The 57671-nt window shown below is 69.3% G+C and carries 48 protein-coding genes, 3 rRNA genes and 1 riboswitch (2 of these 52 running past the window's edge); of the genes, 30 read left to right on the top strand and 21 right to left on the bottom strand.

The window, feature by feature from the left end:
• A protein-coding gene (locus OG782_RS05470) for a hypothetical protein (protein WP_406448259.1) crosses the window boundary here: on the top strand, positions 1 to 786 show its end. It extends 4065 nt beyond the left edge of the window; 786 of the gene's 4851 nt are visible here — the last part of the coding sequence; its start codon lies beyond the left edge, outside the window; its stop codon occupies positions 784 to 786.
• Positions 787 to 856: 70 nt separating this feature from the next.
• On the opposite strand, the gene OG782_RS05465 is transcribed toward OG782_RS05470, so the two are convergent.
• On the bottom strand, positions 857 to 1351 hold the full coding sequence (locus tag OG782_RS05465; protein ID WP_406448258.1) for a hypothetical protein: 495 nt from the start codon (positions 1349 to 1351) through the stop codon (positions 857 to 859).
• Positions 1352 to 1754: 403 nt separating this feature from the next.
• Here OG782_RS05465 and OG782_RS05460 point away from each other — a divergent pair, with 403 nt between their 5' ends.
• From OG782_RS05460 to OG782_RS05445, 4 genes are read left to right on the top strand one after another with little or no spacing between them, the layout of a single operon-like run.
• Positions 1755 to 4664: a nitrate- and nitrite sensing domain-containing protein gene (locus OG782_RS05460; protein ID WP_406448257.1), complete on the top strand. Its 2910-nt coding sequence runs from the start codon at positions 1755 to 1757 to the stop codon at positions 4662 to 4664.
• Positions 4661 to 5104 carry a roadblock/LC7 domain-containing protein gene (locus OG782_RS05455; RefSeq protein ID WP_406448256.1) on the top strand — a complete coding sequence of 148 codons (444 nt, stop codon included), beginning with the start codon at positions 4661 to 4663 and terminating at the stop codon, positions 5102 to 5104. Before OG782_RS05460 ends, OG782_RS05455 begins: the two co-directional genes overlap by 4 nt.
• 9 nt (positions 5105 to 5113) lie before the next feature.
• A complete protein-coding gene (locus tag OG782_RS05450; RefSeq protein ID WP_406448255.1) occupies positions 5114 to 5536 on the top strand; it encodes a DUF742 domain-containing protein in 423 nt (140 codons plus the stop codon).
• Positions 5517 to 6122, top strand: coding sequence for a GTP-binding protein (locus OG782_RS05445; protein WP_406448254.1), 606 nt, complete (start codon positions 5517 to 5519; stop codon positions 6120 to 6122). Before OG782_RS05450 ends, OG782_RS05445 begins: the two co-directional genes overlap by 20 nt.
• 92 nt (positions 6123 to 6214) lie before the next feature.
• Here OG782_RS05445 and glpK read toward each other — a convergent pair whose 3' ends face one another.
• The 6 genes from glpK to OG782_RS05415 all read right to left on the bottom strand — a co-directional run bounded on the left by glpK (position 6215) and on the right by OG782_RS05415 (position 11776).
• The gene (glpK, locus tag OG782_RS05440; RefSeq protein WP_406448253.1) at positions 6215 to 7732 is read right to left on the bottom strand and encodes a glycerol kinase GlpK; all 1518 of its coding nucleotides are present in this window, start codon (positions 7730 to 7732) and stop codon (positions 6215 to 6217) included.
• A gap of 38 nt (positions 7733 to 7770) precedes the next feature.
• Complete coding sequence (locus OG782_RS05435; protein ID WP_406448252.1) at positions 7771 to 8532, bottom strand: MIP/aquaporin family protein; 762 nt, start codon at positions 8530 to 8532, stop codon at positions 7771 to 7773.
• Between the two features lie 234 nt (positions 8533 to 8766).
• Positions 8767 to 9957 carry a lipid-transfer protein gene (locus tag OG782_RS05430; RefSeq protein ID WP_406448251.1) on the bottom strand — a complete coding sequence of 397 codons (1191 nt, stop codon included), beginning with the start codon at positions 9955 to 9957 and terminating at the stop codon, positions 8767 to 8769.
• Positions 9954 to 10427, bottom strand: a complete 474-nt coding sequence (locus OG782_RS05425) for a Zn-ribbon domain-containing OB-fold protein (RefSeq protein ID WP_406448250.1) — start codon at positions 10425 to 10427, stop codon at positions 9954 to 9956. The genes OG782_RS05430 and OG782_RS05425 overlap by 4 nt, the downstream gene beginning before the upstream one ends.
• Before the next feature lie 48 nt (positions 10428 to 10475).
• Positions 10476 to 10823 (bottom strand): Mpo1-like protein, encoded by a 348-nt coding sequence (locus tag OG782_RS05420; RefSeq protein ID WP_406448249.1) that lies wholly within the window; start codon positions 10821 to 10823, stop codon positions 10476 to 10478.
• Between the two features lie 146 nt (positions 10824 to 10969).
• The gene (locus OG782_RS05415; RefSeq protein ID WP_406448248.1) at positions 10970 to 11776 is read right to left on the bottom strand and encodes a M15 family metallopeptidase; all 807 of its coding nucleotides are present in this window, start codon (positions 11774 to 11776) and stop codon (positions 10970 to 10972) included.
• Positions 11777 to 11865: 89 nt separating this feature from the next.
• Between OG782_RS05415 and OG782_RS05410 the strand changes: the two genes are divergently transcribed.
• A complete protein-coding gene (locus tag OG782_RS05410) occupies positions 11866 to 12408 on the top strand; it encodes an NUDIX domain-containing protein (RefSeq protein ID WP_406448247.1) in 543 nt (180 codons plus the stop codon).
• Between the two features lie 144 nt (positions 12409 to 12552).
• On the opposite strand, the gene OG782_RS05405 is transcribed toward OG782_RS05410, so the two are convergent.
• Positions 12553 to 14904 (bottom strand): glycoside hydrolase family 31 protein, encoded by a 2352-nt coding sequence (locus OG782_RS05405; RefSeq protein WP_406448246.1) that lies wholly within the window; start codon positions 14902 to 14904, stop codon positions 12553 to 12555.
• A 250-nt stretch (positions 14905 to 15154) separates the two neighbouring features.
• On the opposite strand from OG782_RS05405, the gene OG782_RS05400 reads away from it, so the two are divergent.
• Positions 15155 to 17131: an acetoacetate--CoA ligase gene (locus OG782_RS05400; protein WP_406448245.1), complete on the top strand. Its 1977-nt coding sequence runs from the start codon at positions 15155 to 15157 to the stop codon at positions 17129 to 17131.
• 67 nt (positions 17132 to 17198) lie between these two features.
• Positions 17199 to 18116 carry a hypothetical protein gene (locus OG782_RS05395; RefSeq protein ID WP_406448244.1) on the top strand — a complete coding sequence of 306 codons (918 nt, stop codon included), beginning with the start codon at positions 17199 to 17201 and terminating at the stop codon, positions 18114 to 18116.
• A gap of 69 nt (positions 18117 to 18185) precedes the next feature.
• On the opposite strand, the gene ptsP is transcribed toward OG782_RS05395, so the two are convergent.
• The gene (ptsP, locus tag OG782_RS05390) at positions 18186 to 19856 is read right to left on the bottom strand and encodes a phosphoenolpyruvate--protein phosphotransferase (protein ID WP_406448243.1); all 1671 of its coding nucleotides are present in this window, start codon (positions 19854 to 19856) and stop codon (positions 18186 to 18188) included.
• A 76-nt stretch (positions 19857 to 19932) separates the two neighbouring features.
• The gene (locus tag OG782_RS05385; RefSeq protein WP_406448242.1) at positions 19933 to 20382 is read right to left on the bottom strand and encodes a PTS glucose transporter subunit IIA; all 450 of its coding nucleotides are present in this window, start codon (positions 20380 to 20382) and stop codon (positions 19933 to 19935) included.
• A gap of 697 nt (positions 20383 to 21079) precedes the next feature.
• On the opposite strand from OG782_RS05385, the gene OG782_RS05380 reads away from it, so the two are divergent.
• The 13 genes from OG782_RS05380 to OG782_RS05320 all read left to right on the top strand — a co-directional run bounded on the left by OG782_RS05380 (position 21080) and on the right by OG782_RS05320 (position 36408).
• Positions 21080 to 22605 (top strand): 16S ribosomal RNA (locus tag OG782_RS05380).
• 298 nt (positions 22606 to 22903) lie between these two features.
• Positions 22904 to 26028 (top strand): 23S ribosomal RNA (locus OG782_RS05375).
• A 79-nt stretch (positions 26029 to 26107) separates the two neighbouring features.
• A 5S ribosomal RNA gene (gene rrf / locus OG782_RS05370) occupies positions 26108 to 26224 on the top strand.
• Together the 16S, 23S and 5S rRNA genes form the textbook arrangement of a ribosomal RNA operon.
• Positions 26225 to 26371: 147 nt before the next feature.
• Positions 26372 to 26980: a CDP-alcohol phosphatidyltransferase family protein gene (locus tag OG782_RS05365; RefSeq protein ID WP_266776362.1), complete on the top strand. Its 609-nt coding sequence runs from the start codon at positions 26372 to 26374 to the stop codon at positions 26978 to 26980.
• Between the two features lie 112 nt (positions 26981 to 27092).
• Positions 27093 to 29588, top strand: coding sequence for a sugar phosphate nucleotidyltransferase (locus OG782_RS05360; RefSeq protein ID WP_406448241.1), 2496 nt, complete (start codon positions 27093 to 27095; stop codon positions 29586 to 29588).
• 146 nt (positions 29589 to 29734) lie between these two features.
• The gene (locus OG782_RS05355) at positions 29735 to 30658 is read left to right on the top strand and encodes a DUF881 domain-containing protein (RefSeq protein WP_406448240.1); all 924 of its coding nucleotides are present in this window, start codon (positions 29735 to 29737) and stop codon (positions 30656 to 30658) included.
• Entirely contained in the window at positions 30655 to 30987 is a 333-nt protein-coding gene (locus OG782_RS05350) for a small basic family protein (RefSeq protein WP_406448239.1), read from the top strand. The genes OG782_RS05355 and OG782_RS05350 overlap by 4 nt, the downstream gene beginning before the upstream one ends.
• A gap of 5 nt (positions 30988 to 30992) precedes the next feature.
• Complete coding sequence (locus OG782_RS05345) at positions 30993 to 31778, top strand: DUF881 domain-containing protein (protein ID WP_406448238.1); 786 nt, start codon at positions 30993 to 30995, stop codon at positions 31776 to 31778.
• A gap of 190 nt (positions 31779 to 31968) precedes the next feature.
• Positions 31969 to 32757: an FHA domain-containing protein gene (locus OG782_RS05340; protein WP_406448237.1), complete on the top strand. Its 789-nt coding sequence runs from the start codon at positions 31969 to 31971 to the stop codon at positions 32755 to 32757.
• 42 nt (positions 32758 to 32799) lie between these two features.
• A complete protein-coding gene (locus tag OG782_RS05335; RefSeq protein WP_406448236.1) occupies positions 32800 to 33543 on the top strand; it encodes a MerR family transcriptional regulator in 744 nt (247 codons plus the stop codon).
• A gap of 53 nt (positions 33544 to 33596) precedes the next feature.
• On the top strand, positions 33597 to 34073 hold the full coding sequence (locus tag OG782_RS05330) for a bifunctional nuclease family protein (protein ID WP_003946924.1): 477 nt from the start codon (positions 33597 to 33599) through the stop codon (positions 34071 to 34073).
• Between the two features lie 167 nt (positions 34074 to 34240).
• Positions 34241 to 34858 carry a MerR family transcriptional regulator gene (locus OG782_RS05325; RefSeq protein WP_406448235.1) on the top strand — a complete coding sequence of 206 codons (618 nt, stop codon included), beginning with the start codon at positions 34241 to 34243 and terminating at the stop codon, positions 34856 to 34858.
• A gap of 89 nt (positions 34859 to 34947) precedes the next feature.
• On the top strand, positions 34948 to 36408 hold the full coding sequence (locus OG782_RS05320) for a DNA polymerase IV (protein WP_406448234.1): 1461 nt from the start codon (positions 34948 to 34950) through the stop codon (positions 36406 to 36408).
• Here the strand turns inward: OG782_RS05320 and OG782_RS05315 are convergent.
• Positions 36333 to 36701, bottom strand: coding sequence for a PRC-barrel domain-containing protein (locus OG782_RS05315; RefSeq protein ID WP_406448233.1), 369 nt, complete (start codon positions 36699 to 36701; stop codon positions 36333 to 36335). The two genes, OG782_RS05320 and OG782_RS05315, sit on opposite strands and share 76 nt — an antisense overlap.
• Before the next feature lie 114 nt (positions 36702 to 36815).
• Positions 36816 to 36912: riboswitch (glycine riboswitch) on the top strand.
• A gap of 191 nt (positions 36913 to 37103) precedes the next feature.
• On the opposite strand from OG782_RS05315, the gene gcvP reads away from it, so the two are divergent.
• Positions 37104 to 39989 (top strand): aminomethyl-transferring glycine dehydrogenase, encoded by a 2886-nt coding sequence (gene gcvP, locus OG782_RS05310; protein WP_406448232.1) that lies wholly within the window; start codon positions 37104 to 37106, stop codon positions 39987 to 39989.
• A gap of 81 nt (positions 39990 to 40070) precedes the next feature.
• Here the strand turns inward: gcvP and OG782_RS05305 are convergent, their stop codons facing one another.
• Both OG782_RS05305 and OG782_RS05300 read right to left on the bottom strand, forming a co-directional pair.
• Complete coding sequence (locus tag OG782_RS05305) at positions 40071 to 40277, bottom strand: DUF5999 family protein (protein WP_406448231.1); 207 nt, start codon at positions 40275 to 40277, stop codon at positions 40071 to 40073.
• 327 nt (positions 40278 to 40604) lie between these two features.
• Positions 40605 to 41195: a hypothetical protein gene (locus OG782_RS05300; RefSeq protein ID WP_406448230.1), complete on the bottom strand. Its 591-nt coding sequence runs from the start codon at positions 41193 to 41195 to the stop codon at positions 40605 to 40607.
• A gap of 480 nt (positions 41196 to 41675) precedes the next feature.
• On the opposite strand from OG782_RS05300, the gene OG782_RS05295 reads away from it, so the two are divergent.
• The gene (locus tag OG782_RS05295) at positions 41676 to 43181 is read left to right on the top strand and encodes a glutamate-cysteine ligase family protein (RefSeq protein WP_406448229.1); all 1506 of its coding nucleotides are present in this window, start codon (positions 41676 to 41678) and stop codon (positions 43179 to 43181) included.
• Between the two features lie 180 nt (positions 43182 to 43361).
• On the opposite strand, the gene OG782_RS05290 is transcribed toward OG782_RS05295, so the two are convergent.
• Positions 43362 to 45149 carry a substrate-binding and VWA domain-containing protein gene (locus tag OG782_RS05290; protein ID WP_406448228.1) on the bottom strand — a complete coding sequence of 596 codons (1788 nt, stop codon included), beginning with the start codon at positions 45147 to 45149 and terminating at the stop codon, positions 43362 to 43364.
• 184 nt (positions 45150 to 45333) lie between these two features.
• Between OG782_RS05290 and OG782_RS05285 the strand changes: the two genes are divergently transcribed.
• Positions 45334 to 46113, top strand: a complete 780-nt coding sequence (locus OG782_RS05285; protein ID WP_406458866.1) for a CPBP family intramembrane glutamic endopeptidase — start codon at positions 45334 to 45336, stop codon at positions 46111 to 46113.
• 64 nt (positions 46114 to 46177) lie between these two features.
• Here the strand turns inward: OG782_RS05285 and OG782_RS05280 are convergent, their stop codons facing one another.
• Together OG782_RS05280 and OG782_RS05275 are read right to left on the bottom strand one after the other, a co-directional pair.
• Positions 46178 to 46999 (bottom strand): PhzF family phenazine biosynthesis protein, encoded by an 822-nt coding sequence (locus OG782_RS05280; protein ID WP_406448227.1) that lies wholly within the window; start codon positions 46997 to 46999, stop codon positions 46178 to 46180.
• Positions 47000 to 47381: 382 nt separating this feature from the next.
• Positions 47382 to 47945, bottom strand: a complete 564-nt coding sequence (locus OG782_RS05275; RefSeq protein WP_406448226.1) for a DinB family protein — start codon at positions 47943 to 47945, stop codon at positions 47382 to 47384.
• A 209-nt stretch (positions 47946 to 48154) separates the two neighbouring features.
• Between OG782_RS05275 and OG782_RS05270 the strand changes: the two genes are divergently transcribed.
• Entirely contained in the window at positions 48155 to 48778 is a 624-nt protein-coding gene (locus OG782_RS05270; RefSeq protein ID WP_406448225.1) for a PadR family transcriptional regulator, read from the top strand.
• A gap of 101 nt (positions 48779 to 48879) precedes the next feature.
• On the opposite strand, the gene OG782_RS05265 is transcribed toward OG782_RS05270, so the two are convergent.
• Both OG782_RS05265 and OG782_RS05260 read right to left on the bottom strand, forming a co-directional pair.
• On the bottom strand, positions 48880 to 49311 hold the full coding sequence (locus tag OG782_RS05265; protein ID WP_406448224.1) for an SRPBCC family protein: 432 nt from the start codon (positions 49309 to 49311) through the stop codon (positions 48880 to 48882).
• 61 nt (positions 49312 to 49372) lie between these two features.
• Entirely contained in the window at positions 49373 to 49585 is a 213-nt protein-coding gene (locus OG782_RS05260) for a hypothetical protein (RefSeq protein WP_406448223.1), read from the bottom strand.
• Between the two features lie 241 nt (positions 49586 to 49826).
• Here OG782_RS05260 and OG782_RS05255 point away from each other — a divergent pair, with 241 nt between their 5' ends.
• The 3 genes from OG782_RS05255 to OG782_RS05245 all read left to right on the top strand — a co-directional run bounded on the left by OG782_RS05255 (position 49827) and on the right by OG782_RS05245 (position 52784).
• Positions 49827 to 50381, top strand: a complete 555-nt coding sequence (locus tag OG782_RS05255; RefSeq protein ID WP_406448222.1) for a Clp protease N-terminal domain-containing protein — start codon at positions 49827 to 49829, stop codon at positions 50379 to 50381.
• A 284-nt stretch (positions 50382 to 50665) separates the two neighbouring features.
• Positions 50666 to 51670: an EamA family transporter gene (locus tag OG782_RS05250; protein WP_406448221.1), complete on the top strand. Its 1005-nt coding sequence runs from the start codon at positions 50666 to 50668 to the stop codon at positions 51668 to 51670.
• Between the two features lie 157 nt (positions 51671 to 51827).
• Complete coding sequence (locus OG782_RS05245; RefSeq protein WP_406448220.1) at positions 51828 to 52784, top strand: DMT family transporter; 957 nt, start codon at positions 51828 to 51830, stop codon at positions 52782 to 52784.
• A gap of 51 nt (positions 52785 to 52835) precedes the next feature.
• Here the strand turns inward: OG782_RS05245 and OG782_RS05240 are convergent, their stop codons facing one another.
• On the bottom strand, positions 52836 to 53531 hold the full coding sequence (locus OG782_RS05240) for a pyridoxamine 5'-phosphate oxidase family protein (protein WP_406448219.1): 696 nt from the start codon (positions 53529 to 53531) through the stop codon (positions 52836 to 52838).
• Positions 53532 to 53566: 35 nt separating this feature from the next.
• Between OG782_RS05240 and OG782_RS05235 the strand changes: the two genes are divergently transcribed.
• Entirely contained in the window at positions 53567 to 54898 is a 1332-nt protein-coding gene (locus OG782_RS05235) for an aminotransferase class I/II-fold pyridoxal phosphate-dependent enzyme (protein WP_406448218.1), read from the top strand.
• 64 nt (positions 54899 to 54962) lie between these two features.
• Here OG782_RS05235 and OG782_RS05230 read toward each other — a convergent pair whose 3' ends face one another.
• Entirely contained in the window at positions 54963 to 56081 is a 1119-nt protein-coding gene (locus OG782_RS05230) for a DMT family transporter (RefSeq protein WP_406448217.1), read from the bottom strand.
• Between the two features lie 74 nt (positions 56082 to 56155).
• On the opposite strand from OG782_RS05230, the gene OG782_RS05225 reads away from it, so the two are divergent.
• The gene (locus OG782_RS05225) at positions 56156 to 57076 is read left to right on the top strand and encodes a LysR family transcriptional regulator (RefSeq protein ID WP_406448216.1); all 921 of its coding nucleotides are present in this window, start codon (positions 56156 to 56158) and stop codon (positions 57074 to 57076) included.
• A gap of 93 nt (positions 57077 to 57169) precedes the next feature.
• On the opposite strand, the gene OG782_RS05220 is transcribed toward OG782_RS05225, so the two are convergent.
• Positions 57170 to 57671 carry the 3' portion of a pyridoxamine 5'-phosphate oxidase family protein gene (locus OG782_RS05220; RefSeq protein WP_406448215.1) on the bottom strand. It continues 29 nt past the right edge of the window, so only the last 502 of its 531 coding nucleotides appear in the window; its start codon lies off the right edge, out of view; it ends in the stop codon at positions 57170 to 57172.

The following is a 57671-nucleotide window of genomic DNA, read 5'->3' as shown; positions in this document are numbered from 1 at the left end:
CGGCTCTCCCGCCTCCCCGAGGGCCTGGGGGAGTGGTCGGGCCAGGAATTCCTGCGGATCCGCTTCGAGGAACCCGACCAGGCGACGCTCACCGAACGGCTCGGCGACGTCGTCGACGAGGCCACCCGGGCCGCGCTGAGGAAGAACTCCGACCTGCGCCGCGACGGGATGTCCCTGCTGCTGCGCGGAGTGCAGGCGGCGCTGGAGCCCAAGGGCATCGCCGTGGAGATCCTCAAGCCGGACGCGGTGCTGCGGGCCGAGCGCGTCCCGGTCGGGCAGATGGGCGACGTCTTCTCCGGCGGCCAGCTGCTCACCGCGGCCATCGCCCTGTACTGCACGATGGCAGCCCTGCGCAGCAACGACCGCGGCCGCGACCGGCACCAGCACCGCCACGCGGGCACGCTCTTCCTCGACAACCCCATCGGCCGCGCCAACGCCACCTACCTGCTGGAGCTCCAGCGGGCGGTGTCCGACGCGCTCGGTGTGCAACTGCTGTACACCACAGGGCTGTTCGACACCACGGCGCTGGCGGAATTCCCGCTGGTGATCAGGTTGCGCAACGACGCGGACCTGCGGGCCGGTCTGAAGTACATCAGCGTCGAGGAGCACCTGCGCCCCGGACTGCCCCAGCAGGACCCGGCCGCCGAGACGGTGCACGGAGAGATCACCGCCACCCGCATGTTCAAGCGGAGCACCACGGCGCCGGGGACACCGGCGGCCGCAGCCGCATCCGAGGCCGTACCCGCACCCGCATCCACCGACGGGAGGACCGGAACGGCCCCGTAGACCGGAGCCGTCCCGTTCCGCGGAGCCGCTCCGTACCCCGGAACGGCCCCGCGGACCTGCGCGGGGGCGGTCAGGCCCGGGACAGGCGGCGGTCCGTGCCCCGGCGGCGTATCCGCGCCCCGTCCCGTTGCGCCGCCCGCTCCGCCCGCCGCGCCCTGCGCCGCTCGCGGCGCAGCTGCCGGGCGGAACTGCTGGGTACCGACACCACACCGTTGCGCTGGTTCCACACCTGCCGGGTGACCCACACGTCCAGTACCGACCAGGTCGCGACCACCGTGCTGCCCACACCGCACAGCACCATCGGGAAGGACAGCCAGGACCCCGTCAGCGCCGCGAGGAACGCCACCATGGCCTGGATGATCGTCAGCGACATGATGAGAACGGCACGCACGGCGGCCGTACGCACCGGATCCGGCATCCGCCGCCGGAGCGCGGGCTCCTCGACCCAGAGCGGCTGCCGCGCGACGGCCGGTCTCTCCCGCGCCCCGGCCACCGTGCCCCACTGGTCCCTCGCCGTCCGGGCCGGTGCCGACTCCACCGCGCCATGACGCTCTTCCGTGTCCAAGGACTTTCAACTCCCCACCGCTGTCGGACTTCAGGGTTGCTGCCCGGCATGCACCCTTTCTACGCGGACGGACTCGTCCCGTCCTGTCGCGGGTGCCCCCGCAGTCCCCCTGCCCCCGTACAGAGAGACGAGTGCCGGGCAGTGAAGATTCCCCCGGCCCCTCTGGGAGCGAAGAGTTCCAGCCAACCGGGGAGAGGCCCAACTTGCCACCCCGGAGGGCCTCTTCTGTCCCTTTCGCGAATTTCATCTCCCGGAATACCGGGACAAGTCATGATCAACTCCCAGTAAGGCGGCTGAAAATCGTCCGGACACGCCTTCGAGTTGTCTGTGTGTCGGTAGTAGGCTCGCGCCGCTTGTTGACGAAACACCATCCCCGCCCTGCGGGGCCGAGCTGGGGGAGGCCATGCGCTTTCGCGGAAAGTCCATCCGCAGGAAGATCGTGGCGTTGCTTCTGGTGCCGCTCGTCTCCCTCACCGCACTGTGGGGCTTCGCCACCTACCTGACCGGGCGCGAGGCCGGTGAGCTGCTGAGCGCGAGCACCATCGTGGAGAAGGTCGGACATCCCCTCGAGGACACCGTCCGCGTCATTCAGAGCGAGCGCCGCCAGACCCTCCTCTTCCTCGCGGACCCGCGTGCCTCCGATGCCCTTCCCGTCCTGCGCCGGCAACGTGCCGAGACCGACCGGGTCGTGGAACAGGTCACCAGGAGCGCGGCGCAGAAGGACATCCGCGACGCCCTGAGCTCCGACGCCGAGACCCAGCTCTCCTCGATCCTGGGAGCCGTCGAGGGGCTGGAGGCGCTGCGCGACTCCGTCGACAAGCGGACCATCGGCCGGGCCACGGCCATGAACTACTACAACGATCTGATCGACCCCTGCTACCGATTCCTGACCGGACTCCACACCATGGAGAACGTGTCGATGGACAAGCAGGTCCGGGCCCTGACGGGCATCTCCCGCGCCCGCGAAATGCTGTCCAGGGAAGACGCGCTGGTCGCCTCCGGACTGCTGGCGGGGCGGCTCACCGCACCCGAGCTCCGGCAGATCACCGACCTCGTCGCCCGGCGAGGCCTGCTGTACGAGATCAACACCGAGGTGCTCCCCGCGTCCGAGCGACGCCGCGTCCAGCAGTACTGGGACGGCCCGGACAGCGAGCCGTTGCGCTCCGCCGAGGACAAGCTCATCGCCCAGGGCCCCACCCGCAGCCCGCGCGCGGTCGACGCCGCGCGCTGGCAGGAAGTGGCCCCGCCGGCGCTGGACCGGCTCGCCAACGACTCGACCGAGATGAACAACCGCTTCCAGGACCGCGGCAGGCCCGCGGGCTACGGGGTCCTGATCAAGGCGGGCGTCGCCGGAGTGCTCGGCTTCCTGGCCCTGCTGGTCTCGGTCTTCGTATCCGTACGCATCGGCCGCGAGCTCATCCGCGACCTCTCGCGGCTGCGCAAGGACGCCCACGAGGTCTCGGGGATACGTCTGCCGAGCGTGATGCGCCGGCTCGCCGCCGGTGAGCATGTCGACGTGGAGACCGAGTCCCCGCACCTCCAGTACGAGCGGGACGAGATCGGCCAGGTCGGCCAGGCCCTCAACACCCTGCAGCGCGCCGCGGTCGAAGCCGCCGTCAAACAGGCCGACATGCGCCGCGGCGTCTCCGAGGTGTTCGTCAACCTGGCCCGCCGCAACCAGGTCCTGCTCCACCGCCAGCTGACGCTCCTGGACACGATGGAGCGCCGTACCGAGAACACCGACGAACTCGCGGACCTGTTCCGCCTCGACCACCTCACCACCCGCATGCGACGCCACGCCGAAGGGCTGGTGATCCTCTCCGGAGCCGCGCCGTCCAGGCAGTGGCGCAAGCCCATCCAGCTGATGGACGTGGTGCGGGCAGCCGTCGCCGAGGTCGAGGACTACGAACGCATCGAGGTCCGCCGGCTGCCGCGGATCGGTGTGGGAGGCCCGGCCGTCGCCGACCTCACCCACCTGATCGCCGAACTCCTGGAGAACGCCACGGTGTTCTCGCCGCCGCACACCGCTGTGCAGGTGCACGGGGAGCGCGTCGCCAACGGCTTCACCCTCGAGATCCACGACCGCGGGCTGGGCATGCCCGCCGAAGTGCTCCTGGACGCCAATCTGCGCCTGGCCGAAACGCCGGAGTTCGAGCTGTCCGACACCGACCGGCTCGGTCTCTTCGTGGTCAGCCGGCTGGCCCAGCGGCAGAACGTCCGGGTGTCGCTCCAGATCTCCCCGTACGGAGGCACCACCGCGGTCGTGTTCATCCCCGCGCCGCTGCTCACCGACGCCCCGGAGTCGCACGGCACCGGATTCCGCCTCGATCGCAGGTCCGAGAAGGCGATCGCCAGCAGCAGACCCGGCAGTGGGAGGGCCGGCGGCGAGGACAGCGGCCACGGCGCACCCGACCGCCCGCAGAGCAGAACGAGCGGCCTCTCGCCGGTCCCCACCGGACTGGCGGACCCCGCCCTGATGGACGGTCCCGTCGAGCTCGAAGGCCCCATCGGCCCCCTGGACTTCAGCCGCGACCCGGTCCTCGAGGCGGTCCCCGGCCCGGAGCTCGGCCCCCTGCTCGACGGGGTGTCCGACCTCGAGGACACCGAGAGCGAACGCGGCGGCATCTTCCGCGCCCGCGCGCTCCGGCGCGAGGGCGACCGCGAACAGCACCAGCAGGCCCCCGATCAGCTGGCGGACTCCGACGGTGTCCGGGAACTGCGCCCCGACGGCACACGGCAGCTGCCCCGCCGCAAACCGCCGACCCTGGTCACCGACCGCGGCCGCCGCGTCGACGAGCCCGGCCGAGCCCACCCGGCCGCCCCGGAGAACGCCCGCTCGGACAGCGCCCGCTCGGACAGCGCCCGCTCGGACAGCGCCCGCCCGGCGAACACCCGCCCGGCGACCGGCCACGGCGCGTCCGGGGGCGGGCTCCGCCCCACCGAACCCCGGCAGCCCACCGGCTTCCGGAACCCCACCGGGTCCCCGTCCGTCACGCCCCCGGTCCCCGCACCCCGTTCGTCGTCCCCCGCCCCGTCCGCTCCGCAGCCCGCGGCGGACACGGTGGGCGGTCTGCCCCGCCGGATCCGGCAGGCCAGCCTCGCCCCGCAACTGCGCGAGGGATCGGCCGGCCGGGAGCCCGAACCGCCACGGACCGAGAGCGCCGAGGACATCGAGCGGGACGCGGACGAGGTACGCAGCCGTATGGCCTCGCTCCAGCGCGGCTGGCAGCGCGGCCGACTGCAGAACGCCGAGGACGTGACCGGCCCCGGTGACACAGCACAAGGAACCACTCCGGGAGGGGACGGTCCATGACCGCACCGAACGCCGCAGCACTCAACTCCGCACGCCAGGGGTCCGGCGAACTGAACTGGCTGCTCGATGAACTCGTCGAGCGCGTCGCCAGCATCCACAAGGCACTGGTGCTCTCCAGCGACGGCCTTGCCACCGGTGCCTCCAAGGACCTGACGAGGGAGGACGGCGAACACCTGGCGGCCGTCGCCTCCGGATTCCACAGCCTCGCCAAGGGCGTCGGCCGCCACTTCGACGCGGGTCGGGTCCGCCAGACCGTCGTCGAACTGGACGAGGCGTTCCTGTTCGTCACGGCGGCCGGCGACGGCAGCTGTCTCGCCGTGCTGGCCGACTCCGACTCCGACGTCGGGCAGGTGGCGTACGAGATGACACTGATGGTCAAGCGCGTGGGAGCCCACCTGGCCAACGCTCCCCGGACGACCGGTCTGTCCTCCGGAGGGTGAGTGGACGGCATGAGCGCCGACTCCTTCCGTGCCCCGGACACCCCCGCCCGTCCGCAGTCCTCGCGCTGGTACGACGCGGACGCGGGGCCGGTCGTCCGTCCGTACGCGATGACCAGGGGACGCACCAGCAGCGCCTCCCGTCACCGTCTCGACCTGATCGCGATCGTCGTTCCCGAACCCGCGGCCGACGACCCCGGCAGGGACCAGATGCTCTCCCCGGAACATGTGGAGATCGTCGAACTCTGCAGTGACATGCCCCAGTCGATCGCCGAGCTCGCGTCCGGTCTGGACCTCCCCGTCGGGGTGGTCCGGGTCCTGGTCGGAGACCTCGTCGAGGACGAGCTGGTGCACGTAACCCGTCCCGTTCCGCCGGCCGAGCTGCCGGACGTGAACATTCTTCGCGAGGTGATCAATGGCCTTCGGGCGCTCTAGCCGCAACAGGCGGCCCGTTGAGCCCGTTACCCTGAAAATCCTGGTGGCGGGCGGCTTCGGCGTGGGCAAGACGACCCTGGTGGGCGCGGTCAGCGAGATCAGACCGCTGCGTACGGAGGAGATGCTGAGCGAGGCGGGACGTCCGGTGGACGACCTGGACGGGGTCGAGGGGAAGACCACGACGACGGTGGCCATGGACTTCGGGCGGATCACCCTGCGCGAGGACCTGGTGCTGTACCTCTTCGGCACTCCCGGCCAGGACCGGTTCTGGTTCCTGTGGGACGAACTCGCCCAGGGCGCACTGGGTGCGGTCGTCCTCGCGGACACCCGGCGCCTGGAGGACTGTTTCGCGGCGGTCGACTACTTCGAGCGCCGGGACATCCCGTTCACCGTCGCGGTCAACTGCTTCGAGGGGGCCGGCCGGTTCCCCACCGAGACGGTGCAGGCGGCCCTGGACCTGGATCCCGGGGTGCCCGTCCTCATCTGCGACGCACGGGACCGGTCATCGGTGCGGGACGTACTGGTGACCGTCGTCGAGCATGCGCTCGCCCGCGCGGACCGGCTCCGCGAACCCGTCACGACGTAGCCGGCGGAACGCGGCCCGTACCCCCGCCGACGGGGGTACGGGCCGCGTCGTCGGGCAAGCAGAGGAGCCGGGCCAGGGGAGCCGGCCCGGCCCTACTGCCCGCCGTCACCCTCCTCCTGCCAGCCGAGGCTCCGCTCCACGGCCTTGCGCCAGTTGCCGTACTCGCGCTCGCGGACCTCCGGCTCCATCCGGGGCTGCCACTCCACATCGCGCTGCCAGTGCGTCTTCAGCTCGTCGAGCCCCGACCAGACCCCGGTCGCCAGCCCCGCCGCGTACGCGGCGCCCAGACAGGTGGTCTCCGAGATCCTCGGCCGGATCACCGGCACGCCCAGCACGTCGGCCTGGTGCTGCATGAGCAGGTGGTTGGCGGTCATCCCGCCGTCCACCTTGAGCGTGGTGATCGGCACCCCGGAGTCCTGGTACATCGCGTCGACGACCTCACGCGTCTGCCAGCTGGTCGCCTCCAGGACGGCCCGTGCCAGATGCGCCTTGGTGACGTAGCCGGTCAGGCCGGTGATCACGCCCCGGGCGTCGGAGCGCCAGTAGGGGGCGAACAGCCCGGAGAAGGCGGGCACGATGTACGCGCCGCCGTTGTCCTCGACGCTCGCCGCCAGCGTCTCGATCTCCGCCGCGCTGCCGATGATCCCGAGCTGGTCGCGGAACCACTGCACGAGCGCCCCGGTGATCGCGATCGACCCCTCGAGGCAGTAGACGGGCGGCTCGTCGCCGATCCGGTAGCCCAGGGTGGTGATCAGCCCGCTCTTGGACGGCACGGGACGGTTCCCGGTGTTGAGCAGCAGGAAACTGCCGGTGCCGTACGTGTTCTTGGCCGTCCCCGGTTCGTAGCAGGCCTGTCCGAACACCGCGGCCTGCTGGTCGCCCAGGGCCGAGGCCACCGGTACCCCGGCGAGTGCGCCCACGGCCGTGCCGTACACCTCGGAGGAGGACCTGATCTCCGGAAGGATCTCCGCCGGGATGTTCATCGCCGCGAGAATGTCCGGATCCCAGCGCAGGGTCTCCAGATCCATCAGCATGGTGCGCGACGCGTTGGTCACGTCCGTGACATGGACGCCTCCCTCGGTGCCGCCCGTGAGATTCCAGATCAGCCAGGAGTCCATGGTGCCGAACGCGATCTCGCCCCGTTCGGCCCGGCTGCGCAGTCCGGGCACATGGTCCAGCAGCCAGGCCGCCTTGGGGCCGGAGAAGTAACTGGCCAGCGGAAGACCGGTGGTGGCGCGGAACCGGTCCTGCCCGTCCGCGCCGCCCAGCCGGTGACAGAGCGCGGCGGTACGGGTGTCCTGCCAGACGATGGCGTGGTGGACGGGGACCCCGGTGGCCCGGTCCCACAGCACGGTCGTCTCGCGCTGATTGGTGATGCCGAGCGCGGTGAGCCGGTCCGCCCTCAGTCCGGCCCGGTCCAGTGCGCCGGCGACGACGGCCTGCACGGTGGTCCAGATCTCGGAGGCGTCGTGCTCCACCCAGCCCGGGCGGGGGAAGATCTGCCGGTGCTCGCGCTGGTCGACGGCGACGATCGCACCGCCCTGGTCGAAGATGATGCAGCGGCTGGAGGTGGTGCCCTGGTCGATGGCGGCGACAAACCTGTTCGTCATGACGTCCCCTTGTCCGTCGGGTGCCTCTGGCCGAGGCCTCAGAACGCGGCGTTGAACACGACGCCGCCGAGCAGCCCGCCCAGGAGCGGTCCCACCACCGGTATCCAGGCGTATCCCCAGTCGGACGTTCCCTTGTCGGGTATCGGAAGCAGCCAGTGCACCAGCCGGGGACCGAGGTCACGGGCCGGATTGATGGCATAGCCGGTGGGCCCGCCCAGTGAGAGGCCGATGCCCACCACGAGGAGCGACACCAGGAGTACGGAGATCCCGGAGCCGTAGATGCCCGCACCGGCCCCCGCGACCGGCCCGATGCCGATCCCCGGGTTCTTCCCGAACGCCAGGACCGGCAGCACCAGGGCGGCCGTCGCGATGACCTCGGTGACGAGGTTGGCCACGGGATCGCGGATCTCCGGAGCGGTCGCGAAGATCCCGAGCGTGGGCCCGGACGTGTCCTTGTCGGCGTTGGCGCGGAACTGCGCGTAGTACGTCAGCCAGGCCAGCACCGCGCCGATGACGGCGCCGGTCAGCTGGCCCAGGATGTAGAGCGGCACCTTGTCCCACTCGCCGGTGTCGACGGCGATGCCGACGGTCACCGCCGGATTGAGGTGGCCGCCCGAGAGCGGGGCGGCGGTGTAGGCCCCGGCCAGTACGCCGAAGCCCCATCCGAAGGCGATGACGACCCAGCCCGCGGCTCTGGCCTTCGAGTGGTGGAGGGTGACGGCGGCGCAGACGCCCGCGCCGAAGAGGATGAGGATGGCCGTTCCGAGGACTTCCCCGGCGAAGATGTCTCCATTGCTCATGGCGCTCCCAGTGGTTGTCCGGCGGGTCTCGCCGGCGTTTCCATGGCTACGGGGGCCGGGGGCAGGTGGTGTGCCCCGCGGCGGCCGTGACGAGCGTGATGACCCAGCCGGCCGCCGCCCCGGAGCGGGCGGACGGCATCGACTGGGAATGGAGTGTTCACCGCACTTGACTGACCGTCAAGGACGCTGACAACAACCGCTGTTGGTGGCCGGTGCCGGGAACGTGGCTTGCTGTCAGCGCACCGCGACGACCGCGGAGCCGTGTCCGAACAGCCCCTGGTTGGCCGTGATCCCGGCCCGCGCGCCCGGGACCTGACGGTCCCCGGCCGTGCCGCGCAGCTGCCAGGTCAGCTCGCAGACCTGGGCGATGGCCTGGGCCGGAACCGCCTCGCCGAAGGACGCGAGACCGCCGCTCGGGTTCACCGGAACGCGTCCGCCGAGAGCCGTCGCCCCGGTGCGCACGAGCGACGCGCCGTCCCCCGGCGCGCACAGCCCGATGTCCTCGTACCACTCCAGCTCCAGCGCCGTGGAGAGGTCGTACACCTCCGCCAGGGAGAGATCGCCGGGCCCGATCCCCGCCTCCTCGTACGCGGCCTGCGCGATGGAGGCGCGGAAACTCATGGCTGAGGGCTCCACGGCGAGGGCCGAATCGGTCGCGATGTCCGGCAGGTCGAGCACGGTCCTGGGGTAGGTGGGTGTCACGGTCGACACGGCACGGATGCGGACCGGGTCCGCGGCCCCGTGGCGCCGGGCGAACTCCATGCTGGACAGCACCAGGGCCGCCGCGCCGTCGGAGGTGGCGCAGATGTCCAGCAGCCGCAGCGGATCGGCGACCACCGCGGAGGCCGCGACCTGCCCGGCGCTGACCGGGGCCCGGTAGCGGGCGTTCGGGTTCAGTGCGCCGGCCGCCGCGTTCTTCACCTTGACCAGGGCGAAGTCCTCCGGAGTGTCCCCGTGCAGGGCCATCCGGCGTCGGGCGTACAGCGCGAAGTACGCGGGATTCGTCGCGCCGAGCACCCGGAACCGCAGCCAGTCCGGATCGTCCGGCCTCTCGCCGCCCGCCGGCGCGAAGAACCCCTTGGGCGCCGCGTCCGCCCCCACCACCAGCACCACGTCCGCCAGGCCTGCCAGTATCTGCGCCCTCGCGGTGCTGACCGCCTGGGCGCCCGAGGCGCAGGCCGCGTACACACTGGTCACCCGGGCGCCCTGCCAGCCGAGCGCCCGGGCGAACGTCGCCCCGGCCACGTACCCCGGATAGCCGCCGCGCACGGTGTCCGCGCCGACCACGGACTGCACGTCCCGCCACTCGATGCCCGCGTCCCCGAGCGCGTTGCGGGCCGCCACGGTGCCGTATTCCACGAAGCTGCGGCCCCATTTGCCCCAGGGATGCATCCCGGCCCCGAGGACGGCCACGTCCCCGCTCATGCCGCACCGCCCGGGGAGCCGGCCGGTACGGGACGCCAGTGCCAGGTGGTCCGCACCGTGCCGTCACCGTCGCCGGTGTCCAGGACTCCCGGTACGGCCTCGACCGTCATTCCCACCGCGAGATCCCCGACGCCGACGCCCGGCGCCGCCTGCCCGAGCACGACCATCCGCTCGGCCGCCAGCTCCACGGCCACCAGCGTGTACGGCTCCCAGGGCACCTCCGGGTCCGAGAGGTAGGGGGCGGGAGGCCGGTAGCGGCCGTCGGTGTACGACCAGACCGTGCCGCGCCGGGACAGCGGCACCTCGGCGAGCTCACCGCCCGTACAGCCCGGATTGCGGCAGAAGCCCTTGTGGGGCGGGAAGAAGACCGACGTGCAGAGCGGGCAGCGGGTGCCCAGCAGCCGGAAGTCCTCCTCCGCCCCGTCCTCGGTGAACCACCCGGCCACCACGGGTATGCGCTTGCTCGGCAAAGCCCCTCCCGGCACTGGATCTGACGGAACGTCAGAAGTGTGCCACGATCAGCTGTTGTCGGCGAGCCACTTGGCAGCGGTCTCCGCGAGCTCCCGGTCGCGGCCGGACAGCATCATCCCGATCATCTGCGCGTCACCGCGCAGCGACCAGGCGGGATGACCGAAGGTAGCCGGGTTGTTCTTCTCGATCAGGAAATGGGCGGGCCAGGCCGTCCCGTACCCGATCAGCGGCAGTGCCGCCGCATGCCGCTTGCGGCCGCGCGCCAGTCCGTAGGCGGTGATGGCGAGACCGGTCAGGGTGCCGGTCAGATGGACCCAGCGGGTCGCGGCCCGCGAGTGCATCGCGACGTAATAGGGCCAGAATTCTTCGTACGAATCGAACGTCTGCTGTGACATACGGGCACCGTAATGGCTCGGCGGTCAACCGGATACGGCCGGCCGGCAACCGGATACGGCCGCCCGGCGTCCGACAAGTAGAGCGGGCGGCCGGAGCCCACGGGGGTGGTCCCGGCCGCCCGCTCCCTTGCCCCGTACGTGCCGCCTCAGTGGCCGGCGACGGACCTGCGGGCCACCGGGAAGTCGAAGTAGGTGTCCGGGAACAGTTCCGGCTTGAACGTGTAGTGCCACCACTCCTCGGCCAGGTTCACGAATCCGGCATCGGTGAGCGTCGTCCTGAGGAACTGACGGTTGGCGCGCTGCACCCCCTGGATGCGCGGGTCGTCCGTGTGCGAGAGCGTGTCGAAGCAGTCGAAACCGGTTCCCATGTCGACCGAGTTGTCCGGGAAGCGCTCGGCCTGCGGGGCGTAGCACGGCACCAGTTCCTCGCCGGGCCGGTACGGCCTGGTCGCCGCGGCCGGCAGCCGCACCAGTGTCAGGTCGACCGTGCTGCCCCGGCTGTGCCCGGACTTCTCGGCGATGTAACCGTCCGCGAACAGCCGGGTCTTGTCGACCTGCGGATAGAACTCGCCCTTCATGGAGGCGTCGTCGAGATCCTTCGCCCACCGCACGAAGTGGTCGACGGCCCGCTGGGGCCGGTAGCAGTCGTACACCTTCAGCGAGTAGCCCTGGGGGAGCAGCCGGAGCTGAGCCCGGTGCAGGGCCTCGGCGGCCGGCCGGGTCAGGATGCAGAGCGACTGGCGGTACCCGTCCACCGGGACGCCCATGAAGTCGTGCCCGGTGGGGTAGCGCATCTCCTGGATGATCGTGGGATCCACCGAGCGCAGCGCGACGAACTCCCCGGGGGCTTTCGGCTCGGGTTTCGCCTGCGCCACCGGAGCGGCGGCGGTGACGGCGAGCAGAGTGGCGGCAGCGGCTGCCAGGACGCGGGAGGCGGAGAGGAGACCTGTCATGAGCACATCGTCCATCAGTCCGGCGCCGCCCGGCAGGCGATCGGATACAGTCCGCGCGTGTCCGAGACCACGAGGAAGACAGTCCGCGCGTGTCCGAGACCACCAGGAAACCGGAGAAGCCCGTGAAGGACTCCCACTGCGGCAGCTGCGGAACCCCGTACACCGCACTCGCGTCCCCGGACGCCTGGCCCCGCACCTGCGCCGCCTGCGGCTCCACGGCCTACCGCAACCCGCTGCCGGTCGCCGTCGCCCTGCTGCCCGTCACCGACCGGGACGGCACCGGACTCGTCGTCATCACCCGCACCATCGAGCCCTGCCTCGGCGGCACCGCCCTTCCCGGCGGCTTCATCGACCACGACGAGGACTGGCAACGCGCGGTCGTCCGCGAACTCCACGAGGAGACCGGCATCGAGGCCCACCGGGACGACGTCCGCCTCGCCGACGCCCTCAGCGACCCGGACGGACACCTGCTCCTGTTCGGACTGCTCCCCGAACGGCCGGCCGCCGCGCTCCCGCCGTCCGTGCCGACCGACGAGACGTCCGGATACGCGGTGCTGCGCACTCCGGACGAACTCGCTTTCCCGCTCCACACCGAGGCCGTCCGCTCCTGGTTCGCCGGCCGCTACCGCTGAACCGGATCCCGGCCGCCGACCCGCAGCGGAACGGGACCCGGCCCACCCCGCCGCGCTCGGATCCCCGCATCCGCGAGCCTGCACGGCCGCGCTCGGATCCCCCGTACCCGCCGAGGCGCGACCCGCGGACCCGCCAGGCCGCGCTCAGATCCCCCGCACCCGGACCGGACAGTCCACCAGCCCCTCCGCACCGTCCCGCTCCACCACGACCCGCCCGTCCACCAGCCGCGTCGTGTACCGCTCGACCACCGCCGGCTCCCAGCCGTCACCCGCGTCACGGACCACCGATCCGCCGCCGCCACGCCCCTCCGCCGGAGCCCACACCTCCAGTTCGAGCCCGCCGTCCGCACCCCGCACCGGAATCACCGCCCCGGCCCGCGCCAGCACCGGTACCCGCGACAGCGGCGCACCGACCACCACCTGACCGGGCCCCTCGTACACCGCGCCGCTCACCGTGTCGTACCAGCGCCCCGGCGGCAGGCGTACCGCCCGCTGCGAAACCCCCGGCTCCAGCACCGGGGCCACCAGCAGCGCATCCCCCAGCAGGAACGCGTCCTCGCACGCCCGCAGCTCCCGGTCACCCGGCGCCGCCCACCACAACGGACGCACATACGGCGCACCCGTCAGCCGGGCCAGCTGCGCCAGCGTCACCCAGTACGGACGCAGCCGCTCCCGTTCCACCAGCACCTCCCGCGCGCCGTCGAGCACCCGCGCCCCGAACTCCCACGGCTCCCGGCGCCCCGCGTCGATCGCCGCATGCGTACGGAACAGCGGCAGATACGCCCCCAGCTGGAACCAGCGCAGATACAGCTCGGGCGACGGCGACCCGTCGAACCCGCCCACGTCCGGCCCCGAGTACGGCACCCCGCACAGCCCGAGACCCAGCACCAGCGACAGCGAGGCCCGCAGCCCCGGCCAGCCGGTCGCCACATCACCGGACCAGGTGCCCCCGTACCTCTGCATCCCCGCCCAGCCGGACCGCGAGAACAGGAACGGCCGCTCGTCCGGCCGCAGGCGGCGCAGCCCCTCATATCCTGCGCGAGCCATGGCGAGCCCGTACACGTTGTGGGCCTCCCGGTGATCGCCGCCGCGCCCCTCCAGCGCGTGGCGGGCCGAACGGGGGAGTGTCGGCTCGCCGAACGCCGCGAACGACACCGGCTCATTCATGTCGTGCCAGACACCCGAGAACCCCTGCGCCAGCCGTTCCGCGTACAGCCCGCCCCACCACTCACGCACCTGCGGATCGGTGAAGTCCGGATACACGCACTCGCCCGGCCACACCTCCCCGCGCACGGGCCTTCCCCGGCCGTCCCGGACGAACGCGCCCGAAGTCCCCACCGCCGCACCGCTGTCGAAGACCGCGTTCCCCGGCTCCGCCGCCACCGCCGGGTCCACGATCGACACCAGCCGCACCCCGTCCTCCCGCAACTCCTTCGCGAGGCCCGGCAGACCGGGGAACCGCTCGCGGTCCACGGTGAACACCCGGTGCGCGTCGTAGTGGTCGATGTCCAGGTGCAGGACCGACAACGGCAGCCCCCGCTCCCGGTACCCCGCCGCGATCCGCCGCACCTCCCGCTCACTCCCGAACCCCCACCGGGCATGCTGCGGACCCAGCGCCCAGGACGGCGGCAGCGCCGGCGCCCCCGTCAGCGCCGACCACCCCTGCAGCACCCGGGCCGGAGTACCCGCCACCACCCAGCAGCGCAGCGGCCCGCCGTCCATCCGCACCTCGCACGTCCCCGGACGGTCGTGCCCGGAGCCCTCCCCCTCCTCGCCCTCGCGCAACGTCACCCGCCCCGCCCAGGTGTTGTCGTGGAACACCAGGTGCGTCCCCGCGTCCGAGACCACCAACTGCACCGGCATCGTCAGATAGAGGGGATCGTCGTCCGGACCGAACCGCCCACCCGGATCGGTGTTCCACAGCCCGTACACACCGTCCCTCAACCGCGGACCCGACGCCCGCCCGCCCAGCCCGAAGAACCGCGCGTCCGCCGGGACCTCGGACCGCTGCACCCACCGGGCCGGCCCGCCCTTCTCCGGCTCCCACCACCGGGGCGGCAGCTCCCGCCGCAGCACCACCCCGCCCGGGGTCCGCAGTTCCACCGCACCGTGCCGCGACACCACGACCGTCAGCCGCTCCGACACCACCTGCCAGCCGCCGTCCTTGTCGGGCTCCAGAGCGGCCCGCGGATCGGCGTCGGGCGCGGCACCCGGCAGCGCGTACGACGGCAGCGGCTCCGCCCCGTCCCATCCCCAGAACACCGCACCGCCCACCGAGACCCGGATGCGCAGCTCCGAACGGGCGAACCTCACCACACCGCCCCCCGGACCCGGCTCCGCACCCACCAGGGCGCCCGGCACGCGTGCCCGCTCGGCACCCCGCGACGGCAGGGCCCGCGCATCCGCGCGCGAGCGCCGCCACGCCGAGCGCACCGTACGCATGCCCTGCTTCGAACCGACCAACTTCACCGAGCGCACCAGGCCACGACCGTCCATGCAGCTCACCCTGCCACCCGGTGATCCGGGAACGGGTTCTGTTCAACTTCCGTTCACCCGGAGCCGGGCGCCGCAGGACGCGGCGCGGGCGTGGCCGCACCACATACCGGGACACGCGGCCATGGGCGGGGAACCCTGGTGCGAAAGACGATCACATGGCATCGTCCGTGAGGCCGCCTCACGCGCACACCCCAGCCCGTGCGCGCGACCTCGCAGACCCCGCGTACCCGTACAGCCAGGGAGCCGAACCATGACCTCAGCAGCCGACGAAGCGCCCCTCTGGCAGCCCGGCCCGGACCGCATCGCGACCGCGGCCGTCACCCGCTTCCAGAGCTGGGCGGCCGAGCGCCACGGAGCACCGGCCGAGGGCGGCTACGCGAGCCTGCACCGCTGGTCCGTCGACGAGCTCGACACCTTCTGGCAGGCCGTCGCCGAATGGTTCGACGTACGGTTCTCCACCCCCTACGAGACCGTCATCGGCGACCGCACGATGCCGGGCGCCCAGTGGTTCCCCGGCGCCACCCTCAACTACGCCGAACACGCGCTGCGCACCGCGGAGGACCCTCTGCGCGCCGACGCCCCCGCACTGCTCCACGTCGACGAGACCCACACCCAGGTCCCCACCTCCTGGTCGGAGCTGCGCCGCCAGGTCGGCTCGCTCGCCGCCGGACTGCGCGCCCTCGGCGTCACCCCGGGCGACCGCGTCAGCGGCTACCTCCCCAACATCCCGCAGGCGGTCGTCGCCTTCCTCGCCACCGCCGCCGTGGGCGGTGTCTGGACCTCCTGCGCCCCCGACTTCGGCGCCCGCAGCGTCCTCGACCGCTTCCAGCAGGTCGAACCCGTCGTCCTGTTCACCGTCGACGGCTACCGCTACGGCGGCAAGGAACACCACCGCGCGGACACCGTCGCCGAGCTGCGCCGCGAACTTCCCACCCTGCGCGCCGTCGTGCACATCCCGCTGCTGGGCACCGACGCACCCGAAGGCGCCCTCGACTGGTCCGCCCTCACCGCCGCGGACACCGAACCCGTCTTCGAGCAGGTCCCCTTCGACCACCCGCTCTGGGTCCTCTACTCCTCCGGCACCACCGGCCTGCCCAAGGCCATCGTCCAGTCCCAGGGCGGGATCCTGCTCGAACACTTCAAGCAGATCGGCCTCCACTGCGACCTCGGCCCCGAGGACCGCTTCTTCTGGTACACCTCCACCGGCTGGATGATGTGGAACTTCCTCGTCTCCGGCCTCCTCACCGGCACCACACTCGTGCTGTACGACGGAAGCCCCGGCTACCCCGACGTCAGCGCCCAGTGGCGCGTCGCAGAACAGACGGGCGCCACCCTGTTCGGCACCTCCGCGGCGTACGTCATGGCCTGCCGCAAAGCAGACATCCACCCGGGACGCGACTTCGACCTCTCCCGTATCCAGTGCGTCGCCACCACCGGATCGCCGCTGCCGCCCGACGGGTTCCGCTGGCTCCACGACGAAGTCGCCGACGACCTGTGGATCGCCTCCGTCAGCGGCGGCACCGACGTCTGCAGCTGCTTCGCCGGAGCGGTCCCCACCCTCCCGGTCCACATCGGCGAACTCCAGGCCGCGTGCCTCGGCACGGACCTCCAGTCCTGGGACCCCGCGGGCCGGCCGCTCACCGGGGAGGTCGGCGAACTCGTCGTCACCCAGCCCATGCCGTCCATGCCGGTCCGCTTCTGGAACGACCCCGACGGCAGCCGCTACCACGACAGCTACTTCGAGATGTATCCCGGCGTCTGGCGGCACGGGGACTGGATCACGATCACCGACCGCGGCTCCGTCGTCATTCACGGCCGCTCCGACTCCACCCTCAACCGGCAGGGAGTCCGCATGGGTTCCGCGGACATCTACGAAGCGGTCGAGCGCCTCCCCGAAATCCGCGAATCACTCGTCATCGGCCTCGAGGAACCCGACGGCGGCTACTGGATGCCGCTGTTCGTCCACCTCGCCGAGGGCGCCGCGCTCGACGACGAGCTCCGCGATGCCATCAAGCGCACCATCCGCGAGAACCTCTCGCCGCGCCACGTCCCGGACGAGGTCATCGAGGTCCCCGGCATCCCGCACACCCTCACCGGCAAGCGCATCGAGGTTCCGGTCAAGCGCCTGCTCCAGGGAACGGCCCTGGCCAAGGCGGTCAACCCCGGCTCGATCGACAACCTGGAACTCCTCCACTTCTACGAGGAGCTGGCCCGCAAACGCCGCTGACCCAGGCCACTGTCAGTGCCGCTGACTACTCTGAGTGAGCAATGATCGACAGCGCACTGGGGGAGTCATGGCGCAGACCAGGAACAAGCGGACCACCGTCCACGGCCGGACCGGCACCACCATGCGACGCACGCTGCGCCGCGAAGCACCCAGCACCATCGGCCTGCTGACCGATGAACAGGACTTCGCGGCCATGCGCCGCTACCGCACCTTCACCTTCGACGACTACTCCGTCTACCTGGAGCAGGTGGAAGGCCTGCTCAAAGCCCTCGCCGCACAGGGCATGCACACGACCGTCGCACTCTTCGACCCGGAGGAGTACACGGAGTTCTGCGCCGAATCGCGCATCACACCCGACACCCCGGCCGGCCGTAGCCGGTTCACCGCGGAGGTCGCGGCCCGCGGAGCCACCGTCGCCTACACCGGACAACCCATCGACACGCTGATCCCGCTCCTGGTCGCCCGGTCGGTCCGGCAGGCGACATGGGAGTACGCCACGATGCTGCTGGCCGGGCTCGGGGAATGCGCGGACTGCGGACAGGACGTCGGCCGCGCCGCCTTCGACCGCGCCTCCCACCTCCTGCTGCGCACCCTGGAGGCAGCCGGTCCCGGCACCCACCACCTGGTCTGCAGTACCCCCACTGAGAACGAGCAGCTGCTCGCCGCCCTGCACACCGAGCGCGGCACCACCGGTCCCGCACAGCTCGACTCGGCGGAAGGTGCCGAATTCGTGACCGTGCTGGCTCTCGGCATCGCCCTCGACAGCCACGGGGGAGTCGTGCTGCGGACGAGCGCCCCGGGCGTCCCTGACCGGGTGCACGGCTGGCGGCTCACCGGCGGTGGCCTTGCCCCGCTCACCGCGGGCGAGGTCTTCAGCGCCTACTGCACCGACGCGGACACCGGTGAACCCGTCTCTCCGGAGTCCGGCGTGGAGTACTGCGCAGGATTCGACATCGGTGCCGACGAGCCGGAACAGCACCACTGACATGCCGAAGGGGCTTCCCGCCGCCATCGGCGGGAAGCCCCTTCGCTCAATCGTCCGGCCGCTGCGTTCCTACTCGCCCGAAAGCACAGCCTGCGCGGCAACCCGTGCTTCCTCGGCGGAGTCGGCGGCACGTGCTGCCGACGCGGCGCGCTCGCACTGGGCGAGCGTGTACTTCGCCAGAGTGGAGCGCACATAAGGAATGGACGCGGCACCCATCGACAGCGAGGTCACTCCCAGACCGGTCAGCACACAGGCCAGCAGCGGATCGGAGGCCGCCTCACCGCAGACACCACAGCTCTTGCCCTCGGCCTTGGCCGCATCGGCCGACATCGCGACCAGATCCAGCAGAGCCGGCTGCCACGGGTCCTGCAGCCGGGACACCGCACCCACCTGACGGTCTGCGGCGAAGGCGTACTGAGCCAGGTCGTTGGTGCCCAGCGACAGGAACTCCACTTCCTGCAGCACCGAGCGCGCCCGCAGCGCGGCAGAGGGAATCTCGACCATCGCACCGAACTTCGCCTGCAGCCCGGCCGCCCGGCAGGCGTCGGCGAAGGCCTTGGCATCCGCACGGTCCGCCACCATGGGCGCCATGACCTCGAGATAGACGGGCAGCCCCTCGGCCGCCTTCGCCAGAGCGGTCAGCTGGGTCCGCAGCACATCGGGGTGATCCAGGAGGCTGCGCAGCCCGCGCACGCCCAGTGCCGGGTTCGGCTCGTCGGCCGGCGTCAGGAAGTCCAGCGGCTTGTCCGCGCCCGCGTCCAGCACCCGAACCACGACCCGGCCTTCGGGGAAGGCCTCGAGCACCGCGCGGTAGGCGGCGATCTGCTTCTCCTCGGACGGCGCGTGCTTGCTGTCGTCCAGGAAGAGGAACTCGGTACGGAACAGGCCCACGCCCTCCGCACCCGCTTCGACGGCCGCCGGCACATCACCGGGTCCGCCGATATTGGCGAGCAGCGGCACCTTGTGGCCGTCGGACGTCGCACCGGGACCCGTCGACGCGGACAGCGCGGCCTTGCGCGCGGCGGCGGCGCCCTCCAGCTCGGCCCGCTTCTCGGGGCTGGGCTCGACGAAGATCTCGCCGGTGCTGCCGTCCACGGCGATCACCGTGCCCTCGGCCAGCTCGCCGGCACCGGGGAGCGCCACCACGGCCGGCACTCCGAGTGCCCGCGCCAGGATGGCGCTGTGGCTCGTCGGTCCGCCCTCCTCGGTGACGAAGCCGAGCACCAGCGTCGGGTCGAGCAGCGCCGTGTCGGCCGGAGCCAGGTCCCGCGCGATCAGCACGTACGGCTCGTCGCTGTCCGGCACACCCGGCATCGGCACACCGAGCAGCCGGGCCACGATCCGGTTGCGCACGTCGTCGAGGTCGGCCACGCGGCCCGCCAGGTACTCACCGGCCCCTGCCAGCAGCGCCCGGTAGGACGCGAACGCGTCGTACACACCGCGCTCGGCGGTGCTGCCGACGGCGATACGGCGGTCCACGTCGGCCATGAGCTCGGGGTCCTGGGCCATCATGGCCTGGGCCTCCAGCACATGCTGGGCCTCGCCACCGGCCAGGTTGCCGCGCGCGATGAGGTCGGCCGCCACAGCCTCCACGGCCTGCCGGGCCCGTCCCTGCTCGCGCTCGGCCTCCTCGGCCGGAATCTGCTTGGCCGGCGGTTCGAGCACTGCTGTGCCCATGTGCCGTACCTCGCCGATCGCCACACCGTGGCTCACGCCTACGCCTCGCAGCGTTGTCTCCATTTCACCCGTCTCCGGTCGTGCGGCGGCAGACGCCGCCGCGGTGGGTATCTGTTCGGCTGTCATTGCGCCGAACGCGTTACTGCCAGCCGAACAGCGCGTCGCCGACCTTCACGTCGCCGCTCTCGACGACATCGGAAAGGGAGTCGGCCGTGGCTTCCAGCGCGACGACGGGGCACACCGGCGACTTGCCTGCCGCCTCGACGGCAGAGGGGTCCCAGCGGACGATGCCCTGACCACGGGTGACGGTGTCACCCTTGTTCACGAGCAGCTCGAAACCCTCACCGTTCATCTGGACGGTGTCGATGCCGAGGTGCGTCAGTACCCCGTGGCCCTCGCTGTCCACGACCACGAAGGCGTGCGGGTGCAGGGAGACGACGATTCCGTCGACCGGCGACACGGCCTCCGAAGGCTCACGCACGGGGTCGATGGCGGTCCCGGGGCCCACCATCGCGCCGGAGAAGACCGGGTCGGGTACCGCGGTGAGCCCGATGGCGCGTCCGGCGAGGGGGGACGTCACAGTGGTCATGGGGGGTGCCTCCCAGAGTGGAGCTTCGATGGCGCCGCCGTTGCATACAGGGGACGGCGTACTGCTCAGCAGAGTAAGTCATAAGAAGTCCCGGTTCCGCCCGAGTCCTACCGGTTCGAGGACCTAGGGGTGCACCGGAAACGATTTGCCTCGACTCCGAGCAGCCTGTACTGTCGTACTCCTGCCTGGCCCCAACGCGACTTTGAGTCGGGGGTCGGCGGCGACTATTAAGCCCAGACCCTAACCCGAAATCGGGCACCCGCATGTCTGCGGGGGCCGGTCACGGGGAGAGAAAAGGCCTGATAGAGTCGGTCTCACCGGAAAGGAAAACGCGAAAGCGAATTCCTCAAAGGTGAGAAATGCAAAACCCGCTTCGACCGGGAATCGGACACGAAAGAGTCTGATAGAGTCGGAAACGCAAGACCGAAGGGAAGCGCCCGGAGGAAAGCCCCAGAAAATGTTCTGAGGGTGAGTACAAAGGAAGCGTCCGTTCCTTGAGAACTCAACAGCGTGCCAAAAGTCAACGCCAGATACGTTGATACCCCGACCTGCTTCGGCAGGTTCGAGGTTCCTTTGAAGGTCCTACGAGGCCACTGGCCTGGTAGGCAATGCACACAGCGAGGATTCAGTGGACGACCGGTCATATTCCGACATGGTCGTTCCGCTCTCGTGGTGTCTACCCGATTACGGGAAAACATTCACGGAGAGTTTGATCCTGGCTCAGGACGAACGCTGGCGGCGTGCTTAACACATGCAAGTCGAACGATGAAGCCCTTCGGGGTGGATTAGTGGCGAACGGGTGAGTAACACGTGGGCAATCTGCCCTTCACTCTGGGACAAGCCCTGGAAACGGGGTCTAATACCGGATAACACTTTCCCTCTCATGGGGGATGGTTAAAAGCTCCGGCGGTGAAGGATGAGCCCGCGGCCTATCAGCTAGTTGGTGGGGTAATGGCCTACCAAGGCGACGACGGGTAGCCGGCCTGAGAGGGCGACCGGCCACACTGGGACTGAGACACGGCCCAGACTCCTACGGGAGGCAGCAGTGGGGAATATTGCACAATGGGCGAAAGCCTGATGCAGCGACGCCGCGTGAGGGATGACGGCCTTCGGGTTGTAAACCTCTTTCAGCAGGGAAGAAGCGAAAGTGACGGTACCTGCAGAAGAAGCGCCGGCTAACTACGTGCCAGCAGCCGCGGTAATACGTAGGGCGCAAGCGTTGTCCGGAATTATTGGGCGTAAAGAGCTCGTAGGCGGCTTGTTGCGTCGGTTGTGAAAGCCCGGGGCTTAACCCCGGGTCTGCAGTCGATACGGGCAGGCTAGAGTGTGGTAGGGGAGATCGGAATTCCTGGTGTAGCGGTGAAATGCGCAGATATCAGGAGGAACACCGGTGGCGAAGGCGGATCTCTGGGCCATTACTGACGCTGAGGAGCGAAAGCGTGGGGAGCGAACAGGATTAGATACCCTGGTAGTCCACGCCGTAAACGTTGGGAACTAGGTGTTGGCGACATTCCACGTCGTCGGTGCCGCAGCTAACGCATTAAGTTCCCCGCCTGGGGAGTACGGCCGCAAGGCTAAAACTCAAAGGAATTGACGGGGGCCCGCACAAGCAGCGGAGCATGTGGCTTAATTCGACGCAACGCGAAGAACCTTACCAAGGCTTGACATATACCGGAAAGCATCAGAGATGGTGCCCCCCTTGTGGTCGGTATACAGGTGGTGCATGGCTGTCGTCAGCTCGTGTCGTGAGATGTTGGGTTAAGTCCCGCAACGAGCGCAACCCTTGTTCTGTGTTGCCAGCATGCCCTTCGGGGTGATGGGGACTCACAGGAGACTGCCGGGGTCAACTCGGAGGAAGGTGGGGACGACGTCAAGTCATCATGCCCCTTATGTCTTGGGCTGCACACGTGCTACAATGGCCGGTACAATGAGCTGCGATGCCGCGAGGCGGAGCGAATCTCAAAAAGCCGGTCTCAGTTCGGATTGGGGTCTGCAACTCGACCCCATGAAGTCGGAGTTGCTAGTAATCGCAGATCAGCATTGCTGCGGTGAATACGTTCCCGGGCCTTGTACACACCGCCCGTCACGTCACGAAAGTCGGTAACACCCGAAGCCGGTGGCCCAACCCCTTGTGGGAGGGAGCTGTCGAAGGTGGGACTGGCGATTGGGACGAAGTCGTAACAAGGTAGCCGTACCGGAAGGTGCGGCTGGATCACCTCCTTTCTAAGGAGCATCTAGATTCCGCAAGGAATCCAGAGCCACTACGCCGGCAAATGTTCGGCGGTGGTTAGCTCATGGGTGGAACGTTGACTATTCGGCACGACAGGTTGTTTTTCACTAGTACTGCTTCGGCGTGGAATGTGGGAAGTGATCGGTCGGGTCGGGCACGCTGTTGGGTATCTGAAGGTACGGCCGTAAAGGTCGTCCTTCGGTTGCCGGCCCCGGTGAAGCACCGCGTAAGTGGTGTGTGACGGGTGGCTGGTCGTTGTTTGAGAACTGCACAGTGGACGCGAGCATCTGTGGCCAAGTTTTTAAGGGCGCACGGTGGATGCCTTGGCACTAGGAACCGATGAAGGACGTGGGAGGCCACGATAGTCCCCGGGGAGCTGTCAACCAAGCTTTGATCCGGGGGTTTCCGAATGGGGAAACCCGGCAGTCGTCATGGGCTGTCACCCGCTGCTGAACACATAGGCAGTGTGGAGGGAACGAGGGGAAGTGAAACATCTCAGTACCCTCAGGAAGAGAAAACAACCGTGATTCCGGGAGTAGTGGCGAGCGAAACTGGATCAGGCCAAACCGTATGCGTGTGATACCCGGCAGGGGTTGCGCATGCGGGGTTGTGGGATCTCTTTTTCATGGTCTGCCGGCCATGAGACGAGTCAGAAACCGTTGATGTAGGCGAAGGACATGCGAAAGGTCCGGCGTAGAGGGTAAGACCCCCGTAGCTGAAACATCAACGGCTCGTTTAAGAGACACCCAAGTAGCACGGGGCCCGAGAAATCCCGTGTGAATCTGGCGGGACCACCCGTTAAGCCTAAATATTCCCTAGTGACCGATAGCGGATAGTACCGTGAGGGAATGGTGAAAAGTACCGCGGGAGCGGAGTGAAATAGTACCTGAAACCGTGTGCCTACAAGCCGTGGGAGCGTCGCGCATCGAGTTTACTCGGTGCGTCGTGACTGCGTGCCTTTTGAAGAATGAGCCTGCGAGTTTGCGGTGTGTTGCGAGGTTAACCCGTGTGGGGAAGCCGTAGCGAAAGCGAGTCCGAATAGGGCGATTTAGTAGCGCGCTCAAGACCCGAAGCGGAGTGATCTAGCCATGGGCAGGTTGAAGCGGAGGTAAGACTTCGTGGAGGACCGAACCCACCAGGGTTGAAAACCTGGGGGATGACCTGTGGTTAGGGGTGAAAGGCCAATCAAACTCCGTGATAGCTGGTTCTCCCCGAAATGCATTTAGGTGCAGCGTCGTGTGTTTCTTGCCGGAGGTAGAGCACTGGATAGGCGATGGGCCCTACCGGGTTACTGACCTTAGCCAAACTCCGAATGCCGGTAAGTGAGAGCACGGCAGTGAGACTGTGGGGGATAAGCTCCATGGTCGAGAGGGAAACAGCCCAGAGCATCGACTAAGGCCCCTAAGCGTACGCTAAGTGGGAAAGGATGTGGAGTCGCAGAGACAACCAGGAGGTTGGCTTAGAAGCAGCCACCCTTGAAAGAGTGCGTAATAGCTCACTGGTCAAGTGATTCCGCGCCGACAATGTAGCGGGGCTCAAGCGTACCGCCGAAGTCGTGTCATTCCAGCATGTACCCCCAACGGGGGCTGGGATGGGTAGGGGAGCGTCGTGTGCCGGGTGAAGCAGCCGCGGAAGCGAGTTGTGGACGGTTCACGAGTGAGAATGCAGGCATGAGTAGCGATACACACGTGAGAAACGTGTGCGCCGATTGACTAAGGGTTCCTGGGTCAAGCTGATCTGCCCAGGGTAAGTCGGGACCTAAGGCGAGGCCGACAGGCGTAGTCGATGGACAACCGGTTGATATTCCGGTACCCGCTTTGAAACGCCCAGTACTGAATCAGGCGATGCTAAGTCCGTGAAGCCGGCCCGATCTCTTCGGAGTTGAGGGTAGTGGTGGAGCCGATGAACCAGACTTGTAGTAGGTAAGCGATGGGGTGACGCAGGAAGGTAGTCCAGCCCGGGCGGTGGTAGTCCCGGGGTAAGGGTGTAGGCCGTGTGGTAGGTAAATCCGTCACACATTAAGGCTGAGACCTGATGCCGAGCCGATTGTGGTGAAGTGGATGATCCTATGCTGTCGAGAAAAGCCTCTAGCGAGTTTCATGGCGGCCCGTACCCTAAACCGACTCAGGTGGTCAGGTAGAGAATACCGAGGCGTTCGGGTGAACTATGGTTAAGGAACTCGGCAAAATGCCCCCGTAACTTCGGGAGAAGGGGGGCCATCACTGGTGATCCGATTTACTCGGTGAGCTGGGGGTGGCCGCAGAGACCAGCGAGAAGCGACTGTTTACTAAAAACACAGGTCCGTGCGAAGCCGTAAGGCGATGTATACGGACTGACGCCTGCCCGGTGCTGGAACGTTAAGGGGACCGGTTAGCTGACTTTCGGGTCGGCGAAGCTGAGAACTTAAGCGCCAGTAAACGGCGGTGGTAACTATAACCATCCTAAGGTAGCGAAATTCCTTGTCGGGTAAGTTCCGACCTGCACGAATGGCGTAACGACTTCTCGACTGTCTCAACCATAGGCCCGGTGAAATTGCACTACGAGTAAAGATGCTCGTTTCGCGCAGCAGGACGGAAAGACCCCGGGACCTTTACTATAGTTTGATATTGGTGTTCGGTTCGGCTTGTGTAGGATAGGTGGGAGACTTTGAAGCGGCCACGCCAGTGGTTGTGGAGTCGTCGTTGAAATACCACTCTGGTCGTGCTGGATGTCTAACCTGGGTCCGTGATCCGGATCAGGGACAGTGTCTGATGGGTAGTTTAACTGGGGCGGTTGCCTCCTAAAGAGTAACGGAGGCGCCCAAAGGTTCCCTCAGCCTGGTTGGCAATCAGGTGTTGAGTGTAAGTGCACAAGGGAGCTTGACTGTGAGACCGACGGGTCGAGCAGGGACGAAAGTCGGGACTAGTGATCCGGCAGTGGCTTGTGGAAGCGCTGTCGCTCAACGGATAAAAGGTACCCCGGGGATAACAGGCTGATCTTCCCCAAGAGTCCATATCGACGGGATGGTTTGGCACCTCGATGTCGGCTCGTCGCATCCTGGGGCTGGAGTCGGTCCCAAGGGTTGGGCTGTTCGCCCATTAAAGCGGTACGCGAGCTGGGTTTAGAACGTCGTGAGACAGTTCGGTCCCTATCCGCTGTGCGCGTAGGAATATTGAGAAGGGCTGTCCCTAGTACGAGAGGACCGGGACGGACGAACCTCTGGTGTGCCAGTTGTCCTGCCAAGGGCATGGCTGGTTGGCTACGTTCGGAAAGGATAACCGCTGAAAGCATCTAAGCGGGAAGCCTGCTTCGAGATGAGTATTCCCACCCTCTTGAGGGGTTAAGGCTCCCAGTAGACGACTGGGTTGATAGGCCAGATGTGGAAGCCCGGTAACGGGTGGAGCTGACTGGTACTAATAGGCCGAGGGCTTGTCCTCAGTTGCTCGCGTCCACTGTGTTAGTTCTGAAATAACGAACGGCCGTGTTTTTATCCGGTGTTGGTTAATTTCATAGTGTTTCGGTGGTCATTGCGTTAGGGAAACGCCCGGTTACATTCCGAACCCGGAAGCTAAGCCTTTCAGCGCCGATGGTACTGCAGGGGGGACCCTGTGGGAGAGTAGGACGCCGCCGAACAATCATTGTGGAAAAGCCCCGTGCCCTTGTGGCACGGGGCTTTTCTGCGTTTACGGAGAGTTTCTGGCACCCCTGTGCGCCCGCCGGCCAACGCTGAGGGTAGGGTCAGGGGGCATCATTGGCACGTTCTTCACAGGAGGCCCCCGGGTGGAGGTCCAGGAGACTCGCGTTCAGACGGACCGGGTACTCACCATCCCCAACATCCTCAGCATGGCTCGCCTCGTTGGCGTACCTGTCTTCCTGTGGCTGATTCTCCGCCCTGAGTTCGGCGGGCCCCAGAGTGATGGCTGGGCATTGCTGGTACTGATGTTCAGCGGCGTCAGCGACTACCTCGACGGTAAGCTCGCGCGTCGCTGGAACCAGATCAGCAGCCTCGGACGGTTGCTCGACCCGGCTGCTGACCGTCTCTACATTCTTTCTACGCTCGTCGGCCTGACCTGGCGGGAGATCCTCCCGCTCTGGCTGACCGCAGCTCTTCTGGCACGCGAGCTGATGCTTCTCGTGATGGTGGGTATCCTGCGCCGTCACGGCTATCCGCCACCCCAGGTGAACTTCCTGGGCAAGGCGGCCACGTTCAACCTGATGTACGCCTTTCCCTTGTTGCTGCTCAGCGACGGAAGTGGTTGGCTGGCATCGCTGGCCACTGTTTTCGGATGGGCGTTCGCAGGATGGGGTACAACGCTCTACTGGTGGGCAGGGATCCTCTACGTGGTTCAGGTCCGCCGGCTCGTCAAGGCGGATGCAGTAGCCGATTGAGCTCGTTGATGCGGTGCCGCGCAATGTGGCCGGCCCGCGGCTGATGACACACATGCTGCCCTGACGGGCGAAGTCGGCTAGACCGTCGTCTCTTCAAGGAGGACGTTCCGACATGAAGGCCGTCGTGATGGCAGGTGGTGAAGGCACTCGCCTTCGCCCCATGACCTCAAGCATGCCCAAGCCGCTCCTGCCCGTAGCCAATCGGCCGATCATGGAGCATGTGCTTCGGCTGCTCAAGCGGCACGGGCTCAACGAGACGGTAGTGACCGTCCAGTTTCTCGCCTCTCTGGTGAAGAACTACTTCGGGGACGGCGAAGAGCTGGGGATGGAGCTCACCTACGCCAACGAGGAGAAACCGCTCGGCACCGCAGGCAGTGTGAAGAATGCCGAGGAGGCATTGAAGGACGACACCTTCCTCGTCATTTCCGGTGACGCGCTCACCGACTTCGACCTCACCGATCTCATCGCCTTCCACAAAGAAAAGGGCGGACTGGTCACGGTCTGCCTCACCCGCGTTCCCAATCCCCTGGAATTCGGGATCACGATTGTGGACGAAGCGGGCCAGGTCGAACGGTTCCTGGAGAAGCCCACCTGGGGGCAGGTGTTCTCCGACACCGTGAATACGGGCATCTACGTGATGGAGCCCGAGGTCTTCAACTACGTCGAGGCCGATGTCTCCGTGGACTGGTCCGGCGATGTCTTCCCGCAGCTCATGAAGGAAGGCAAGCCCATCTACGGCTATATCGCCGAGGGCTACTGGGAAGACGTGGGCACGCACGAGAGCTATGTGAAGGCCCAGGCCGACGTGCTCGAGCGCAAGGTCGACGTGGAGATCGACGGGTTCGAGATCTCTCCCGGCGTATGGGTGGCCGAGGGCGCGGAAGTACACCCCGACGCCGTTCTCAGGGGGCCTCTGTACATCGGCGACTACGCCAAGGTCGAGGCCGGTGTGGAGATTCGCGAGCATACGGTGATCGGCTCGAACGTCGTCGTGAAGAGCGGCGCCTTCCTGCACAAGGCCGTGGTGCACGACAACGTGTACATCGGTGATCACAGCAATTTGCGCGGCTGCGTCATCGGCAAGAACACCGACATCATGCGCGCGGCGCGGATCGAGGACGGCGCGGTCATCGGCGACGAATGCCTGGTCGGCGAGGAATCGATCATCCAGGGCAATGTGCGCGTCTATCCCTTCAAGACCATCGAGGCCGGCGCCTTCGTCAATACCTCTGTGATCTGGGAGTCGCGCGGACAGGCTCATCTTTTCGGGGCCCGAGGCGTATCCGGGATCCTGAACGTCGAGATCACTCCTGAACTGGCCGTGAGACTGGCCGGTGCGTACGCCACGACGCTCAAGAAGGGGTCCACTGTCACCACCGCGCGTGACCACTCCCGTGGTGCCCGTGCGCTCAAGCGGGCGGTGATCTCGGCTCTCCAGGCGAGCGCCATCGATGTCCGTGACCTCGAGAACGTACCGCTGCCTGTGGCGCGCCAGCAGACCGCGCGAGGCAGCGCCGGCGGCATCATGATCCGTACATCGCCGGGTGTGCCCGACTCCGTCGACATCATGTTCTTCGATGAGCGGGGAGCGGACCTCTCCCAGGCGCGGCAGCGGAAGCTGGACCGGGTCTATGCCCGGCAGGAGTACCGGCGTGCTTTCCCTGGCGAGATCGGTGACCTGTACTTCCCGTCCAGTGTCTTCGACTCGTACACGGGATCACTCCTGCGGAACGTGGACACCGCGGGGATCGCCGAAGCCGGGCTCAAGGTCGTCGTCGACGCCTCCAACGGCAGCGCGGGGCTTGTGCTGCCGAGCCTGCTGGGGCGGCTCGGGGTGGACGCGCTGACCATCAACCCCGGCCTCGACGAGTCCCGGCCGACCGAGTCGGCCGAGACCCGGCGATCCGGGCTGGTGCGGCTCGGGGAGATCGTCTCCTCGGCGAGGGCGGCCTTCGGTGTCCGCTTCGACCCGGTGGGCGAACGGCTCTCGCTGGTCGACGAGCGGGGCCGGATCGTGGAGGACGACAGAGCCCTGCTGGTCATGCTCGATCTCGTCGCCGCCGAGCGTCGCAGTGGGCGGGTCGCCCTGCCCGTGACCACCACCAGGGTCGCGGAGCAAGTGGCCGCCTACCACGGCACCCAGGTCGAATGGACGACGACGTCGCCCGATGATCTGACCCGGGTGGGGCGCGAGGAAGGCACCATCTTCGGCGGGGACGGGCGGGGCGGGTTCATCGTTCCCGAGTTCAGCAGCGTCTTCGACGGGTCGGCGGCGTTCGTGCGGCTGATCGGGCTCGTGGCCAGGACACAGCTCACGCTCAGCCAGATCGACGCGCGCATTCCGCGTGCCCATGTGCTGCGTCGTGATCTGGCGACTCCGTGGGCGGTGAAGGGGCTGGTGATGCGCCGTGTCGTGGAGGCGGCCGGAGACCGCAACGTCGACACGACGGACGGCGTACGGGTCGTCGAGGCGGACGGACGCTGGGTGATGGTCCTTCCGGACCGGGCGGAAGCGGTCACTCATCTGTGGGCGGAGGGGCCCGACGACGCCTCGGCGCAGGCGCTCCTGGACGAATGGGCGGCGGTCGTCGACAGCGCAGGGAACTGAGAGGTCCCGCGGCCGGGGGCGGAGGCTGTGCCATACCCCCGGCCGTGAGACCGTTCCCGGTACGCCCGGACGCGGTGTCCGACCGCTTCCGGCACATCAGTGGGGCCATTCGGCGGTAGCTGCCGCGACATGCGACGATGTGCGGCATGTCGCAGCAGCCCCCCGACCGGAGTTCCGCCTCGCCGCCCAAGCGCCCCGACGCGTCCATGTCGCTGCTGACCAATGTGATGGACCACAGCCTGGACGACGGCTATGCCGAGGCATCGGCCCGCCGCAAGGCCGACGGGCGTGCCGGGATGCCGAGGACGCTCAAGGCGAAACTGGGCTTCGCGGCCTGTCTGGTGCTGGCTGCCCTTGTCGTCACTCTCGGCGCCGCCCAGGCGCGGGTGTCGGCGCCGGTACTCGCCAAGGAGCGCCAGGAGCTCATCGACCGGATCGACGCGGAGACGGCCGCGGCCGACACCCTCGAGGCGCAGGTGGAGGAAGTCCGCGACGACGTGGGCAGGCGTCAGCGCAAGGCGCTGGAGGAGCACGGCGGGGACCAGGCCGAGCTGGTGGCTCTGCTCTCCGGCGCGACACCTGTGTACGGCCCCGGGGTGAAGCTGGTCGTGGACGATGCGAAGAACACCGACCAGGGCGGTGGCGGACCGCGTGAGACCAGCGGATTCTCCGATACGGGACGGGTCCGGGACCGGGACATGCAGCGGGTTGTCAACGGTCTGTGGCAGTCCGGCGCCGAAGCGATCGCCATCAACGGGCAGCGTCTGACCGCCCTGTCGGCGATCCGTGCCGCGGGCGACGCCATACTGGTCGACAACAAACCGCTCGTGCCGCCGTACACGGTGCTCGCGGTGGGGGACGGGAAGAAGCTCAGCGCCGCCTTCCAGGACAGCGCCGACGGCCAGTACCTGCAGGCGCTGAAGGACACCTTCGACATCAGGACCAGCATCTCCGTCCAGGAGAAGGTGAACCTTCCGGCGGCCCCGAGCCTGATCGTACGGACAGCAGAGCCTTATAAGGCCGCAGACACCGGTAGTGGTGCGGCAGACGCAGGGAAGGGCACATCGTGATCGCCGTACTGGGCCTCGTCGTGGGAGTCGTGGTCGGACTGTTGGTCCGGCCCGAAGTGCCGGTGGTGGTCGAGCCCTACCTCCCGATCGCCGTCGTGGCCGCCCTCGACGCAGTCTTCGGCGGTCTGCGGGCCATGCTCGACGGCATCTTCGTCGACAAGGTCTTCGTGGTCTCGTTCCTCTCGAACGTGGTCGTGGCCGCCCTGATCGTCTTCCTCGGCGACAAACTGGGCGTCGGCGCCCAGCTCTCCACCGGTGTGGTGGTCGTCCTGGGCATCCGGATCTTCTCCAACGCCGCGGCGATCCGCCGGCACGTCTTCCGGGCCTGAGGCCGATGAGCAACGACGCATTCGACGAACGCGAGCAGCCCGGCGAGCAGCCCGCGGATGCTCCCCAGGAACTCACCGGACGCCAACGGCTGATCGCTGCTGTCTGGCCGCCGCGGATCACCCGTGCCCAACTCATCGTCGCTGTCCTGCTGTTCGTCCTCGGCCTGGGGCTCGCCATCCAGGTGCGGTCCAACAGTGACAACAGTGCGCTGCGGGGCGCCCGTCAGGAGGACCTGGTCCGCATCCTCGACGAGGTCGACGACCGTACGCAGCGGCTGGTGGACGAGAAGCAGCGCCTGGAGGACCAGCGCACGGAGCTCGAGAACAGCTCCGACCAGGCCGAGGAGGCCCGGAAGCAGACGGTGGAGAAGGAGCGCCAACTCGGTATCCTGGCGGGCACCGTGGCGGCGCACGGACCGGGTATCACGATGACGGTCAACGATCCCGGTGACGCGGTGCAGCCGGACATGCTGCTCGACGCGTTGCAGGAGCTGCGGGCGGCCGGCGCCGAGGCGATCGAGGTCAACGGCGTGCGGGTGGTGGCCAATACGTACTTCTCCGGGGATGCCGGCGCGATCGAGGTGGACGACCGGAAGATCTCCGCCCCGTATGTCTTCCAGGTCATCGGCAAGCCGCAGGACCTGGAGCCGGCGCTGAACATCCCCGGTGGTGTGGTGCAGACGCTGGAGAAGGAGCAGGCCACCGTGCACGTGGTTCAGGCCGACGACATTGTGGTGGACGCCTTGCGACCGGCGGAGCGGCCTGACTACGCTCGGTCGTCGGCCCAGTGAACGCGGGACGCGTGGGCGTCGCGGGACTCGGGCAGAAGGTTGCGGGGGGTCGCCGCATCGTAATGGTGGTGCGTGGTGGAAACTGTCGAGTGGATACGGACGTTGTGAAGATGTCCGGGTCGGCAGGTGTGTTCATTCAGGGTTCGTCCTGCCCCACGGGCGGGTCTGTTTCGGTCAAGGGGAATCGCCCGTGAAGTTGTTTGGGAAGTTGTTCGGCAAGAGCGCACGCGATGAGGCTGCACGCCATCGCGCGCCGCGTCATGGCCAGGCCGATGAGCAGGGCTCGGAGCGCCCGCTCTTCCGCGATCAGGTGGCAGGTTCGGGGGGTGACAATTCGGGTGGTTCCGGCGCGTCGTCTGTTGACCCTGCCGGTCCCGGCCGCATAGGTTTCGGAGAACCGTCAACCTCAAGTACGGGTGGAGGGTTCGCCCCGAGGCAGGAGGCTTCGTCCATGCCGGTCTGTACGAGGTGCGGGCATCGCAACGCCGAAGCCAGCCGTTTCTGCTCCAACTGCGGTGCGCCGCTCAGGGGCGGGATTCCGGAGCGTGCGTCGGAGACGACGTCGACCATCTCCATCTCGGGCCTCGAGGCCTACGAGGCGGAGGCGACCGGCCAGACGTCCGTTCCTTCGCTCTCCCCGGAGGCTCAGGCCGCCGTGGACGCGCTGCCGCTCGGCTCGGCGCTCCTGGTGGTGCGGCGCGGTCCGAACTCCGGCAGCCGTTTCCTGCTGGACGGGGAGCTGACCACGGCCGGCCGCCACCCGCAGAGCGACATCTTCCTCGACGACGTGACGGTGTCGCGTCGCCACGTGGAGTTCCGCCGGAGCCCCGACGGCAGCTTCACGGTCGGGGATGTGGGCAGCCTCAACGGCACCTACGTCAATCGTGAGCGCATCGACTCCGTCGCCCTTTCCAATGGCGACGAAGTGCAGATCGGCAAGTACCGGCTGGTCTTCTACGCAAGCCAGCGCGGCATCTGACCCGCCCCCCGGCTCCGCCGGGGGGACTCCCAGGGAAGGTCCATGCTGAGAACACCGACGGGCGGTGCCGGACACGGCACCGCCACCGCCGACGACCGTCCGATGAGCATCGGCACGGTGCTCCTGCAGCTGCGGGACGAGTTCCCCGAAGTCACCATCTCCAAGATCCGCTTCCTGGAGGCCGAAGGGCTCGTCGAGCCGCAGCGGACACCTTCCGGATACCGGAAGTTCCGTCCCGACGACGTCGAGCGGCTTGCTCAGGTCCTGCGGATGCAGCGGGACCACTATCTTCCGCTGAAGGTCATCCGGGAGCACCTGGAGGCCCTCGCGCGGGGCGAGCAGGTCGCCCTGCCGTCCCAGGAGGGGGAGCGGGACCTGCCGGACGGCAGCTGGGCCGGCGGGCCCGGACGGGCCACGGTGGGCCGTATCGGCCGCGCCGAGCTCCTCGCCGCCGCAGAGGTGACCGAGAGTGACCTCGATGCCTGGGAGTCCTATGGCCTCGTGGCGCCGGCGGCCGAGGGCGGCTACGACGCCGAGACGGTCACCGTCGCCAGACTTGTGGCGGATCTGGGCCGATTCGGTTTGGAGCCACGTCATCTGCGTGCGATGCGGGCGGCCGCGGACCGCGAGGCCGGGCTGATCGAGCAAGTGGTCGCGCCCCTGCGCCGGCACCGGAATCCGCAGACCAGGGCACATGCCGAGGCCACCGCGAGAGAGCTCGCGGAGCTCTCCGTACGGCTGCATTCGGCCCTCGTGCACACCGCTCTGCAGATCCGTCTCCGCTGATGCGGATGGAGCCCGACTACCCAAACCTGCCGAGCACGTCCTAGGGTTGCTGTGTGAACGAGCTCGACGTTGTGGGTGTCCGGGTGGAAATGCCCTCCAACCAACCGATCGTGCTCCTGCGTGAAGTGGGAGGCGACCGGTACCTCCCCATTTGGATCGGTCCTGGTGAGGCGACTGCGATCGCCTTCGCTCAGCAGGGCATGGCTCCGGCCAGGCCGCTGACCCATGATCTCTTCAAGGATGTGCTCGAGGCCGTCGGCCAGGAGCTCACCGAGGTCCGTATCACGGACCTCCGCGAAGGGGTCTTCTACGCGGAGCTGGTCTTCGCCAGCGGGGTCGAGGTGAGCGCACGGCCTTCCGATGCCATAGCGCTCGCCCTGCGCACCGGAACGCCGATCTACGGCAGTGACGGGGTGCTCGACGACGCGGGAATCGCGATCCCCGACGAGCAGGAGGACGAGGTGGAGAAGTTCCGCGAGTTCCTCGACCAGATCTCGCCGGAGGACTTCGGTACGAACAACAGCCAGTGACGTTGTGAGGTGGCGCCGGCTGCGTATCCGAAAAGCCTTTCCCGGCCACGGGTCACGGGAAACCACCCTCAGGGTGATTATCACTCGGCGTGCCGAGTGTGGCGATCGTTGACGCACCCCGGGTGACTGCCTACCTTCGAGTGGGCAGGTCAAGGACGGAGGTCGGCGTGAGAAGCAGCGGCGACGGTACGGCAGCGGGTGGGCCGTATTCGCAGCAGGGGAGTACAGCCGGCCACACCATCAGGCAACCGGCTGCGCCGGCTGCGGTGGCGGGGGACGGCGTGGCATCGGCCAAGGACATCGGCTATCGCGGGCCGACGGCATGCGCGGCGGCGGGGATCACCTACCGGCAGCTCGACTACTGGGCCCGGACGGGCCTTGTCGAGCCGAGCGTACGTCCGGCCTACGGGTCGGGCACACAGCGGCTCTACAGCTTCCGGGACGTCGTCCTGCTGAAGATTGTGAAGCGCTTCCTGGACACGGGAGTGGCGCTCCAGAACATCCGCACCACGGTCCAGCATCTGCGGGCCCGCGGATTCCAGGATCTGGAACGCATGACGCTGATGAGCGACGGGGCAACGGTCTACGAGTGCTCCTCGCCCGCCGAGGTCGTCGACCTGCTCCAAGGGGGTCAGGGCGTCTTCGGTATCGCCGTCGGGGTGGTGTGGCGGGACGTGGACGCCGCACTCTCCCAGCTCCACGGGGAGCGCGTGGACACCGGAGAGACGCTCATCGGGAACAATCCGGCCGACGAGCTCGCCCGGCGACGCAACCGGGCCGGCTGACCCCGTGGGAACGAGGCCGCGCCCCGGGGCTCCGGAGCGCGGCCCTGCGGCACGGCGATTGTCAGTGCCATAGGGCAGCATCGATTGATGTGAGAGCCGCGCCCACCATCCTGCATCTGGACATGGATGCCTTCTACGCCTCTGCGGAGCAGGCGGCGAAGCCGAGTCTGCGCGGCAAGCCGGTCGTGGTGGGCGGGCTGGGGCCCCGGGGCGTCGTCGCCACCGCCTCGTACGAGGCCAGGCGTTTCGGGGTGCACTCGGCCATGCCCATGGCGCAGGCCAGGCGGCTGGCGCCGAACGCCGCCTATCTGGTGCCACGCTTCACGCTGTACCGGACCGTGAGCGACCAGGTGATGGAGCTGCTGGGCCGGCTCTCGCCGCTGGTGGAGCCGCTCAGCCTGGACGAGGCGTTCGTCGACCTGGAGGCGGGCGGGACCGCGGACGACACGGCCTCGGCCCTCGAGATCGGTGCGCAGCTACGGGGTGCGATCGAGGCGGTCACCGGGCTCAGCGGCTCCGTCGGACTCGCGGGCTCCAAGATGCTGGCCAAGATCGCCTCGGAGGAGGCGAAACCCGACGGGATCCTGCTGATCGAACCGGGCACCGAGCGTGAGCTGCTCGCCCCCATGCCGGTACGTACGCTGCCGGGCGTCGGGCCCGCCACCGCGGACCACCTCCGCCGCGCCGGCATGACCACGGTGAACGACCTGGCCGAAGCGGGTGAGGCGGAGCTCGTACGGCTGCTGGGCAAGGCGCACGGCGGCGCCCTGCACCGTATGGCGTTCGGCTACGACGACCGGCCCGTGGTCGCCGAGCGCGACGCCAAGTCGGTCTCCGTCGAGGACACCTTCGACACGGACCTGCACGACCGGGTCCGGGTCAGGACCGAGGTGGAGCGGCTGGCGGACCGGTGCGTCCAGCGGCTGAGGGGCGCGGAGCGGTCGGGGCGCACCGTCGTACTGAAAGTCCGCAGGTACGACTTCTCTACCCTCACCCGGTCCGAGACGCTGCGCGGGCCCACCGACGACCCCACGGTGGTCAGGGAGGCCGCTGCGCGGCTCCTGGAGTCCGTGGACACCACCGGGGGAGTGCGGCTCCTCGGCGTCGGCGTCACCGGGCTCGCCGACTACACCCAGGAGGATCTGTTCGCGCAGGCCGCCGGTGAACGGGCGGCGTCCGGGCTCACGGACGCGGCCCAGTCGGTCGCGGACGCCGATGCGGACGAGGCCGGGACGGCGGACGAGGGGCCGGAGCAGGAGAGTGCCGAGCAGTTGGCCGCCCGGCGCTGGCCGGCCGGGCACGACGTGCGGCACAGCGGCTTCGGCCATGGCTGGGTGCAGGGGAGCGGGGTCGGCCGGGTGACCGTGCGGTTCGAGGAGCCCGAATCGGCCCCCGGCCGGGTGCGTACGTTCCGTATCGACGATCCGGATCTGCAGCCGGCCGATCCGCTGCCGCTGGTGCGCAACCCCGTGGACTACTCGTCCTGGCCGGCGAGTCTGCCGAAGTCGCGGTCCGGGCCTGTCTCCCCGGGCGCCGAGTCCAGACCGTAGTGCCGGTAGAGCTGGAGCTCCTGCTCCGGCGAGAGATGGCGGCCCACCCCGAAGTCGGGCGCGTCCTTGATCAGCGCACGGTCGAAGGGGATGCGCAGCGCGTCCTCGACGAATTCGCTGGGCTCCAGCGGCACGAAGGCGTCGCGGCTGAACAGTCCGGTCCGTACGGCCGCCCACTCGGGCACACCGGTCGCGTCGTCGAGGTACACCTCGTCGACGGTGCCGATCTTGGTGCCCTTGCGGTCGAACGCCTTGCGGCCGATCAGACTGCGCGGATCGATGTCCGTCTGCACGGTCCCTCCCACTGGTCGCGGCTACTGCACAGGCACTACAGAAGTGCAGATCCGTGGCATCGGCCACTCGAGAAACTCTGCCGGGATCGCCGCTGGTAGGCTGGCCATGGCTGCTGACCCCGTGCGGGAGAGTCCTCCGGAGCAGATCCGGAGGCGCCGAAGGAGCAAATCCTCCCCGGAATCTCTCAGGCCCCCGTACCGCATGGACGAGGTCACTCTGGAAAGCAGGGCGGGTTTCGCGCGGCCATCGGCCGGGCGGACCTCTCCCTCACCGACGGTGAAAGCCGGTGCCCGCTGGGTGCCGGTGAAGCTCTCAGGTTGAGATGACAGAGGGGGAGGCCGTTCGGGCACCCCGCGCCGTGGTGCCCCTCGCAGGTCGTGACAGACCAGGAGGCCTCCATCATGACCCCCCGTCGCACTTCGCTCTCCCAGCTGGAACAGGGAATCCCGTTCGAGCAGCGTCACATCGGTCCTGACGCCGCGGCGCAGGAGAAGATGCTCGCCCAGGTCGGTTACGGCTCGCTCGACGAGCTCACCGCGGCCGCCGTGCCCGATGCGATCAGGAGCGCGGAGGCGCTGCAGCTGCCGTCGGCCCGCACCGAGGCCGAGGTACTGGCCGAGCTGCGGCTGCTCGCCGACCGCAACCAGGTCCTGGCCCCGATGATCGGGCTCGGCTACTACGGCACGTTCACCCCGCCGGTGATCCTGCGCAACGTGATGGAGAACCCCGCCTGGTACACGGCCTACACGCCGTACCAGCCGGAGATCTCCCAGGGCCGCCTCGAAGCCCTTCTGAACTTCCAGACGATGGTCGCCGAGCTGACCGGGCTGCCCACCTCCGGAGCCTCGCTCCTCGACGAGGGCACCGCCGCCGCCGAGGCCATGGCGCTCGCGCGGCGCGTCGGCAAGGTCAGGAACGGGGTCTTCCTCGTCGACGTGGACACCCTGCCGCAGACCGTCGCCGTCATAGAGACGCGTGCCGAGCCGACCGGGGTCGAGGTCGTCGTCGCCGACCTCAGCGAAGGCATCCCGGCCGGGATCGCCGAGCGCGGCGTCTTCGGCGTGCTGTTGCAGTACCCGGGCGCCTCCGGAGCCGTGCGGGACATCAAGCCCGTCATCGAGCAGGCCCACGAGCTCGGCGCCATCGTCACCGTGGCCGCCGATCTGCTGGCGCTCACCCTGCTCACCTCGCCCGGCGACCTGGGCGCGGACATCGCCGTAGGAACCACGCAGCGGTTCGGCGTGCCGATGGGCTTCGGCGGACCGCACGCGGGCTTCATGGCCGTGCGCGAGAAGTTCGCCCGCAGCCTGCCGGGCCGCCTGGTCGGCGTCTCCGTGGACGCGGACGGGAACAAGGCCTACCGGCTGGCCCTGCAGACCCGCGAGCAGCACATCCGCCGCGAGAAGGCCACGAGCAACATCTGTACCGCTCAGGTGCTGCTCGCGGTGATGGCCGGCATGTACGCCGTCTACCACGGCTCCGAGGGGCTGCGGACGATCGCGCAGCGCACCCACCGCTACGCCGCTATCCTCGCCGAGGGCCTGCGCGCCGCGGGGATCGACGTGGTGACCGGCGCCCACTTCGACACGCTCACCGTCCGCGTCCCGGGCAGGGCCGCCGAGGTCGTCGCCGACGCCCGCGCCCGTGGGGTGAACCTGCGGCTCGTCGACGCCGACCTCGTCTCGCTCGCCTGTGACGAGACCACCACCCGTACGCAGGTCGAGGCTGTCTGGGCGGCCTTCGGTGCCGGCGGCGACATCGAGGCGCTGGACGCCACGACCGTCGACGCGCTGCCCGAGGGGCTGCTGCGCACGGACTCGATCCTGACCCACCCGGTCTTCCGCCAGCACCGTTCCGAGACCGCGATGCTGCGCTACCTGCGCAGGCTCGCCGACCGCGACTACGCGCTGGACCGCGGCATGATCCCGCTCGGCTCCTGCACCATGAAGCTGAACGCGACCGCCGAGATGGAGTCGATCACCTGGCCCGAGTTCGGTGCGCTGCACCCGTTCGCACCGGCCGAGCAGGCCGAGGGCTTCCTGACGCTCATCCGTGAGCTGGAGGAGCGCCTTGCCGAGGTCACCGGCTACGACGCGGTCTCCATTCAGCCCAATGCCGGCTCGCAGGGCGAGTTCGCGGGGCTGCTGGCCGTTCGCGCGTACCACCGTGCCAATGGCGACGAGGGCCGGACCGTCTGCCTGATTCCGTCCTCCGCCCACGGAACCAACGCGGCGAGCGCCGTGATGGCCGGCATGAAGGTCGTCGTGGTGAAGACCGCCGACGACGGCGAGGTCGACGTCGAGGACCTGCGGGCCAAGATCGCACAGCACCGCGACGAGCTCGCCGTGCTGATGATCACCTACCCGTCGACGCACGGTGTCTTCGAGGAGCACGTCGCCGACATCTGCGCCGAGGTGCACGACGCCGGCGGTCAGGTGTACGTCGACGGGGCCAACCTCAACGCGCTGGTGGGCCTGGCCAAGCCGGGTCACTTCGGCGGCGATGTCTCGCACCTGAACCTGCACAAGACCTTCTGCATCCCGCACGGCGGCGGTGGCCCCGGTGTCGGTCCCGTCGGCGTGCGCGCCCATCTGGCGCCGTACCTGCCGAACCACCCGCTGCAGCCCGCAGCCGGTCCCAAGACCGGTGTCGGACCGATCTCGGCGGCCCCGTGGGGCTCGGCCGGCATCCTGCCGATCTCCTGGTCGTACGTACGCCTGATGGGTGGCGAGGGTCTGAAGCGTGCGACGCAGGTCGCCGTACTCGCCGCGAACTACGTCGCCAAGCGCCTGGAACCGCACTACCCGATCCTGTACAACGGCCCGGCCGGACTGGTCGCGCACGAGTGCATCGTGGACCTGCGGCCGATCTCCAGGGCGACCGGTGTCAGCATCGACGATGTGGCCAAGCGGCTCATCGACTACGGCTTCCACTCGCCGACCATGTCGTTCCCGGTCGCGGGGACGCTGATGATCGAGCCGACCGAGAGCGAGGACCTCGCCGAGCTGGACCGGTTCTGCGACACGATGATCGCCATTCGCGGCGAGATCGAGAAGGTCGCCTCCGGTGAGTGGAGCGCGGACGACAACCCGCTGAGCAACGCCCCGCACACCGCGGCCGCCCTGGGCGGCGACTGGGATCACGGCTACAGCCGTGAGGTGGCGGTCTTCCCGGCCGGGGTCTCGGCCGCCGACAAGTACTGGCCGCCGGTGCGCCGGATCGACGGTGCGTTCGGTGACCGTAACCTCGTCTGCTCCTGCCCGCCGCTGGACGAGTACGACAACTGAGGCCGAAGCAGGACGCGGACATGCGTCGGGGCCGGTGCGGAGACTTCTCCGGGCCGGCCCCTCTTCCGTACCGGGCCGCTGTCAGGCGGCCTTCATCACCCGCTTCGTCGCCGGCGGCCGGTGCGGGGCGATGATCTGCCCGTCCGGGAGCAGCTCACCGGTGTCCTCGAAGAGCAGGACGCCGTTGCACAGCAGGCTCCAGCCCTGTTCCGGATGGTGCGCCACCTGGCGGGCGGCTTCCCGGTCGGCTGAGTCGGCTGTCGGGCAGGGTGGCTGGTGCTGGCACATGGATGGGTTCTTTCGCTGCGTAGAGTTGAATGTCCTGCGGCTTGACGAGGTGTTCATGGCCGCCCCCGTATCGATCGGTCCGGTCCCAGTGTTGCCCTACGGGCGTCAATCCGCAGGGATTTCGCAGCAGCGCTTCTTCTCCTCCCATGACGCATCACCCGGCCGGACGGTTCAACGCAACTGCACTGTCCCTTCGGGTGGTTCGGGGTGGCCGGATAGGACTAGTCCGGATGGGGCGTGAGCGCTCGCGCGGGCTCCGGCGCACTGTGCCCCGCCACCGGAACCGGCGGCGGGGCACTGTGCGCGCAAGTGGGGGGCGGCCGGACTTCAGGCCGGGGAGCCGAGCAGGGGGCCGGGGCCGGGTGTGATGCGGGTGGCGATCACGGGGAGCAGGTCGGCGACCCGGTGCGGACGGTGTGCCGCGATACCCGGTGGGGCGGGAGCCAGCGGTACGAGCAGATCGGCCGGTGCGGGGGACCCGCCGGACGCGTCGGCCCCGGTGTCCCCGTGCAGCCACAGGGCCAGCATGTAGAGGTCGGGGATGGACAGCAGCCTCGGCTGGTAGTGCGAGCTCGTGGCTTCGGCCTGGCGCAGGGCCAGTTCGGTCGAGGCGATGTACGGGCCCTCGAAGAAGTGCGAGAACGTCCAGCCGTCCGGGGTGAGCATGGTGTCCGCCGCCGCGACCGCCCGCTCCGTGCTGCGGATCTGGAAGCGCCAGGCCGCGAGCCTGGTGGTGGGTGACAGCCCGCCCGGGACGAGGTCCAGCACATGGACGGGGAGCGGGTGTTCGGGGCTCAGAGGTCCCTGGGCGGACCGCAGGGCGGGCGTTCGGGCCTCGCGGACCGCGGTGGGTGAACCGAGCGCCGCGAGAACGCTTCGCAGAGCGGGCGCGGGAGCCGGGGGAACATGCAGCGGCATAGTGGGTCGCCTCTCACTTCGGAGACACGGTGGTGCGTGGGCGGGTGCAGACGGCGCTGTCGGCGTGCGGGGCCAGAGGAGGCCGGTGACTGGGCCGGTGCGTCAACTCTCTGCCTCGTCCGCGGAGTTTATACGACACGTGTTCACGCGGTGTTTCCACTAGCCGCCGCAGCTATTGCCGACAAGGCTGTATTCGGACTCAATTATGCGGAGATTACGCTGATTCGGTGCGAGCGGCGCAGCCACCGCCTCGGGTTTTTCCCGCGACGCGGTAGGCCGAAACCTGCCGGTGCTTTACCGGCGCCCGAACGGGGAAACTGCGCACTGTGTCATGCCGAGTGAATGTGCCCCCGGCCGCCGTCATCAGATTAGCGGGTGCATGCCGCCCGCGGAGCGTTATGGATCACGTTGTCTGGGCATTATCGATCGTGATGCGAGCGGCCTGGGCCGCGGGCTGCCCACTCGAGGAGGGACACTTCGATGGGGGAGAAGGTCGTGGCGGGCGCCTTTGACCTGTCCGATCGGACGAGGTACCGGCGGAAGCTGCACCAGTGCCTGGAGGGGCTGGGGAGGCTGCTGGCGGAGCGGAGGTTCGACCGGCCGCGCAACCTCATGGGCATGGAGATCGAGCTGAATCTGACGGGCTCCGACGGCATGCCGAAGATGCTGAATGGACAAGTTCTGGAGCGGATCGCCAGTCGCGATTTCCAGACGGAACTGGGGATGTTCAATCTGGAAGTCAACATAGTTCCCCATCATCTGGCAGGTCGTGTTCTCGATCAGTTGGCCGAGGAGCTGCGGACCGGACTCGGATATGCCGACCGGAAGGCCGGTGAGGTCGATGCCGGGATCATGATGATCGGAATACTTCCCACGCTCGGGCGTGACGACATGGTCCGGTCCAACCTCTCCGACGTGGACCGCTACATGCTGCTGAACGATCAAATGGTGGCGGCGCGCGGGGAGGATTTCTCACTGGATATCGAAGGTGTGGAGAGACTCGTCTGCACCTCGGGGTCGATCACGCCGGAGGCGGCCTGCACATCGGTTCAGCTGCATCTTCAGGTCACGCCGGAACGCTTTGCGGATGTGTGGAACGCCGCCCAGGCCGTCGCGGCGGTCCAGGTGGCGATCGGGGCCAACTCCCCCTTCCTGTTCGGCCGGGAGCTGTGGCGGGAGTCGAGGCCCCCGCTGTTCCAGCAGGCCACGGACACCAGGCCGCCCGAACTCCAGAACCAGGGGGTGCGGCCGCGGACCTGGTTCGGCGAGCGGTGGATCGGTTCGGCCTACGAGCTCTTCGACGAGAACGTCCGCTACTTCCCCCCGCTGCTGCCCATCTGCGACGAGGAGGAGCCGCTGCGCGTCCTCGCCGACGGCGGGGTGCCACGGCTCCAGGAGCTCGTCCTGCACAACGGCACGGTCTACCGGTGGAACCGGCCGGTGTACGGGCTGGCGGACGGCGTTCCGCACCTCCGGGTGGAGAACCGGGTGCTGCCCGCAGGGCCGACCGTCGCCGATGTGATCGCCAACACGGCGCTCTACTACGGACTCGTACGTTCCCTGGCCGAGGAATCACGTCCGGTCTGGACCCGGATGCCGTTCGCCGCCGCCGCGGAGAACTTCGAGACCGCCTGCCGCCGGGGCATCGACGCCGAGCTGCTCTGGCCCCGGCCCGGCCGCTCGGGCGGACTGGCCCGGGTACCCGCCGTGAAGCTCGTACGGGACGAACTGCTGCCGCTGGCCGCCTCGGGGCTCGACGCCTGGAACATCGAGCCGGCGGACCGCGACCACTACCTGGGGATCATCGAGGAGCGCTGCAGGCGGCGGACCAACGGTGCGTCCTGGCAGGCGGACACCTACCACCGGGCGCGGGAGGCAGGGCTGGAGCGGGGTGCGGCGCTCGCCGCCATGACCCGTCGCTACGGCGAACTGATGCAGGAGGGCGAACCGGTGCACAGCTGGCCGGTGGGCAACCCGGCACGATGACCGGGCGGGGCGGCCGGATGCGCCGCCTGCCGGCCGCCGGATGCGCAGCCAGTCGGTTGCGCACCGGCCGCCGGCCGCGTACCGCATGGCCGGGGGAGTGAGCGGCCCCGGGAGTACCTCCGCAGCGGTTCGGGGCGGCGGTCCTACTCCCCGGCTGCGCGGTTGCTCTGTGCGGCGGTCCTACTCCCCGGCTGCGCGGTTGCTCTGTGCGGCGGTCATGACCGCCTGGAGGATCACGGCCTGGATCTCGGCCGGGTCGTTGACCTGGTAGCCGCCCCCACCGGTCACCTCGGCTATCTCGTTCACCTCTTCGCGGTCCGCGTCGGGGCCGACCGCGATGGCGAGGAGCGGCACCGGTCGCGCCGGGTCGGCGATTGACTTGAGCTCCGCGATGAGGGCGGAGCGGGTGATGGAGCGCTCGTCCTGGTTCGAACCGTCGGTGAGGATCACGACGGCGTTGAACTTGCCCTTCACATACGTGCGCTGCGCCTCCTTGAACGCGGCCAGCGTGGTGTCGTACAGGCCGGTCGCGCCGTCCGGCACCGGCTGCAGAGCGGAGAAGGCCGCGGAGAGCTTCTCGCGGTGGGTGCCTCCTCCCTTCGCCGGGTCGCCGAGCCGGCTGGTGGGCACCAGCCGGCGGTAGTCCTTGTCCCCGTCGAGGGTGGTGGCGAATTCCCACAGGCCGATCTCGTCGTTCGGAGTGAACTGGTTGAGGGCCTGGATGAGGGACGCCTTGGTGACGTCCATCCGGGACTGGTTGCGGCCCGGCACGATGGTGGCCATCGACCCCGAGGCGTCGACGACCGTGGTGAGCCGCGCGCTCTGTACGGTGATCGTCCACATGCCGAGCATTTTCTGAAGCGTCTCGTCCGACGGCGCGGTGCCCGGTGAGGTGGCGTACGGCTGGGGCGACTTGCCGCCCGCCGATGCGACCAGTTCCTCGTCCGCCGTGCCTTCGGTGGTCCTGAAGCCGTGCTCCCGCAGGGTGCGCAGGGAGCTGTCCTCGGACAACAGCGTCATGAACCGCAACGCGGCCCGGCTCTCCCGCGTGCTCTGGTCCGCCTCGTCGACCAGCGTGAACGGGTAGTCGAGCAGAGGGGTGCCGTCCTTGGGATAGAAGAGGTCCAGCTTCCCGTCACCCGTCGCCTCGGCGTTGTGGCTGAACGCCGCCTGCTCGGAGAGCAGCACCGCCTGATTGCGTGCCGGGTCGCCCTTCCCGGCGCCCGAGCCGTCCCGGGCCAGCGTCTCGAGGACCTGGGTGTCGCCGTCCGACATCCGCTCGGCGAGCAGTTTCGCGGTGGCGGCGACCCTGGTGTCGCTGTCCCCGCCCTGTTTGTCGGAGGAGGCGCTGATGCTGGTGAGCGCCAGCAGCCCGGTGGCGCTGCGTGCGGGGTCCGCCGCGCCGAGCCGTACCTTGTCGGACTCCATGGCCGCGGCCGTCAACTCCGCCCAGGAGTAGTTCTTCCCCGGCCAGCCGAGGCTCCTGGCGGCGGCGGGCACCATGGCGAGCGTGACCGGGGAGGAGGCGATGGATTCGCCCGGACTGATCGGGACGGCGTCCCCGTTGCCCTTCGCCCGGCTCAGCCAGAGATCGGAGTCGGGGAGCCATATCTGGTAGTCCGGCCGGTGGGCGCCGTTCGCCAGCTCATCGGCGACCTTGTACGAGTCACGGGACACCACGTTCACGTCGACACACCGGCCGTCGGATCTCAGATCGTCCTTGCGTGCCTTGTCGGCGACGGCACGCACGGCGGGGGCGATGTCGGGGGAGGTCATCATGGACAGGTGTACGGCGGTCTCCTCGCAGGATTTCGAGAACGACAGCAGGCCGCCCTGTGCCGCGACCACGGTTCCGCCCGCCACGGCGAGAACGAGCATGGTGGCGATGGCGACGGTGCGACGGCGGCGCGGAGGGCGGCCCCCGCTTCCGTCCGGGGCGTAGTCGTCGGGCAAGCTGTGACGTCCCATGTCGGTGGTGCCCCTCCTTGAGGATGAACAAGGAAAAGGGGGACCACACCATCGGCAATGGTGCTCGTCCCCCGGCCTGTCGCGCATGATCTTCGTACCTGCATTCGAGACCTTAGCCGGACGGGGAGCGGCATGGGACGTGAATGCACAACTGAAGGCAGGTGTACAGGTGGAGGCGGGGCGCGTGGCTGATACTTATCCCCAGGAGGCCGTGTCACGACGGATCTTGCGGTCCGAAACGATGCTGGTGCTGGCTCTCTCGCTGGGGGCGAGCGGGCTGTCTGCCCTGATCAGTTTTGTCGGGTCACTGACGAAACCGGGGGGATTGAAGGATCAGGCGGCGACTCTCAACAGTTCGTACGCGCCGGGACGTCCCTGGCTGGATCTCGCCTGGCAGCTCTTCGGAATCGCGACGGCCCTGGTACCTGTCGCCCTCGTGGCGCATCTGCTGATGAGGGAGGGCACGGGGTTGCGGGCCATCGGTTTCGACCGGACCAGGCCGTGGCCGGACCTGGGGCGCGGAACGTTGGTGGCGGCGGGCATCGGCAGTGCCGGACTGGCGTTCTATCTGGTCGCCCGGGCCGCCGGCTTCAACCTGACGGTCGTGCCCGAGTCGCTGCCCGATGTGTGGTGGAAGTTCCCCGTGCTCATCCTGTCGGCGATCCAGAACTCCGTGGTGGAGGAGGTGATCGTCGTCGGATATCTGCTGCGGCGGCTGGGGCAGTTGGGGTGGACGCCGATGGCCGCCCTGGTGGCCAGTTCGGTATTGCGCGGCTCGTACCACCTGTACCAGGGCATCGGCGGCTTCATCGGCAACATGGTGATGGGGGTCGTCTTCGTGCTGCTCTACCGGCGCTGGCAGCGGGTGGGTCCGCTCGTCGCCGCGCACGCCCTGCTCGACATCGGGGCGTTCGTCGGTTACGCGCTGCTGGCCGGGAAAGTGGGCTGGCTGCCCACCCCGTGACCGGGCGCGGGGCCGGGGTGTCCGGAGGGGTGTGCGGAGTGGTCCGTGCACCCCTTCCGGCGTTTCACAGCGTGACAAGCAGTTCGCCGTCCATGACCGTGACCGCGTGCCCCGTCAGCAGAGTGCGGTCGCCGCGCAGCGAGGTGCGGACCAGTCCGGAGCGGGCGGACGCCTGCAGACCGGTCAGCTCGTCGCGGCCGAACCGCGCCGACCAGAACGGTGCCAGGGCGGTGTGGGAACTGCCCGTCACCGGGTCCTCGTCGATGCCCACCGAGGGGAAGAAGCCGCGGGAGACGAAGTCGTAGCCGCAGCCGGGAGCGGCGGCCGCGGCCGTGGCGATGACGCCGCGCCGGGAATGGGCGGCCAGCGCCGCGAAGTCCGGGGCGAGCCCGCGTACGGCTGCTTCATCGGCCAGTTCCACGAGCAGGTCGCCCACCTGCGGGCCGGTGTCGTGAACGGAGACGGGCTCTGCGCCCAGGGCTTGGGCCAGCCCGGCGGGAGGGGTCTCGGGGGTCAGCGGTGCGGTCGGGAAGTCGAGCGTGATCGAGCCGTCCGGGTGCGTGGCCGACGTGAGGATCCCGCACCGGGCGGAAAATCGAACGGTGCCGCTCGCGGCCGATGTGGTGTGCAGGACGTGGGCGGTCGCGAGGGTGGCGTGGCCGCACATGTCGACCTCGGTGGCCGGGGTGAACCAGCGCAGCGCCCAGTCGGCGATGCCGCCGGGTGGCAGAGGGTGGGCGAACGCGGTCTCGGACAGGTTCAGTTCGGTGGCGATCTGCTGGAGCCGGATGTCCTCGGGGAACCCCCCGGGGCCGAACAGCAGGACCCCTGCGGGATTGCCGGTGAAGGGGCGGTCGGTGAACGCGTCGACAGTACGGATCCTCATGCCCCGACCGTAGACGCGTAGCGAACCCACGGGCCAAGGCCAATCCGGGACCGGCGGCACGGAATGTGAGTCGCGGCCGATCCGGTCCCTGGCGGGGGAACGGAGGCCCCGGGGCGGGATACGCCCGGCTCGGGAGCAGTGCGGCCTGCTCGGCGCCGCCGGGCCGGCCGCTGTTGTCGGGCGGGTGCCGGAGCACGGTCGAGCGCCGCCCGGCCGACGGGTCCCCATGTCGGCTTGCCGCCGGGCAGGCCCCACTCCCAGGACCGGCCGATGAGGAGGAGAACAAGGCAGCCCAGGGCAGCCGGCCCTCGTGCGCAGGCGGATCCCGTCGCCCCGTCCGCCTGCGCACACGCGTCGAAGAACGATCGCCGGCCACCGAATCTCATATTCGGTGCGATACGGCTCCGTCCTGACGGCGGTAGAGGTCGCGCAGCAGGGAAATCTCGGCGCCGTGATGGATCAGCTCCCTGTTGACGTGCAGGACCCTGTTCTCCATGGGAAACCGCTCGGGACCCACCGTGGGCGGATTGTCCAGGTCGGCGTCCGAGAGTTCGCGGACCCCCGCGTTCCATCTCCCATACATCTCATCGAGCTGTTCCAGCGCCTCGTCAGCGGTCCCCGCGTAGGCGAATGTCCGGGAGTCGACGTCCTGGCCGCCGAAGTACCATCCGACCCGATAGCCCAGGCACGAGACGATGATGTGCGCCAGCCGCCAGGCAATCGTGGTCACCGGCGCCGGCACCGGGGCAGGGGACGCGGAATCCATCGTCCACTTCCCCGAACCTGCCGCCATCGATGCGGCCGATGTGCCACGTGGGCGGATGCTCCAGCAGCCGCGCGCCGGCTCCCAGAAGTACTCCTCGTCGGTAAGACCGTCCAGCCGTGGCCGCAGGTTCTTGCGCCAGTGCCAGTCCAACTGCTCCGCGAGCCGCTCGCTTCTCGTCATCGCCGCACACTACAGACCCGTCGAGCCGAGTCATCGTCGCCGTCTGCGGTCGTCTTCCGCTGTCACAAGCCCGCAGGCGGTCATCCCGCTGACACAGGTCAACGGCAGTCCGGCCAGGGGGTTTGTCAAGCGACCGGTTCCGATATATCGTTGACGCATCGCGACAGTTCAGCGATAGAAGTCGAAACTATGCAACAAGGAGTGCAGTCATGCGTTCACATGGACACGAACACGGACACGGACATGGGCACGGCCCCTGCGGGCCCGGGGAGCGGGGGCGGGGTGACTTCGAGGGCCGCCGGGCGTTCGGGCAGTTCGGTCCGCCCTTCGGTGGCGGTCCCTTCGGGGGTGGCCCCTTCGGCGGCGGACGCGGCCGGGGCGGCGGCCGGGGGAGGGCGCGGCGCGGTGACGTGCGTGCGTCGATCCTGGCGTTGCTGAAGGACCGGTCGATGCACGGCTACGAGATGATCCAGGAGATCGGCGAGCGCAGCGGAGGGGCCTGGCGGCCCAGCCCGGGCTCGGTGTATCCGACCCTTCAGCTGCTGGAGGATGAGGGTCTGATCGCCAGCGCGAGCGAGGGTGGCAAGAAGTTGTTCACGCTCACCGACGCCGGCCGCACCGAGGCGGAGTCGGGGCCCGACGCGCCTTGGGAGGAAGCGGGGCGCGGCGTCGACTGGGAGGGCGTGAACGAGATCCGGCAGGCCGGGTTCGGCCTCATGGAGGCGTTCGGCCAGGTCTGGAAGACCGGCTCCGCCGATCAGCGCGAGAAGGCGCTCACGGTCATCAACGACGCCCGAAAGAAGCTCTATCTCATTCTCGCCGACGAGCACTGAGCCGGACGGTGCGATCGCTGAGGACAGGTGCATCGAGGGGCCCCGCGGCCTGCTGCGGGGCCCCTTCGCGTGCCGGCCGGTCGCAGGGTCGCTGCCGGGTGTCAGGCGACGATCAGGCCGTCCAGTTTGCGCAGTGACTCGATCAGCGCGGCCGTGGCCGAGTCCTTGAGCTTGCCGGCCATCAGGGATACCGCGGCGCCGGTGAATTCGCCGTCGATGCGGATCGTGGTGGCGTCCCCGTCCGGCGTCAGCGCGTAGCTCATCTTCAGATTGACGCCCATCGGGCCCTTCCCCGTGGTCGTCAGCAGGCGGCCGTCCTCCAGCTCCGACACCGTCCAGGTCACTTCGGCGGGGAAGCCCATGAGCTTCATGTTCTCCTCGTAGGTGCCCGCGAGTTCGAGCGTGGCCGGGCCGCCCTTGGGGAAGCTGGTGTGGGTGGCGTTCCACTCCCCGTACGTACTGAAGTCGGTCAGCTGGGCCCAGACCTTCTCGGCCGGTGCCTCGATGCGCGCCTCTGCACTGACTTCGGCCATACGACCACCCCTTCTCGACGGGTTACGGTGTCGCGGAACGTAGCCGCAGTGGCGAGAACATTCAATACTGATGAAGTGTCAGATCTGCGGGTTCTGTTCCCGCCCGCCAGATCCGCGCCTCGTCGAAGCGGTCGCAGGCGCGTGGGTGCGGTCCGTCGTCATGGCAGTGGAACGCCGCCCAGAAGAGATCCGCGAGCAGGGCGTCGTGGGGTGCGTGGACCCGGTAGACGTAGTCGCGCCCGTCGAGTGCGGGCAGGGCGACGAGCCAGCTCATCTCCGGCCCCTCCCTCCGCCGCAATAGTGCTCCGGCGTGTGGGACGTGTACGGGGAGGCTTCCGGTTGCCCCGGGAGCGTGAGGCAAGGCGGCGCGCGCTGTTTTCCGGGATCGGATCCCGGCACGGCGCGATCTCATCCGTAAGGAGGAGGGAACGCTCTCCAGTGCCCAACTCGGGTGGGATGCATCAATGGGCCTCTCCGGGGACGTTTCGGCCAGGGCGGACTGATGAGGTGGGGGTGTGCAGAACCGGACGCCGCGGATTCCTCAGCAGCCCGCACCGAACCACCGTGCCGAGACCGACGCCATGCTCACTGCGGAGCTGGCCGCCGTGGTGACAGGTGCGCGCCGGCGTGCGCTCCGTGACGGCGACCGTCAGATCGACACGGCTCATCTGCTGCACTCCCTGATCGAGTCGGACCGGGAGGTCCGCACCGCCTTCGGCGGCGGACCGCAGCCGGCCAGGGTGCTCGGCTACCTCGTCCAGCGCAGCATCGGCTATGGGCTCCGCTGGCAGGGCTCCGTCGAGAACTCGGGTACGGGTGCGGTGGTGAAGGGCGCGCCCGACGCCGAGGCCGTGGTCGAGGCCGAGGGCTGGTCGCCCGCCGCGGCGTCCGCGATGGCCGGCGCGCACCGGCGTGCGCGGCTCCGCGGGCAGGACCGGGCCGGCGGACTCGACCTGCTTGCCGCGCTGGCCGCGGACCCGGAGTGCCGGGCCGTCGAGGTGCTGGAGCGGGCGGGTGTCGACGCGGCGCTGCTCGCGGACCGGATCGTCGAGGCCTCCGGGCGGGAGTGACCGCCGGTCCCGCCGGGGGCGGCTGTCGGTCCCGGCCGGAGTGATGGCCTGTCGTGGCCGGGGGCGACTGTCGGTCCCGGGCGGAGTCATGGCCTGTCGTGGCCGGGAAAGGCCGCAATGTCCATCAGGATGGACGGCAGCACCCGGCCGGGCGTGCAGCGCGGTCGACGACGGTGGGCGCAGCGCCGCCCTCGGAATGTCAGGGGCGTCGATGACATCGGAGTGTTACTCAAGTCAGGTGTCATGAGGATGACGCTCCTGACGGCAGCTGTCATGATGTGCCGATGCACGCGTCTCAGGGGAGAAGCGCCGGCCTGGGACTCGCCCTCGCCTCGGCCTTCGCATTCGGCGGTTCAGGAGTGGCGGCCAAGCCGCTGATCGAGGCCGGGCTCGACCCGCTCCACGTGGTGTGGCTGCGGGTGGCGGGTGCCGCACTCGTCATGCTGCCCGTGGCCTGGCGCCACCGCGCCCTGGTGCGCAGCCGGCCCGTGCTGCTGCTGGGATTCGGCCTGCTCGCCGTCGCGGGGGTGCAGGCCTGCTACTTCGCGGCGATCTCCCGCATCCCGGTCGGTGTCGCGCTGCTGGTCGAGTATCTCGCCCCGGCGCTCGTCCTCGGCTGGGTGCGCTTCGTTCAGCGCCGGCCCGTGACCCGGGCGGCCGCCGTCGGTGTGGTGCTGGCGGTGGGCGGCCTGGCCTGTGTGGTCGAGGTGTGGTCCGGACTGAGCTTCGACGTCATCGGACTGCTGCTCGCACTCGGCGCCGCCTGCTGCCAGGTCGGCTACTTCGTCCTCTCCGATCAGGGAAGCGGCGAGGCGGCGGGAGGAGCCGAACCTCCCCATCCGGTCGGGGTCATCGCGTACGGGCTGCTGATCGGGGCCGCGGTTCTCACCGTGGTGGCCCGTCCGTGGGGCATGGACTGGTCCCTCCTCGGCGGAAGCGCGGGCATGAACGGCACGGAAGTGCCCGCCTGGGTGCTGCTCGCCTGGATCGTGCTGCTCGCCACCGTCATCGCCTACGTCACCGGCGTGATCTCGGTGCGGCTGCTGTCCCCGGCGGTCGCCGGTGTCGTCGCCTGCCTGGAAGCGGTCATCGCGACCGTGCTCGCCTGGGTCCTGCTCGGGGAGCATCTGGCCGCGCCCCAGCTCATCGGCGGTTCACTGGTGCTGATCGGCGCCTTCATCGCGCAGTCGTCGACGCCGAAAGCGCCCTCCGGGCCCGTCGCCTCGGGGCCGGGTGGTGACCTTGCGGGGACCACGGGGGAGTTGTCCGCCGGGCGCGCCGCCACATAGGGTGACGATCATGCATTTGACCGTACTTCCGCCCCCTGCCGACTAGCGCGGGCGGCCACATCTGACGAAGACCGGGCTCGGGCAGTCCCCGAGCGGTTCGTCGCTGCCCGCGTGCGGAGCCGAGCGACCACCTTCCCGTCTTCCTTGGAGAAGTCACGTGTCGAATCCTGCTTCCGGCCTGTCCGTCGGGCGGAGCCTGTGCTATCTGATCATTGCCGGAGTGGCCTGGGGTACGGCCGGAGCCGCCGCCTCATTGATCTTCGGGGCCAGCGATCTCGGCCCCCTCGCGCTGTCGTTCTGGCGCTGCGCCGGCGGTCTTGTCCTTCTGCTCGCGGCCGTGGTGCTGCGGCCCCGGCGCGCGGCGACCCGTGTCGAGCCGCGGCGCCGACGGCTGGTGCGCATCGTCGGCACCGGTGTGGGGCTCGCCGTCTTCCAGACCGCGTACTTCGCCGCTGTCCAGGCGACCGGCCTTGCGGTCGGGACGGTGGTCACACTCGGGGCGGGGCCCGTCCTCATCGCCCTCGGTGCCCGGCTGACGCTGGGGGAGCGGCTGGGGTTCGCGGGGCTCGCCGCCGTTGTCGGGGCGCTGGCCGGGCTGGCCGTACTGGTGCTCGGGGGCGAATCGGGAACGGTGCGGCCCGCCGGGATCGCGCTGGCTCTGCTCTCCGCGGCGGGCTACGCCGCGATCACCCTGCTGACCCGCCGGCTCGGCCGGGACGGCGGCGGCGCGGATCCGATCACGACCACCGCCTGGGCCTTCGGTATCGCCGCGGTCCTGCTGCTGCCGATGGCTGCCCGTGAGGGGCTTGCCCCGCAGACCGCGCAGACGGCTCAGGTGCTGGTGCTGCTCGTGTACGTCGCGGCTGTCCCGACCGCGCTCGCCTACGCGCTCTATTTCGCGGGTGCCGCGGTGGTGCGGGCCGCCACGGTGTCGGTGGTCATGCTGCTCGAACCGGTGAGCGCGGCGGTCATCGCCGTCGTGGTGCTCCATGAGCGGCTTTCGGCGGCCACGGTCGCCGGGGCGCTGCTGCTGCTCGTCGCAGTGGTCGGGCAGGCCGTCGCCGAGACCCGCGGCGCCGCCGACGCCCGACGTGAGGCGGTCGTTCCCGTCTGACCGGAACGGGGTGGTGCGGTGATCCGCCGCACCACCCCGCCCCGGGATGGTTCAGAGGATGCGCAGATACTCCGGAACGGGGATCGACGGGTCGAGGTCGTCGGCGGGGACCGGTGCGGCGTAACCGGGTGCGAGGGGGACGACGCCGGCCCAGTGGGGCAGCGTGAGGTCCCGTTCGTCGTCGTTCGGGCCTCCGGTGCGGATCTTGGCGGAGACCTCGCGCAGGTCGAGCCGGATCACGGCCGTGGCCGCCAGCTCCTTCTCGTCGGCGGGCCGGGAGTCGGCGGACCGCCCCGGCACGACCTGCTCCACGATCGCGTCGAGGGCGGTGCGCCGCTCCTCGGGATCGGTCACGGTGTACGCCGTGCCGTGGACGACCACGGACCGGTAGTTGAGGGAGTGGTGGAAGGCGGACCGGGCCAGCACCAGGCCGTCGACATGGGTCACCGTCAGGCATACGGCCAGGCCGTCGTCGCTGCCGCCGGCCGCCCGCAGCGGACGGGAGCCGGTCGATCCGTGTACGTAGAGCCGTTCGCCGACCCGGCCGAAGAGCGTGGGGAGCACGACGGGCGCCCCGTCGCGCACGAAGCCGAGGTGGCAGAGGTATGCCTCGTCGAGTATCGAGTGGATCAGGGCGCGGTCGTAGGCGGCCCGTTCGCGGGACCGGGTCGGTACCGTCCGCCCGGTCGGTGCGTAGGCGGCTGAGGCGTCCGGGGCCGTGGTCTGCTGCGGTTCGGTCTCCGGCATTGCGAACTCCATTGCACTAGTGCATACTCATGTTTGTGCTAGGAGAGTATCGGATCAGTGGGCGGCGTGCATCCGAAATTGCCGCCAGCGTGGAGCAGGCCGTCGGCTCGGGGGAGCTGGCGCCGGGTCAAGTGCTGCCGCCGATGCGGGAGTTGGCGAGCCGGCTGGAGGTGAACCCCAACACGGTGGCCGCCGCGTACCGCACGCTGCGGGAGCGCGGGGTGATCGAGACGGCGGGGCGCAGAGGCAGTCGCGTCCGGCCGCGTCCGGCGAGCACCGCGCGCGGATCGGTGCGGGTCGAGGCGCCGCCGGGCGTACGGGACCTGGGTGAGGGCAATCCCGATCCGGCGCTGCTGCCCGCCCTGGGCGAGGCGTTCGCCGCGGTCGCCGAGGCGTACGCGCGGGCGCCCGGGATGTATGCGCAGCCGCCGGTGGACCCGGAGTTCGCGGCGCTGGTGCGCGCCGGGTTCGATGCCGACGGCGTTCCGGCTGGGCCGGTGATCGCCACCTCGGGATCGCTGGACGCGATCGAACGGGTACTGGTCGCCCATCTCAGGCCGGGCGACGCGGTCGCGGTGGAGGACCCCGGCTGGGGCGGGCTGCTGGACCTCGTTCCGGCCCTGGGCATGCGCCCCGTCCCCGTCGCGCTCGATGACGACGGCCCCCTGCCGGACGCGCTCGACGCGGCGCTCAGGGAGGGCGCGCGCGCGGTCGTCATCACCGACCGGGCACAGAACCCGACCGGAGCCGCGATCGGTGCCGCGCGCGCGGTCGAACTGCGGGCGGTCCTCGCCGGGTACCGGGGGGTGCTGCTGATCGAGGACGACCACGGGCACGCCATTGTCGACCTGCCGCTGCACCCGCTGGCCGGTGCCACGGACCGCTGGGCGTTCGTCCGGTCGGTGGCCAAGGCGTACGGGCCGGATCTGCGGGTCGCCGTACTGACGGGCGACGCCGTCACGGCCGACCGGGTGTCCGGGCGGCAGCGGCTGGGGCCCGGCTGGGTCAGCCGGCTGCTGCAGGGGGTGATGGTGCACCTGTGGACCTCGGACGCCGTGGACTCGCGCGAGGTCGCCCGGGCGTACGCACGCCGCAGGGACGCTCTCGTGCAGGCGCTGGAGGTCCGGGGTGTCGAGGCGCACGGGCGCAGCGGGATGAATGTGTGGGTGCCGGTCAGCGATGAGACGGGTGCGGTGGCGCGGCTGCTGCACGCGGGCTGGGCGGTGGCGCCCGGTGCCCGGTTCCGGATGACCGCACCCCAGGGGATACGGATCACGGTGTCGCCGCTCACCGACGCAGACATCGGGCCGCTGGCGGACGCGGTGGCGGCAGCGGCGGCACCGGCGAACCCGCTGAACTACGGGTGAGCCGGGGCCCTTCGTCCGGATCGGGCCGGGCCCGGCGAGCCCGGCACGATTCGAGACGGGAGGACTACGGCAGCCCCCTGCGCCGCGTCCCGGCAGCGGGTTCCGGTGGGACGGCCGCGGCGGCTGCCCCGGCTGCCCCGGCCGCGCGGGGCCTGCTCTGGGTCAGTGCGGCACCCGCCAGGACCACGAGGGCGCCGACCGGGGTGTTCCAGCTCAGCTGTTCGCCCAGCACGGCGACTCCGGCGGCGGTGGCGATCACGGGAATGAAGTAGGTGACCATCTGAGCGGTCGTCGGACCGACCTCATTGACCAGCCCGTACTGGAGGAGCACGGCGAGTCCCGTACCGAGGGCCCCCAGGGCGACCACGGCCAGGGTGGGCCACAGCGGGAACGTGTCCGGGGCCGAGGTGAACAGCGGGGTCACCAGGGCGAGCTGCACCGTACCGAGGAAGAGCTGACTGCCGGTGAGGGCGAGGGCGGACGAACCGCTGCCCGCCAGTGTCCGGCGGACGTAGATCCAGCCGACGGGATAGCTGAGGGAGGCCAGGAGCGCCATCGCCGTACCGCTGAAGTCCAGGCCGGAGAATCCCTGCCAGGCCCCCAGCACGGTCAGCACACCGAGGAAGCCGAGCCCGAGACCGGCGACCCGGCGGCGGGTCGGCCGGTCCTCGGAGAGGGCGACGAGCGACAGGGCCATTCCCCACAGGGGCGAGGTCGCGTTGCAGATGCCGGCCAGCGTCGACGGGATGGTGAGTTCGGCGTACGCGAAGAGCGAGAACGGCAGGGCGTTGAGGAGGAACGCGGCGACGGCCAGATGACCCCAGGTGCGGGCGGTGCGCGGCAGCCGCTCCCGCTTCACCACCATGGCCAGGGCGAGGACCGCCGTCCCCGAAAGCAGCCGGCCGAGCGTGACCTGGAACGGGGCGTAGCCATGGGTCCCGACCTTGATCAGGAGGAAGCTGAAGCCCCAGATGAGCGAGAGCGCCGCGAAGCGCAGCCGCCAGTCCAGTGCCGGAGGGCGGACCGGGCCGGGGACGGGGGTGGCCGGTGGCGCAGTGGCCGATGCCGTGATCGCCGGTGACGTGACGGGCGATGCCGTGGCAGTCGGTGACGTGACGGTCGATGCCGTGCTCGCCGATGATGTAGCGGTCGGTTGCGGGATCGGTGCCGGCGGTGCGCTCATGCGGTCCACCATGGCGAATCAGATCTCGTAGCACAAGTGAGATCTTGTATGGCTGTTCGCGTAGCATCGCTTACATGTTGAACCTGGAGCGCCTGCGCACCCTGGATGCCCTCGCCAGGCTCGGTTCGGTCAGTGGCGCCGCCGAGGGGCTGCACGTCACGACGTCGGCAGTCTCGCAGCAGATGGCGAAGCTGGAACGCGAGGTGGGCCAGCAACTCCTCGCCAGGAGCGGCCGCGGCGTCCGGCTCACCGACGCGGGCCGGCTGCTCGCCGACCATGCCGCCCGGATCCTCTCCCAGGTCGAGCTCGCCCAGTCCGACATCGAGGCCCAGCGGGGCCAGGTGGTGGGCGAGATCCGGCTCGGTGCGTTCCCCACCGCGGCCCGCGGCCTGTTTCCGGCGACGCTGCTCGCCCTGCGCGCGGCCCATCCCGAACTCCGGGTGCGCACCCTGGAACTGGAGCCCGAGGCCGGGATCCAGGCGGTCTTCCGGGGCGACCTCGATCTCGCGGTGGTGCTGGACTGGAGCAACAAGCGGCTGCCGGTGCCGGGCGGTCTGGCCCGCGAGGAACTGCTCGACGACGCCCCGGACATCGCGATGCCGGCCGGTCATCCCCTCGCGGAGCAGGACGAGGTCGATCTGGAGGACTTCGCCGACGACGACTGGGTGTCCTGGCCCGAGGGTGAATTCTGCTACGACTGGCTGATGTTCACCCTCCGCTCCAGGGGAATCGAGCCGCGCATCGCTCACCTCGCGGGCGAGCACCACACCCAGCTCGCCCTGATCGCCGCCGGAATGGGGGTCTGCGTGGCGCCCCGGCTGGGCCGCGGGCCGGTGCCCGACGGGGTGCGGCTGGTGCCGGTGCGGCAGAAGATGCGGCGGCACGTCCACGCGGTATGGCGGGCGGACGCGGACCGGCGTCCTTCGATCAGGGCGGCGGTCGCGGCGCTCCGGGAGGCCGGGCGGAGGCTGAACGATCCGCTGGGGGACGTGTAGCGGCCGGGGGTCTCCGGCCGCCCGCGCGCGGGCACCGGGGCTCAGACGTTCAGACGTTCAGGTGCTCACGCCCCGGGCGTGCGCCTCAGGCGTTCACGCTCCGGTGGCTCCGGTGGCTCCGGTGGCTCCGGTGGCTCCGGTCGGTCCGGTAGCTCCGGTCGGGCCGGTCATTTTGCCGAAGTCCCAGGATGTGACGGAACCGGGGGTGAGCCGCAGCCAGGCGTGCCGTCCGTCGTGCGGCATCGTGTCCATGTCGAAGTACTTCGCCGCGAACAGCCGCTCAGGGACGGTGAGTTCCGGGCACGGCTCACCGGTGCGCGGGGCTTCGCCGACGAAGACGGCGTCGCCCGAGAGCTCGATGCCGCGCAGTTCCCCGTACTCCACCCCGTCGTCGACGACCACGGCGATCTTCGGGTCACGGCCCAGCTGCGACCAGCGCAGGCTCCGGGTGATGGAGTAGAGCCACAGCGAGGTGCCGTCCCAGCAGAACCACAGCGCCCCGACGTGCGGGCGTCCGTCCTCGCCGACTGTGGCGACCCGGCAGGTGCGCTGTCCGGCGAGGTAGGCGTCGCGCTCCTCGTCCGTCATCATGATC

The organism is Streptomyces sp. NBC_00876, assembly GCF_045207435.1.
Classification (GTDB): domain Bacteria; phylum Actinomycetota; class Actinomycetes; order Streptomycetales; family Streptomycetaceae; genus Streptomyces.
This window is presented reverse-complemented; position numbering and strand designations above follow the sequence as displayed.

Bases quoted from the DNA above. Each gene is read 5' to 3' on its own strand.
- OG782_RS05250 (WP_406448221.1), top strand. From the start codon at position 50,666: ATGCACGCGTCTCAGGGGAGAAGCGCCGGCCTGGGACTCGCCCTCGCC.
- OG782_RS05240 (WP_406448219.1), bottom strand. From the start codon at position 53,531: ATGCCGGAGACCGAACCGCAGCAGACCACGGCCCCGGACGCCTCAGCC.
- OG782_RS05460 (WP_406448257.1), top strand. From the start codon at position 1,755: ATGCGCTTTCGCGGAAAGTCCATCCGCAGGAAGATCGTGGCGTTGCTT.
- OG782_RS05225 (WP_406448216.1), top strand. From the start codon at position 56,156: ATGTTGAACCTGGAGCGCCTGCGCACCCTGGATGCCCTCGCCAGGCTC.
- OG782_RS05260 (WP_406448223.1), bottom strand. From the start codon at position 49,585: ATGAGCTGGCTCGTCGCCCTGCCCGCACTCGACGGGCGCGACTACGTC.
- OG782_RS05275 (WP_406448226.1), bottom strand. From the start codon at position 47,945: ATGACGAGAAGCGAGCGGCTCGCGGAGCAGTTGGACTGGCACTGGCGC.
- OG782_RS05270 (WP_406448225.1), top strand. From the start codon at position 48,155: ATGCGTTCACATGGACACGAACACGGACACGGACATGGGCACGGCCCC.
- OG782_RS05395 (WP_406448244.1), top strand. From the start codon at position 17,199: ATGGCGCAGACCAGGAACAAGCGGACCACCGTCCACGGCCGGACCGGC.
- OG782_RS05265 (WP_406448224.1), bottom strand. From the start codon at position 49,311: ATGGCCGAAGTCAGTGCAGAGGCGCGCATCGAGGCACCGGCCGAGAAG.
- OG782_RS05400 (WP_406448245.1), top strand. From the start codon at position 15,155: ATGACCTCAGCAGCCGACGAAGCGCCCCTCTGGCAGCCCGGCCCGGAC.
- ptsP (WP_406448243.1), bottom strand. From the start codon at position 19,856: ATGGAGACAACGCTGCGAGGCGTAGGCGTGAGCCACGGTGTGGCGATC.
- OG782_RS05290 (WP_406448228.1), bottom strand. From the start codon at position 45,149: ATGGGACGTCACAGCTTGCCCGACGACTACGCCCCGGACGGAAGCGGG.
- glpK (WP_406448253.1), bottom strand. From the start codon at position 7,732: ATGACGAACAGGTTTGTCGCCGCCATCGACCAGGGCACCACCTCCAGC.
- OG782_RS05435 (WP_406448252.1), bottom strand. From the start codon at position 8,532: ATGAGCAATGGAGACATCTTCGCCGGGGAAGTCCTCGGAACGGCCATC.
- OG782_RS05445 (WP_406448254.1), top strand. From the start codon at position 5,517: ATGGCCTTCGGGCGCTCTAGCCGCAACAGGCGGCCCGTTGAGCCCGTT.
- OG782_RS05415 (WP_406448248.1), bottom strand. From the start codon at position 11,776: ATGACAGGTCTCCTCTCCGCCTCCCGCGTCCTGGCAGCCGCTGCCGCC.
- gcvP (WP_406448232.1), top strand. From the start codon at position 37,104: ATGACCCCCCGTCGCACTTCGCTCTCCCAGCTGGAACAGGGAATCCCG.
- OG782_RS05305 (WP_406448231.1), bottom strand. From the start codon at position 40,277: ATGTGCCAGCACCAGCCACCCTGCCCGACAGCCGACTCAGCCGACCGG.
- OG782_RS05230 (WP_406448217.1), bottom strand. From the start codon at position 56,081: ATGAGCGCACCGCCGGCACCGATCCCGCAACCGACCGCTACATCATCG.
- OG782_RS05335 (WP_406448236.1), top strand. From the start codon at position 32,800: ATGCTGAGAACACCGACGGGCGGTGCCGGACACGGCACCGCCACCGCC.
- OG782_RS05405 (WP_406448246.1), bottom strand. From the start codon at position 14,904: ATGGACGGTCGTGGCCTGGTGCGCTCGGTGAAGTTGGTCGGTTCGAAG.
- OG782_RS05450 (WP_406448255.1), top strand. From the start codon at position 5,114: ATGAGCGCCGACTCCTTCCGTGCCCCGGACACCCCCGCCCGTCCGCAG.
- OG782_RS05345 (WP_406448238.1), top strand. From the start codon at position 30,993: ATGAGCAACGACGCATTCGACGAACGCGAGCAGCCCGGCGAGCAGCCC.
- OG782_RS05355 (WP_406448240.1), top strand. From the start codon at position 29,735: ATGTCGCAGCAGCCCCCCGACCGGAGTTCCGCCTCGCCGCCCAAGCGC.
- OG782_RS05360 (WP_406448241.1), top strand. From the start codon at position 27,093: ATGAAGGCCGTCGTGATGGCAGGTGGTGAAGGCACTCGCCTTCGCCCC.
- OG782_RS05455 (WP_406448256.1), top strand. From the start codon at position 4,661: ATGACCGCACCGAACGCCGCAGCACTCAACTCCGCACGCCAGGGGTCC.
- OG782_RS05385 (WP_406448242.1), bottom strand. From the start codon at position 20,382: ATGACCACTGTGACGTCCCCCCTCGCCGGACGCGCCATCGGGCTCACC.
- OG782_RS05300 (WP_406448230.1), bottom strand. From the start codon at position 41,195: ATGCCGCTGCATGTTCCCCCGGCTCCCGCGCCCGCTCTGCGAAGCGTT.
- OG782_RS05280 (WP_406448227.1), bottom strand. From the start codon at position 46,999: ATGAGGATCCGTACTGTCGACGCGTTCACCGACCGCCCCTTCACCGGC.
- OG782_RS05420 (WP_406448249.1), bottom strand. From the start codon at position 10,823: ATGTCACAGCAGACGTTCGATTCGTACGAAGAATTCTGGCCCTATTAC.
- OG782_RS05295 (WP_406448229.1), top strand. From the start codon at position 41,676: ATGGGGGAGAAGGTCGTGGCGGGCGCCTTTGACCTGTCCGATCGGACG.
- OG782_RS05430 (WP_406448251.1), bottom strand. From the start codon at position 9,957: ATGAGCGGGGACGTGGCCGTCCTCGGGGCCGGGATGCATCCCTGGGGC.